The following is a 55,533-nucleotide window of genomic DNA, read 5'->3' as shown; positions in this document are numbered from 1 at the left end:
GCCCGGCCGCCATGGCGGCCGCCTCGGTGACGCGCACCAGCTCGAGGGCGAGGTTGCGTTCGGGCTGCGGGGCGCTGGAGCTCATGCCGCGCATGCTATCGGCGGGAGGGGTAGCGGCTCACCGCGGTCGCCTTGGCCGACAGCCACACGTCGCGGCCCGGCACGAGCTCGAGCTCGGCCGCGGCGGCGGGCGTCAGGTCGGCCAGCAGGTCGGGGGAGGCGTGCACCAGCAGGCGTACGGCGTCGCCGTGGGGCGCGAGCGTCGCGATGGGTCCGTGCCAGCGCAGGCGCGTCGACCCCTCCGGCTCGTGCAGCGACACCACGACGGAGTCGGGGGTGAAGGCGATCAGCTCGTCGCCGTCGGGCACGAGGTTGAGCCCCACGAGACGGGCGACGTGAGGGGTGCGGGGCTCGGCCGCGACCTCGGCGGGCGGACCGACCTGCGCCACCTGCCCGTCGTCGAGCACGAGGACCGTGTCGGCCAGCGTCAGCGCGTCGATCGCGTCGTGGGTGACCAGGAGGGCGATGCCCGGGAAGTCGCGCAGGTGCCGTCCGAGCTCGATCCGCAGCGCCATCTGCACCGACACGTCGAGACCGGTGAAGGGCTCGTCGAGCAGCAGCACGTCGGGCTCGGTCGCCAGGGCCCGGGCGATGGCGACGCGCTGCGCCTGGCCGCCGGAGAGCTCGCGCGGCTTGCGCCCCGCGAGGTCCGCGATGCCGAAGCGCTCGAGCCAGTCGCGGGCGACGGACTCCGCCGTCGCCCGCCCATCGCCACGGGCTCGCAGGCCGAAGGCGACGTTGTCCAGGGCTGAGAGGTGCGGGAAGAGCAGCTGGCCCTGGAACACCAGGCCGACCCGGCGCTCGCGGACGGGCAGGGTGAGCAGGTCGGTGTCGCCGAGGTGCGCGCTGCCCTCCACGTCGACGAGCCCGGCGACGGCGTGGAGAAGCGAGCTCTTGCCCGCGCCGTTGGGCCCGATGACGGCCAGGACCTCACCGGGCTCGGCGGTGAACGCGGCGTCGACGCGGTCGGCGACCCGCAGGTCGGCCACGAGCCGTCGTGCCGGCGCCGCGCTCACGGCGTTCCCAGCCAGTGGTCGCGCAGGGCGACGAGGACGCCGACCGAGACCAGCAGCATCACCAGGCTCAGGGAGAGGGCGGCGTCCTGGTCCGCCTGGCGGGTCACGTAGATCAGCGTCGGCATCGTCTGGGTGGTGCCGGGGTAGTTGCCGTTGAAGGTGATGGTCGCGCCGAACTCGCCGAGCGACCGTGCCCAGCCGAGGACCGCCCCGGCGACCACCCCGGGCAGGGCGAGCGGGACGGTGACCCGGCGGAACGTCGTCCAGCGGGTCGCGCCGAGGGTCGCGGCAGCCTCGTCGTACCTCGCGTCGGTCGAGCGCAGCGCGCCCTCGATGGTGATCACCACGAAGGGCATCGACACGAAGACGTGCGCCAGCACGACGCCGTACGTCGTGAACGGGAAGGCGAAGCCGGTCCAGGCCAGGAGGGGCTCACCGATGATGCCGGTGCGCCCGAAGGCGCTGCGCAGGGCGACGCCGGCGACGACGGGTGGCAGCACCAGCGGCACGGTGACCAGCGCGCGCACGGCACCACGGCCGCGGAAGTCGACTCGTGCCAGCAGCCAGGCGAGGGGCAGCCCCAGGAGCAGGCAGAACACGATGGCCACCGTCGAGGTGACCAGGGAGATGCGGAGCGCGTCCACCGCGGCGCGCGACGTGAGGTGTCCGGGCAGTGCCTGCCAGTCGGTGCTCGCGACCATCGCCACGAGCGGGACGAGCAGGAGCATCGTGGCGAGGACCGCCGGCACCATCAGCAGCGCCGGCGGCCGCCCCAGCCGGTCCCTCACGGGCTGCCGAAGCCGGCGTCCCGGAGGATCGCCTGCCCCTCCGTCGACGTCACCCACGCGACCCAGTCGGCGGCGAGGTCAGGGTCCTCGGACTGCGCCAGGGTCGTGACGAGGTACGAGGTCGGCTCGTCCTCGGCTCCGGGGATCTCCACTGCGTCGACGGCGTCTGCCGCGGCGACCGCGTCGGTCGCGTAGACGAGGCCGGCGTCGGCCTCGCCGGAGACGACCTTGTCGAGGGTGGCGCGGACGTCCTCCTCGAGGCTGACCGGCTCGGCGGTGACGCCGTTGGCGTCGAGCACGGCGAGGGCGACCTTGCCGCACGGCACCTCGTCCGAGCACCGCACCCACGTGGCGTCGGCGAGGTCGTCGAGCGACTCGATGCCGGCGGGGTTGCCCGTCGGCACCACGATCGTGACGACGTTGGTCGCGAAGGTCTCCACCTCGCCCGTGACGCCCGCGTCCTCGGCGAGCTGCATCGAGGCCTCGTCGGCGGTGGCCAGGACGTCGCCGGGAGCGCCGTCGGCGACCTGTCCTGCCAGGTTGGTGCTCGAGTCGAAGGAGAAGATGACATCGGCGTCGTGCTCCTCCTCGAACGGCCCGGCGAGCTCGTCGAAGACGTCGGTCAGCGAGGCGGCGGCGAGCACGGTGAGCGTGCCGCCATCTCCACCAGCTCCGGCGGCGGCCCCGTCGTCGCCACCCCCGCAGGCGGCGAGAAGGAGCAGCAGGGCAAGGACGGCGAGCCGCCTCACTTCGGCACCTCCACGACGACGTTGGTGGACTTCACGCTCGCGATGGCCCGCACCCCCGGCTCGAGGCCGAGCTCGTCAGCGGCGTCGGTGCTCATCAGTGACACCACCCGGTAGGGACCGCAGATCATCTCCACCTGGGCCATCACGGGGTCGCGCTTGACCCGCGTGACGATGCCGCTCATCCGGTTGCGCGCGCTGACCGTCCTGGCGCGCGTGCGGTCCCGCTCGGCAAGCTCGCCCGACTCCGCGAGGTGCTCGGCGAGGTCGGCCAGGTCGCGGCCCGCCACCGTCGTACGCCCCTCGTCGCGGGTCGAGGGCAACCGACCGGCGTCCACCCAGCGGCGTACGGTGTCGTCGCTGACGGCCAGGATCTCGGCCGCCTCCGCGATTCGGTACGTGATCACCCGTGAAGTATGCCGCACCTGCGGTGATTCGTGCGTCGGTGCGCCGCACCTGCGGTTGCTGCTCCCGGACCTGCCCCCGGCGTTACAGCGCTGCGGGCCGGCTGGGAGGATGGCCCGCGTGAGTGGGCAGGGACAGCCGAGCCGTTACACGCGCTCGTTCAACGGGATGACCGGCGCCCTGATCGTCACGGTGCTCGCGGTGCTGGCGTTCGTCGCGTGGCGCGGGCTGTGGCGCAGCGACGCCGAGAGCGAGCCGGAAGCCGTGGACTGGCAGGCGCGCGTCGAGCTCGCGCAGCAGGCAGACCTCCAGGTCGTCCATCCTCGCGAGCTGCCGGCCGGTTGGACCGCCACCAGCACCGAGCTCGCCGCCGGCGACGACCCGCGGTGGAGCCTCGGCGTGCTCACCGACGACGGTCAGTTCGTCGGGATCCGGCAGCAGGACACGTCGGTCAGCGACCTCGTCGAGCTCTACGTCGACGAGGACGCCGAGGCCGGCGACGACGCCACCGTGGCCTCCGACATCACCGACACCTGGCAGACCTGGTCCGACGACGGTGGCGACGTGGGGTACTCCACCGAGCTCGGCGACGAGGCGCTCCTCGTCTACGGCTCCGCCCCGGCCGAGGACATCGAGACGTACCTCGGGCTGCTGACTCGGTGAGCCGCCCGGCTGCGAGCCAGTCGCGACGGCCCTAGCGGTGGCCTAGGGGGATTCAGGCTGCGTGGAACCCGCCTCACGCACCGCTGGTCAAGCGGGTCGGGCGCGTCGAGGGTCGAGCGGTGGCCCAAGGGGATTCGGACTGCGCAAAACCCGCCTCACGCACCGCTCGGTGGGCGCGTACGACCTGGCGCGCGTGAGCGGTGCACGAGCCACCATCACCCGCCCCGGATGTGGGTGGGCCACCGCTCGGCTCGAGCACCGGAGGCGGATCAGTCGTCGGCCTCGGCACCGACCGCTTCGTCGAGGCGCTTGCGGGCGCCGTCGAGCCACTGCTGGCAGACCTTGGCGAGCGCCTCGCCCCGCTCCCAGAGCGCCAGCGACTCCTCGAGGGTGGTGCCGCCGGCCTCGAGGGTGCGGACCACCTCGATGAGCTCCTCGCGGGCCTCCTCGTAGCTGGGCGGCTCGGGGGTGGCGTCACTCATCGGGGTCCTCCTCGACCAGGGTGGCTGCTTCGATGCGGTCTGTCGTGGCGTGGATGCGGCCGTCCGCGACCCGGACGGAGACGGCGGCGCCCTCCGCAGCCTGCGCGACGGACGTGACGACGTGGCCGTCGGCGTCCTGGAGCACGGCGTAGCCACGCTGGAGCGTGGCGAGCGGCGAGAGTGCCTGCGCCCGGGCTCGCTGGTGGCCGATGTCGTCGGCGGCCCGGTCGAGTCGGTGCGAGAGCGTACGGCGGGCGCGCGCGAGCAGGTCGTCGAGCTCGTCGGAGCGGGCGGCGAGCAGGTTGCGCGGGTCGGCCATCGCCGGGCGGGAGCGCACCTGGGCCAGCCACTCCTGCTCGCGCGCGATGCGCTGGGTGATGACCTGGCGGAGCCGGTCGCGCGCCCACGTCACCCCCTGGACCTCCTCGGCCATGTCGGGGACGACGAGCTTGGCGGCGTCGGTGGGCGTGGAGGCGCGGACGTCGGCGACGAGGTCGAGCAGCGGCTGGTCGGGCTCGTGGCCGATCGCGGACACGAGGGGCGTACGCATGCCGTGCACCGCCCTGATCAGCGCCTCGTCGGAGAACGGCAGCAGGTCCTCGATCGAGCCGCCGCCACGCGCGACCACGACGACGTCGACGCCGGCGTGGCGCTCGAGCCGGTCGAGGGCCTCCATCACCTCGCTCGCGGAGCGGGTGCCCTGCATGGCGGCGTAGGCCACCTCGAACTGGACGGCCGGCCAGCGGCGGCGCGCGTTGTCGAGGACGTCGCGCTCGGCGGCGCTGTTGGGCGCGGTCACCAGGCCGACGCGGCCGGGGAGGAACGGCAGGTCGCGCTTGAGCTCGGGGGCGAACAGGCCCTCCGCGGCGAGCAGCTGGCGGCGCCGCTCCAGCCGGGCCAGCAGCTCGCCGAGGCCGACCATGCGGATCTCGCGGGCGGCCAGGGAGAACGAGCCGCGGTTGGCGTAGAAGCTGGGCCGGGCGTGCACGACGACGCTGGCCCCCTCGACGAGGGGCGGGTTCATCGAGTCGACGAGCGACCGCGAGCACGTCAGCGTCACCGAGATGTCGGCGACCGTGTCGCGGAGCGTCATGAAGACGGTCTGCATCCCGGGGCGCCGGTTGACCTGCGCGATCTGTCCCTCGACCCAGACGCCGCCCAGCTTGTCGATCCACTGCGAGACGGCGTTGGCGACGGCCCGCACCGGGGCCGGCGACTCGGCCGTGGCATCGCGGAGTGAGGGCACGCGGCGAGGATAGGGGAGGGCGCGGACACGCCCGTAGACTCGCCCCATGAGCACCGACCTCGGCCTTCCTCCGGTCCTTGACCCCGAGACCGCCAAGAACGTCCTGCTCGCGGCTCCCCGCGGCTACTGCGCCGGCGTGGACCGCGCCGTGATCACGGTCGAGAAGGCGCTCGACCTCTACGGCGCCCCGGTCTACGTCCGCAAGCAGATCGTGCACAACAAGCACGTGGTGGCCAACCTCGAGTCGCGCGGCGCGATCTTCGTCGAGGAGCTCGACGAGGTGCCCGAGGGCCGCACGGTGGTCTTCTCCGCCCACGGCGTCTCGCCGGCGGTCCACGCGCAGGCGGCCGAGCGCGGCCTGAAGACCATCGACGCCACCTGCCCGCTGGTGACGAAGGTGCACCACGAGGCGAAGCGGTTCGCCTCCGACGACTACGACATCCTCCTCATCGGCCACGCCGGTCACGAGGAGGTCGAGGGCACGGCGGGCGAGGCGCCCGACCACATCCAGCTCGTCGAGAGCCCGGCCGACGTCGCGCGCATCGAGGTCCGCGACCCCGCGAAGGTGGCCTGGCTCTCGCAGACCACGCTGAGCGTCGACGAGACCCTCGAGACGGTCGCGGCGATCCGGGAGAAGTTCCCGCTGCTGCTCGACCCGCCGAGCGACGACATCTGCTACGCCACCCAGAACCGCCAGCTCGCGGTCAAGGAGATCTCCTCGGCCGCCGACCTGGTGATCGTGGTCGGCTCGCGCAACTCCTCCAACTCCGTGCGGCTGGTCGAGGTGGCCCTCGAGGCCGGCGCCAAGGCGTCGTACCTCGTCGACGACCACACCGAGATCGACGAGGCCTGGCTCGACGGCGTCGAGACCGTGTCAGTCACCTCCGGCGCGTCGGTGCCCGAGGACCTCGTCGAGGGCGTGCTCGCCTATCTCTCCGAGCGCGGCTACCCCGACGCCCGTGCGGTGCACTCGGCCGAGGAGTCGCTGATCTTCGCGCTGCCACCGGAGCTGCGGCGCGACCTGCGCGCGGCCCAGAAGGCCTGACGGGAGAGCGAGATGGCCCGCTACCTCGACATCCACCCGGACAACCCGCAGCCGCGGCTCGTCTCCCAGGTCGTCGAGGCGCTGCGCGGCGACCAGCTCATCGCCTACCCGACCGACTCCGGCTACGCCCTCGGCGCGCAGCTCGGCAACCGGGAGGGCCGCGACCGGATCCTCAAGATCCGCGAGCTCGACGACCGCCACCACTTCACGCTGATGTGCAAGGACTTCTCGCAGCTCGGGCAGTTCGTCCACGTCGACAACAACGCGTTCCGCGCGATCAAGGCCGCGACACCCGGCCCCTACACGTTCATCCTCCCCGCGACCGGCGAGGTGCCGAAGCGGCTGATGCACCCGAAGAAGCGCACCGTCGGCGTCCGCATCCCCGACCACCTCCTGGTGTGCGCCCTGCTCGAGCAGCTCGGTGAGCCGATCCTCACCAGCACCCTGATCCTCCCCGGCGAGACCGAGGCGCGGACGATGGGCTGGGAGATCAAGGAGGACCTCGACCACGCCGTCGACGTCGTGGTCGAGTCGGGCGAGGTCACCGCCGAGCCCACGTCGGTGATCGACTGGTCCGACGCCGAGCCCGTCGTCGTACGCCGTGGGGCGGGCGACGTGTCGCGCTTCGAGGAGTGACCGACCGGGGTCAGCCGGCCGGCTGGCCCAGCTCGCGCTCGAGCTCGGAGGCGAGGTCGCCCTTGCGGTGCAGCCGCCACCCGAGCCAGCCCAAGCACAGCACGTAGCCGACGAAGAGGGCGACGCCGTGGGTGACGACCCCGGAGACGACGGCCTGCAGGACGCTGTCGCGCGGGTCGGCGATCGCGTCGCGAGCGACGAGGGCGATGAAGCCGAAGACCACGACCATCAGCACGGGCGGCAGCAGGGCGACGAGGTAGAAGTCCTGGCGCCGCACCAGCGCCGCCAGGCCCAGGCACAGCGCCATGAAGCAGAGGTCGAAGAACAGGCTGAGGCTGCCGACCAGCAGCACGTCGAGCGCGACGGCGGTCAACGTGAGCGCGACGCCCAGGGACACCACCTGACGGCCAGGCTCCCGCCCGACCTGCCACCACGTGTCGGCCCGTGTCACGAGGCTCAACCTAGGACCGAGCTCAGGCGCCCCGCGCGCGGCGCGCCGCGGCGGGCACCGAGCCGGGTCGCTGCTCGAGCAGGTCATCGAGGGTCGGGTCGCCCGTGGCACCCGGGACGTCGTCGAGGACGCCCAGCTCGGCAGCTGCCGCCGAGCGGGGCACCGTCTCCACCTGGCGCGGGCCCTCGAGCTGGTCGTTGGTGACGCCGAGGTCGGCGAAGCGGCGCGCGGACACCAGCACGCGCCCCTCCAGCGAGCCCATTGCCTGGTTGTAGGCGACGACGCTGGCGTTCAGTGAGCGCCCCACCTTGTCGAGGTGTCCGGCCATCGACCCCAGCCGGGCGTGGAGCTCCTGCCCGAGCCGCTGCACCTCCTGCGCCTGGGAGTTGAGCACCTCGTGCTGCCAGCCCTGGGCGACCGTGCGCAGCAGCGCGATCAGCGTGGAGGGGGTGGCGAGCACGACGTTGCGGGCCGCGGCCTGCTCGACGAGGTCGGGCACCGCCTGCAGCGCCGCCTGGAGGATCGCCTCGCCCGGGAGGAACAGCACCACGAACTCCGGGGTGCCGGCCAACGCCTCCCAGTAGCGCCGGGAGCCCAGGTCGGCGACGTGCTTGCGGACGTGCTCGCCCAGCCGGGCCAGCGCCCGGTCGTGCTCGGCGGGGTCGTCTGCGCCGGTGAGGTCGAGGAAGGCGGCGAGCGGAGCCTTCGCGTCGACCGCGATCGTGCGTCCGCCGGCGAGGGTGACGACGAGGTCGGGTCGCAGCCGGCCGTCGTCGAGGCGCGTCTGCTCGGCGAAGTCGCAGTGGTCGACCAGCCCCGCGAGCTCGACGGTCCGGCGCAGGTGGAGCTCGCCCCACTGCCCGCGCACCTGCGGCTTGCGCAGGGCGGTCGCGAGCGTGTGGGTCTCCTGGCGCAGCACGTCGGTCGAGTGGCGTACGTCGGCCACCTGCTGGTGGAGCTGGGCCTGCCAGGCCGTGCGGTCGTGGGCGAGATCGCTCAGCTGGTCCTGCAGCCGCTCGAGCCCGTCCTGGACGACCGCGTGGTCGGCGACCCGCTGCTGGAGCGCGGCGATCGCGGTGTCGTCCGCCGGGCGGCTGCGCGCCCACAGCACGCCGATCACGGCACCGAGGGCCAGCCCGACGGCGAGCACGGCCGCCAGGGTCAGCACGAGGGGGAAGGTGTCCATGGATCCAGCATGGCGGCGGCCACCGACAGCACGCGTGGGACCCGCGGGGGTCAGGTCCTGGGCGACTCGGTCGTGGCGCCGCGGAAGGTGCGCCGGTAGGCCGAGGGCGAGACGCCGAGGGACGCATGCAGGTGCTGGCGGAGCGAGGCGGCGGTGCGCATCCCCGCGCGGGTCGCGACGTCGTCGACGGTCAGGTCGGTCGCCTCGAGGAGGTGCTGGGCGTGCCGGACCCGCTGCTGGGTGACCCACGCGCCGGGGGACTGGCCGGTCTCCTCCCGGAAGCGCCGGGTGAAGGTACGCACGCTCATCGAGGCCTGCCGGGCGAGGGTCGCGACGTCGAGGGGCCGGTCGAGGTGGGCCTGTGCCCAGGCGCGTACGTCGCTGGTGGTCTCGTCGGCGCGCCGCGGGACGTGCCGCTCGATGAACTGCGCCTGCCCGCCGTCGCGCCAGGGCGGCACCACCATGTGGCGGGCGACCGCGTTGGCGACCGCGGTGCCGTGGTCGCTGCGCACCAGGTGGAGGCAGAGGTCGATGCCGGCGCTGAGACCGGCCGAGGTGAGCACCCGGCCGTCGTCGGTGAACAGCACGTCCTCGTCGACGGCGATGTCGGGGTAGAGGCGGCGGAAGTCCTCGGCGTACTTCCAGTGCGTCGTCGCCCGGTGGCCGTCGAGGATCCCGGCCGCGGCGAGCACGAAGGCGCCCGTGCAGATCGAGACCCAGCGGGCGTCGGCGGGGACGGAGGCCAGCGCGGCGCGCAGGTCGTCGTCGATCGTCGCGTTGCGTCGCGGACCGGCGACCTGGGTGCCGGGGACGATCACGGTCTGCGCGCGGGCGAGCGCCTCGAGGTCGGCGGACGGGGCGATCGCGTAGCCGCGGGTCGCCTCCACGGGCCGACCGTCGAGGGTCACCACCGCCACGTCGTAGAGCGGACGGCCGTCGGCGTCGTGGGCCTCGCCGAGCACCTGCGGCGGGATGGTCAGGTCGTAGCCGATGACCGGGGCGACGGCGAGGACGACCACGCGGTGCGGCTCGAGCGACGAGGAGGAGGGCGGCGACGACATGGCCGAATTCTTGCACATGTTGGCATTTCGGCCACTCGCCGGACGACGCCGGTTGTCGGGAGACTGTGCCGGTGACGATGACGACTCCTTCCGAGCCGACCCTCCAGAGCCCGCAGCGGCTGCACTGGGCCTGGGTCGTGGCGGCGGTGGCGTTCGTGACGCTCGTCGGCGCGGCCGCCTTCCGGTCCGTGCCGGGCGTGCTGATCGAGCCGCTGCACGACGAGTTCGGGTGGTCGCACGGACTGATCGGCTCTGCCGTCTCCCTCAACCTCATGCTCTTCGGACTGATCTCGCCCTTCGCCGCGGCCCTCATGGACCGCTTCGGCGTCCGACCGGTCGTCACGTTCGCACTGCTGATGGTCGCCGTCGGCAGCGGCCTGACGGTCCTCATGACCGAGCCCTGGCAGCTGATCCTCTGCTGGGGCCTGCTCGTCGGAATCGGCACCGGCTCGATGTCGATGGCCTTCGTCGCCACGATCACCAGCCGCTGGTTCGTGGCCCGCCGCGGGCTGGTCAGCGGCATCCTCACCGCCGGCAACGCCACCGGCCAGCTGGTCTTCCTGCCAGTGGTGGCGTGGCTGGCCACGAACCACGGCTGGCGTACGGCGGCACTGCTGGCCGCCGCGGCCGCCCTCGCCGTCATCCCGCTCGTCCTGCTCTTCCTGCGCAACCACCCCGCCGACATGGGCCTGCGTGCCTTCGGCGCCACCGACGCCGATCCCGGCCCGCCGCCGCACCAGCAGGTCGGCTCGAGCGCGGGCCGGGCGATCCGGGTGCTGCGCGACGCCGCCCGGAGCCGGACCTTCTGGCTCCTGTCCGGCGGGTTCGCGATCTGCGGCATGACGACCAACGGCCTCATCGCGACGCACTTCGTCCCGGCCGCGCACGACCACGGCATGCCGGCCACCACCGCAGCCTCCCTGCTCGCGGTCGTCGGCATCTTCGACGTGGTCGGCACCATCGCCTCGGGCTGGTTGACCGACAAGGTCGACCCGCGGCTGCTGCTGGTGGGCTACTACGTGCTGCGGGGCGTCGGCCTGATGACGCTGCCCGCCCTGATGTCGCCGCACGTCGCACCCAGCATGTGGGTCTTCATCATCGTCTACGGGCTCGACTGGGTCGCGACCGTGCCGCCCACCGTCGCGCTGTGCCGGGAGTGGTTCGGCGCGGCGGCCGGGCCGATCGTCTTCGGCTGGGTCTTCGCCAGCCACCAGGTCGGCGCGGCCGTCGCCGCCACCGGCGCCGGGGTGGTCCGCGACGTCACCGGCGGCTACGACCCCGCCTTCTACGCCGCGGCCGGTCTCTGCGCCCTCGCCGCGCTGATGTCGTACGCCATCCGGCGCACGCCGCAGCCCGTCGCGGCGCCGCCGACCGCCGCCGTGATGTGAGCCCTCAGTCGAGGTCGACGACGACCGGAGCGTGGTCCGACGGGGAGCCCGTGCCCTGCGCGGGGTCGCGCTCGTCGCGGTCGACGAAGGCGCCGATGACCCGCGAGGCGAGGGCGGGGGAGGCGAGGACGAAGTCGATCTTGAGGCCGCGGTCGCGCTCGAAGCGCTGGCGGTAGTAGTCCCAGTAGGTGTAGCCCGCGTCGTGGGCGCGGGTCACCTCGGCGTAGCCGTCGTCGAGGAACCCCTGAAAGGCGGCCCGCTCGGGCGGTGTCACGTGCGTGGACTTCGCGAACTGCTTGACGTCGAAGACGTCGTCGTCGGTGGGGCAGATGTTCCAGTCGCCGACGAGCGCGGTCTCGCCGTCGAGCCAGCCGCTCGCGGTCGCGCGCAGCCGGGCCAGCCAGTCGAGCTTGTAGACGTAGTGCGGGTCGTCTGGCTTGCGGCCGTTGGGGACGTAGAGCGACCAGATGCGCACCCCGCCGCAGGTGGCCCCGATCGCGCGGGACTCGGCGGCCACGGGGTCGCCCCACCCGGGCATGTCCGGGAAGCCGACCTCGACCTCCTCGAGGCCGACGCGCGACAGCAGCGCGACGCCGTTCCACTGGTTGAGCCCCGCGACGGCGATGTCGTAGCCGAGGGCCTGCAGGCCCATCAGCGGCAGCTGGTCCTCGCGGGCCTTGGTCTCCTGCAGCGCGAGCACGTCGACGTCGTGTCGCTGCACGAACGCCTCGACGCGGTCGATGCGGGATCGGAGGGAGTTGACGTTCCAGGTCGCGATGCGCACCCGCCCACCCTAAGGAAGGCAGTTCGGCACGGATGCCGTGGGGCGAGGAAGTCTTTGCGCAGGAAACCCTTTACAGATCAGGGCGTCGTGGGGGAAGTTCGTCGGCACGCACCTGTCTCGGGAACTCGTGCAAACCCTGCTCCACCCTTGTCGGACGCTGACCAGATCACGTCCGGCGCTGCTCAGGACTCCGAGATGGCGTGTGCCACATCCACCATCAGGAGAGAAGAACCCACATGCAGCGCAGTCGACTCGGGGCGATCGCCCTCAGCTCCGCAGCACTCCTCGGCGCGGCCCTCGCCTCACCGGCACTGGCCGCCACGGACTCGGAGATCCCGACGTTCCAGGAGTTCCACGCCTCCACCTTCAAGGACGCCGACCAGCAGTACATCGTCAACGGCGACGAGCCCATCGCTGACGCCGGCGAGCTCAAGGGCTACTACGACCGGATGGTCCACGGCTCCGAGGAGGCCATGGAGAACGGTCTCGTCGTCAACACCGTCGGCGGCTCCGACGACAAGTGGTCGACCTCGCAGGTCGGCAACCTGACCTACTGCGTCAGCAGCAAGTTCGGCACCCGCAAGGCCGACATCGTCAACGCCATGAACGGTGGCGCCGGTCTCTGGGAGGCGGCGTCGTCGAAGATCAACTTCGTCTACGTGCCCTCGCAGGACGCCAACTGCACGACGCGCAACAACAGCGTGCTCTTCTCCGTCGAGCCGGTGCAGACCTCGCAGTACATCGCACGCGCATTCTTCCCGAGCACGCCCAAGCGCTCGCGCAACGTGCTGGTGGACGACTCGATCTGGACCTCGGGCTCGTGGACCCCGGCCAACATCATGGGCCACGAGCTCGGCCACACGCTGGGCTTCCGCCACGAGCACACGCGGCCCGAGTCCGGCACCTGCTTCGAGGACAACAACTGGCGCCCGCTGACGCCGTACGACTCGTCCTCGATCATGCACTACCCCCAGTGCAACGGCACCTCGAGCAACCTGAGCATGACGGCGACCGACCGCCAGGGCGCAGCCACCCTCTACGGCTCCTGATCGCCTAGTCTGGGAAGGACCCGAGCGCCCCTTCTGTCCCGAGCGGAGGGGGCGTTCGGCCTGTCCGAACCGCCGCACCGGGTCCCCGTCGCCTCCGGGTAGCGTCGGCCCGTGTCCACCACCGCCTCGCCGTCGACCATCCTGTCCGCACGCGACCTGCAATTCATGCTCTTCGAGTGGCTCGACGTGGAGCAGCTGGCCGAACGGCCCCGGTTCGCCGAGCACGACCGCGAGACGTACGACGCGCTGCTGGCGCTGTGCGAGCAGCTGGCCACCGAGCACTTCGCCCCGCACTACCGCCGCAGCGACACCGAGGAGCCGGTCTTCGACGGGGAGAAGGTGCGGCTGATCCCGGAGATCGCGACGGCGCTGGAGGCGTTCGCCAAGGCGGACCTGCTCACGCTGACCCTCGACGAGGAGGTCGGCGGGCAGCAGGTCCCGCACGTGGTCGCCTCGGCGTGCATGGCGTGGTTCACCGCCGCCAACATCGGCACCGCGGCGTACTCGTTCCTCACCGTCGCGAACGCCGGGCTGCTGCTCGCCCACGGCACGCCCGAGCAGGTCGAGCGCTTCGTGACCCCGATGCTCGAGGGGCGCTTCTTCGGGACGATGACGCTCTCCGAGCCGCACGCCGGGTCCAGCCTCGGCGACGTGGTCACGCGAGCCGTCCCCGCCGACGACGGCACCTACCGGATCTTCGGCAGCAAGATGTGGATCTCCGGCGGCGACCACGAGATGGGCGACAACATCGTCCACCTCGTCCTGGCCAAGCTGCCCGACGCAGCGCCCGGCACGCGCGGCATCTCCCTCTTCGTCGTCCCCAAGCACCTCGTCGGCGAGGACGGCTCCATCGGCGAGCGCAACGACGTCGCCCTCGCCGGCATCAACCACAAGCTCGGCAGCCGGGGGACGGTCAACACCGCTCCCGTCTTCGGCGGCGGCGCCTTCACGCCCGGCGGGGCTGCAGGTGCCGTCGGCCACCTCGTCGGCGAGCCCGGCAAGGGGCTGTCCTACATGTTCCACATGATGAACGCGGCGCGCCTCGGGGTCGGGATGTCCGCGACCACCACGGCCTACACCGCGTACCTCAAGTCGCTGGAGTACGCCCGCTCCCGCCCGCAGGGCCGTCGGGTCGGCGCGGCCGACCCCAGCGCGCCGCAGGTGCCGATCATCGAGCACGCCGACGTGCGCCGCATGCTGCTCGCGCAGAAGTCGTACGTCGAGGGCGCCCTGGCCCTGAACCTCTACTGCTCGCGGCTGCTCGACGTCCAGGCGACGGCGCGCGACGAGGAGGAGCGCACCGAGACCGGACGGCTGCTCGACCTGCTGACGCCGATCGCGAAGTCCTGGCCGTCGCAGTGGGGGCAGGAGAGCAACAGCCTGGCGATCCAGGTGCTCGGCGGCTCGGGCTACACCCGCGACTACGACGTCGAGGCCCACTGGCGCGACCAGCGGCTGAACCCCATCCACGAGGGCACCCACGGCATCCAGGCGCTCGACCTCCTCGGGCGCAAGGTCCTCGGCGGCGGTGGCGCCTCGCTCGTGGCGCTGGCCGCCCGGATCGGCGACACCGTCGCCCGGGCCCGCGACCTCGGCGGGGAGCCCGCCGCCCACGCCGACGCGCTCCAGTCGGCGGTCGACCGGCTGGGTGAGGTGACCCTCGTGCTGGCCGGGCTCGGTGACCCGGAGCGGACGATGGCCAACGCAACCGTCTACCTCGAGGCCGCCGGCCACGTCGTGGTCGCATGGATGTGGCTCGAGCAGCTCGTCGCGGTCGGGGACCGGACGGGCGACTTCTACGACGGCAAGCGGGCCGCGGCGCGCTACTTCTTCCGCTGGGAGCTGCCGAAGGTGGGCCCGATGCTCGACCTGCTCACCTCGGGCGACACCACGACGCTGGAGATGCGCGACGCCTGGTTCTAGACCCGGTCCACGAACTCGGTGAGCAGGCCGGGCGTCGCGCGGTCGGCCAGCGCCACGGCCACGTCGAGGCGTACGTCGCGCACCAGCACCCGCTCGGCGCCGGCGGCCGTCGTGGCCGTCAGGTCGACGAGGCCCACGCGGCGCTGCCACCACGACTGCGAGACGACCCACCCGATGATGCCGTCGGTCTCGAGCACGGTGCGGATGCGGGCGAAGGTGCCGCCCCCGGCGACGAGGTGCTCACTGGCGAGGTCGTGGCCGAGGTGGCGGTACGACGCCTCGCCTGCCGCAGCGGCGAGGGCGAGCAGCGCGGCGCCGATCGTGGCGAGCCACCACCAGGTCAGGTCGAACCACCACCAGGCGACCGCGAGCAGCGCGATGACGTCGAGCGCGTTGCGGATCTGGCGGAACCACGCGCGGCGCCGCGCCTTCGAGCCGTGCTCCACGAGCCGAGCGGTCAGCGGGCCGGGGTGCTCGAGGACGGCCTCGCCGACCGCGACGGCCACCCCGCGCGGGCACGGCGGCAGCACCTGGGTGACGCCGTCCTCGACGCCGGTGGCCAGCGTGGAGAGCTCGGCCCCGCCGACGAGTCGCATGAGCACCGGCTCGGTCATCTCGACGCCGCGCACCTTCGCCTCCTCCACGGTGATGGACCGCGTCGTCACCAGCCCAGAGGTGACGTGGAGTGCGCCGTGCTCGCGCACGAGCCGGAAGCCCCACCACTGCAGGACGTAACCGGCGACGGAGACGACCAGCCACAGGGCGAGTGCACTGACGGAGAGCACGAGCGCGATGGCGGCGACGGCGAACTGGGTGAGCCACTGCCACACCGAGGTCGCCGTCTCCTCGTTCCAGATGGGGAGCTCGTCGGCGAACTGCGACAGCACCCCGAGCCCGCCGAACAGCAGCACCAGCCGGCCCAGGCTGAAGGGGGCGAAGCGCAGCCAGGACCAGTCGATCCGCGCGAGCGGCACCGCCGGTGCGGGCGCCGTCGGCGCAGCCACGGGACGGGCGGGCCCGTCGGGCGACAGGTCGCCGGGCCGGCCCGCGGCGTCCGGGGCGGCCTGCTGCTCCACCACCGCGCGCCGCGTCAGCAGCGTCGTACGCAGTGCCTGGGCGTCGGCGGTGGCGAGGGCGTCGAGCGTGATGCGGTCGTCGTCGACCCCCGTGCCGATGTGCACCTTCTGGAGGCCGAGGATGCGGTGGAGCAGGGACGCCTCCAGGTCGACGCTGCGCACGCGGTCCAGCGGCGCGGTCGAGGTCCGCTTGTTGAGGATGCCGCTGCGCACCTGGATCTGGGTGCCGGTCAGGCGGTAGTGGGTGGTCAGCCACGGCAGCGCGCCGAGGACGAGCGGGCCCAGCACCACGAGCGGCAGGATGATCGGCCAGAACCTCGTGTCGCTCCGGCTGATCCCGACCAGCGCGATGACCAGGGGCACGACCGCCTGCGCGACGGCCTTCACGGGATCGAGCAGCAGCTTGAGAGGGCTGAGCCGGACGAAGCCCTCGCCGGGCTCGGGGATCACGTGGCGTCGTCCTCGGTGGCCGCGGTGATGGCGGTCAGCCGCGCGACCACGTCGCGGGCGGTGTCGGCGTCCAGGCAGTCCACGGTGATCGGTCCGGCGGCCGAGGCGGTCGTGACGGTGATCGAGGCGAGCCCGAACAGCCGCATCACGGCCCCCTGGCGGGAGTCGACCGTCTGCACCCGGCTGATGGGGGCGATGCGGGTCTGCCGACCGATCCACCCCTCGCGGGTGTGGACCGCGGTGTCGGTGACCTCCCACCGGTGCACCCGGTAGCGGATTCGGGGCATCAGCACCACGTGCGCCACCGCGACGAGCGCGAGCAGGAGCACCACCAGACCGGCCCAGCCGGGGACGCCGGGGACCAGCCACCAGACGAGCGCGGCGCCGATCACGAGCACGGCGTCCCCGACCAGGGCCGACACGGTCCAGAACGGGATCGCCTGCGGCGAGACCCGGTTGGCCGGCTCGCGCAGCACCGGCGTACCCCCCACGTCAGTCATGGGCAGGAGTGTTGCAGGTCGCCCCGAGCCACCGGACGTGTGCAGCCGCGCGTGGCAGGCGGCCTACTTCTGCAGGTTCGTGCAGTGCAGACACCTGACCCTGCGCAGGACTTTCCCGGACCGGACGCGCCCGGTTGGTTGGAGGAGCAATGACCGGGACGGATCGCGCGGGGGTGCGGTCGGTCCACGGCTCCTGGCTGACGCGAAGGCGCGCAGGAGGGAGGGCCCGGCCGCTCGGCCGGGCCCTCTGCCGTCCCCAGCGGCGAATCGCTGAGCGCGGCGCACCGCCGTAGACTTCCCGCCCGTGGCTCTCACCATCGGCATCGTCGGTCTCCCCAACGCGGGCAAGTCGACGCTCTTCAACGCACTGACCAAGAACGACGTCCTCGCGGCGAACTACCCGTTCGCCACCATCGAGCCGAACGTCGGCGTCGTGGGCGTCCCCGACGAGCGACTGCCCCGCCTGGCGGAGGTCTTCGAGTCGGCCAAGGTGCTGCCCGCCACGGTGGAGTTCGTCGACATCGCCGGCATCGTCCGCGGCGCCTCGCAGGGCGAGGGCCTGGGCAACAAGTTCCTCGCCCACATCCGGGAGTCGGCCGCGATCTGCCAGGTCACCCGCGTCTTCCGCGACGATGACGTCACCCACGTCGACGGCGAGGTCAACCCCGCCAACGACATCTCCACGATCCAGACCGAGCTGATCCTCGCCGACCTCGAGACGGTCGAGAAGGCGATCGCCCGCCTCGAGAAGGAGTCGCGCAAGGTCAAGGACCTCGTCGCCAACCTCGAGGCGGCCAGGGCCGCCAAGGAGGCACTTGAGTCCGGCACGCCCATCATCGCCACCGACATCGACCGCGCCCTGCTGCGCGAGTTGTCGCTGCTGACCGCCAAGCCGTTCATCTACGTCTTCAACTGCGACGCCGACGAGCTCGCCGACGAGTCCCTCAAGGACCGGATGCGTGAGATCGTCGCGCCGGCCGAGGCGATCTTCCTCGATGCGAAGTTCGAGGCCGACCTGGCCGAGATGGACGACGACGAGATGGCGCACGAGATGCTCGCCGAGATGGGCATCACCGAGTCCGGCCTCGACCAGCTCGCCCGCGTCGGGTTCGACACCCTCGGGCTCCAGACCTACCTGACCGCCGGCCCCAAGGAGACGCGGGCCTGGACGATCCGGAAGGGCGCCACCGCCCCCGAGGCCGCCGGTGTCATCCACACCGACTTCCAGAAGGGCTTCATCAAGGCCGAGGTCGTCTCCTTCGACGACCTGATGGAGGCCGGCTCCATGCTCAAGGCCCGCGAGGCCGGCAGGGTGCGCATGGAGGGCAAGGACTACGTGATGGCCGACGGCGACGTGGTGGAGTTCCGCTTCAACGTCTGACGGTGCGCGCGGAACTCCTCGTGAGTCGACGGGGATGGCCGTTCCTCCGCCGCGAGCAGGTGCGTTCGACGCGCTCGTGTGATGCGTGCCGAGCTCGCTGCTCACCGACGGTTGGGCCCCGAGGCGTCACTCGTCCGGACACGTACCACCAGTGCGCGCGAAGATGGCTTGGGCACTCGCCGACAACGGCTCGACGCGCGGCCCATCAGTCTCGATGCTGACGAGCATCATGCAGCGGCCCTGTGTCCAGTAGACGTTTCCGATCGCGTTGCCGTGCAGGTCAGGCCCCGTCCATCCGGTCGCGCCGGGAACGTCGGGAACCTGGAACCACGTGAACTTGCCGTCTGGGAGCTCATGTCGAAGCACCTCGTCGCTCGTTTCATAGGTCATCCAGTCGCGTGCGCCGGCCTCGGTCTCGAACAACAGCACACTGCTCACGCCCGCGATGCTGCCTCCTTGCCCAGTCTGGTAGGTCATGGAGATGTAACCGCTGCGCTCCAGCACCGCGGCGCCGCCTTCGGGCAGCGGGAACGGTTCTCCCGAAACGGTCTGCGGCGGGGACAGTGGGTTCAGGCCGGGGCCTTCGTCGGCGCTCAGGAGGTACCGATCGACGTTGAGCGGCGCGACGGTGGCGGGATCCTCTGCTGTGCTCGTCTCGACCGCATCAGTTGGCCTCGTTGTGGAGTCCGACTCGCCTGCGCAGCCGACGACGAACACGCCGAGGAGCCCTGTGACTGCGATGCGGATCGAACGCGGCGCCATGTCTCACGATCCACCCGGCGTGCGCCCGCGGCAAGGGCAGAGTCAGCGCCTCGCTGCCAGCCCGTACCGTCAAGAGGCGCGTCCATCCGCAGCGAACCGGCCGCGCTGATCGACTGATGCGGCTGCATGTGGCTCTGACGGAGCCGCCCACCGTCATGAAGAGGGATTGTCTAGACCGTCCCAGCTCAGAGGCAGGACATTCCGCTCAGCGACGTCTGAGGTCGCTCCCTGTGTATTGCCTCAGCGACGGGCCGGTGTGACGCTCAGAGGTCAAGCCGGTCGGAGGAAGAAATCATGAACATCAAGCTCGCCGCACTCGCGTCTGTGGCAGTGGTCGCCTCGGCTCTCCCGGTCATGGTCACGGCGCACAGCGCCGATGCGGTGCCAACGACCGGTGTCATGCTCGCCGAGGTGTACGGCGGGGGCGGCAACTCCGGCGCGACGTACACGCGGGACTTCGTGGAGCTCGCCAACGTCGGCGCCGACCAGGATCTCAGCGGGTGGAGCGTCCAGTACCTGCCCGGCAGCCCGACCGTGTCGTCCTTGTGGCAGGTCACCCCACTGAGCGGCAGCATCGCGACGAGCCAGCTGTACGTCGTCGCCGAGGCACAAGGCGCCGGCGGCACGACCCCCCTCCCGAGCCCGGAGGTCACGGGCACGATCCCGATGTCCGCGACGACCGGCACCATCGCGCTCGTCCAAGGCACGGCGGCGCTGACGTGCAAGACCGCCGCCGACTGCGCGGCCGACGCCCGCATCGTCGACCTCGTCGGTTACGGCAGCGCGGTGGTCCGCGAGACGGCCCCCGTCGGCGGAGCCAGCAACACCGAGAGTGCCCAACGCGAGAGCACGACCGACACGGACGACAACGCCTTTGACTTCACCGCGGCACCGCCCACACCCAAGGCGCCGCCGAACCTGACGGCGATCGCGGCCGACATCCACGACATCCAGGGCACCGGGCGCCTCAGCCCGCTCGACGGCGAGCGTGTCACCGGCGTGACCGGCGTCGTCACGGCAGTCCGGCCGTTCGGCAGCGCTCGAGGCTTCTGGGTGCAGGACACCGAGCCCGACAGCGACCCGCGCACCAGCGAGGGCATCCTCGTGTTCACCGGCAGCACCACGCCCGCCGTCGCGGTCGGGGATGCGCTCACCGTCACCGGCACGGTCGACGAGTTCTACCCGGACGGTGCGCCTGCGACTGCGGTGCACCAGTCGATGACGGAACTCATCGGCGCCAAGTGGCTGAAGACGTCCAGCGGCAACCCGCTGCCGCCCGCCGAGACCGTCACGACCCCGGCCGCGTACACCCGCGACGGCAACCTCGAGGACTTCGACCTGGAGCCGGCGGTCTACACGCTGGACTACTTCGAGTCGCGCGAGAGCATGCGGATGCAGGTGAGCGACGTCCGTGTCGTCGGCCCGACGGCCTTCAACGAGCTGTGGATCACGACCAAGCCGGACGAGAACCCGACGACCCGCGGCGGCACCCTGTACGCCGGCTACGACCAGCAGAACACCGGACGCGTGCTGATCGGGTCGCTGATCCCCTTCGCGGAGCGGCCGTTCCCGGTGCTCGACGTTGGCGACCATCTCGCCGGTGTCACCGCAGGCCCGCTGTCCTACAGCACCTTCGGCGGCTACCAGATCCTGGCGACCACGCTCGGCACCGGGGTCGACAACGGGCTCGTGCGCGAGACGACTCGGGTGCAACGTGACAACGAGCTGTCCGTGGCGACGTACAACGTGGAGAACCTCGACCCCAACGACCCCACTGACAAGTTCGCCCGGCTGGCCGAGGGCATCGTGAACAACCTGCGAAGCCCGGACATCGTGGCCCTGGAGGAGATCCAGGACAACAACGGCCCGGTCAACGACGGCACGGTGGCGGCCGACCAGACGCTGGCCGAGTTCACGGCGGCGATCGTGGCGGCCGGCGGCCCGGCGTACGAATGGCGCCAGATCGACCCGGTCAACCTCGCGGACGGCGGCGAGCCCGGCGGCAACATCCGGGTCGGCTTCCTCTTCAACCCGTCGCGGGTCACCTTCGTCGACCGTCCGGGTGGCGACGCGACGACGGCGGTCGACGTGGTCGCCGGACCGGGCGGGAAGCCGCGGCTGTCGGTGTCGCCCGGCCGGATCGACCCGACGAGCAGCGCGTGGAACAACAGCCGCAAGCCGCTGGCCGGGGAGTTCCGCTTCAACGACAAGCCCGTCTTCGTGGTGGCCAACCACTTCAACTCCAAGGGTGGCGACCAGCCACTGACGTCGCGCTTCCAGCCGCCCCTGCGGAGCTCGGAAGTCCAGCGACACCAGCAGGCGGCCGAGGTCCGGACGTTCGTGGACGACCTTCAGTCGATCGACCCCGAGGCCAACGTCGTGGTCCTCGGCGACATCAACGACTTCGAGTTCTCGCAGACGCTCGCCACCCTCACCGCGGGCGGTGCGCTCCTCGACCTGATCGACACCCTGCCTGCCAACGAGCGGTACAACTATGTCTTCCAGGGCAACTCGCAGACGCTGGACCACATCCTCGTGGGCGGCCGGATGAAGTCGTTCGACTACGACATCGTCCACATCAACGCCGAGTTCCACGACCAGGCCAGCGACCACGACCCTCAGGTGGCGCGCATCAAGCCCGGCAAGTGAGCCCGCACAGCGGGAGTACCGTCGCGTCCATGGAGATGGTCGAGGTCCATGGCCTCCGCCTCGCCTACCGCCGCGCCGGGCACGGACCAACGGTCATGTTCGTGCACGGTGGTGTCGAGGACAGCCGCGCCTGGACACCACAGCTCGACGCACTCTCCGACGAGTTCACCGTGATCGCGTGGGACGAGCCCGGCGCCGGCGGATCTCAAGACGTACCCGACGAGTTCGGCCTGTCCGACTACGCCGATTGCCTCGCCGGCATGGTCCGGGCGGTTGTCGGCTCGCCGACGTCGCTCGTCGGGATCTCGTGGGGTACGACCGTGATCCTCGAGGCGTATCGACGCCATCCCGCAGTGGTCCGCAGCATGGTGCTGGCTGACGGGTACGCCGGGTGGCGGGGGTCGCTGGGCGCCGAGGAGGCAGACGCCAGGTTGGCCGCCGTGCGCGCGGCGCTGGCTGAGCCGGATGAGGCGTTCGATCCGACCCTGCCCGGACTCTTCGCGGGTGAGCCGCCCGCTCCCTTCGCACGACTCATGGAGGCGATGGCGGCTGACGTCAGACGCCACAGCATGCTGACGGCGCTCACCGCGATGGCACAGGCCGATCTCACCGAGGTCCTGCCAACCGTCCAGGTGGCGACACAGCTGATCTGGGGTGCGCTCGACGCCCGATCGCCCCTATCGGTGGCGCACGAGTTCGAGCGCCGAATCGCTGGAGCGAACCTGGCGGTGATCCCTGACTGCGGACACGTCAGCAACCTCGAGGCACCGGGACCGTTCAATGAGCTAGTTCGCGGCTTCCTCCACCATCACGGCTGACGATCGAGCCCCAAGGATGCGGATCCGGCCACTGCGCGACATCTTCCGACTTGGGCTTGGCCTGGCTTGGCCAAGCCATTCACGCTGCACCGCTTCGAGCGCACGGACGTGCGATCCATGCGACTAGAAGTGCGTCTGTCCGCCGCGAGTCAGCGCCGCCCGCCGCACCGACTCCAGGCGCAGGTTGCCACGTCCAGTCACCCCTCTCGGCGGGCGCCTCGTCGGCAGCCGCCGCCTCCGCCTGTCCCACTGTCAGCGCGGCGACCGGTTCTGGGGCTGGTCTACGCTGCCGGGATGAGTGAGGACCGAGTTGTCGAGGCTTCCAGGCGGCTGGCGAGCGTCCTTCGACCGGGTGACCTGGAGCAGACGCTGTCGAACATCACGGCGGCCGCTGTGGAGGTCCTGCCGGACGTGCACTGGAGCAGCCTGACCATCAAGCATGCGGACGGTCGCCTGGAGACGGTCGCCCCGACCGCTGACATGCTGCGAGAGCTCGACGCGGCGCAGTACGAGCTGGAGGAGGGGCCTTGCTACGAGGCGGCAGTCGACACGGTCCACGTCGTGGCGTCGCACCTCGCGGCCGACGAGCGGTTCCCCCGGTACGCCCCTGTTGCACTGAGAGCGGGAATCCGGGCACAGGCCGGTATCCGCCTCTTCGACGGCCCGGACTCGAATGGCGCCTTGAACCTCTACTCCGACAAGGTCGGTGCGTTCGAGGACCTGGGGATGCTGGCTGACCTCTTCGCCCATCAGTCGGCTGTTGCACTGGACTACGCCCGCCGGGTCGACCAGCTCGAGGAGGCGGTCACGAACCGTCAGCTGATCGGCCAGGCCGTCGGGATCGTGATGGAGCGCTTCCAGGTCGACGACGCTCGCGCCTTCGGGTTCCTGACTCGCCTGTCGAACCAGGAGAACCTCAAGCTGAGACTCGTCGCGCAGCGGCTTCTCGCGGCCCATCGCGACTCGATCGGAATGTAACAACGCCGCCTCGGGTATTGATGGCTCGTGGAGCCCATCCCAGAGACGCTCGAAGCCCTCGACGAGGTCCAGTCCTACCTCGATGAGGGAAGCCTCGAACAGCAGCTGCGGACGACCGTGTCCCATGCCGAGCACGTCGCGCCGGGACTCGTCGGCGTGAGCCTGGCGTTCCGCGAGCACGGCCTGACGTTCACTCTCATTGCGACCGATGAGGAGATTGCCACCCTCGATGCCGTTCAGTACGTCGCCAGCGGTCCGTGCGTCGACGCGGTCGACCTCGGCCATGGCATCGCCACGCCGGACGGACTGCTCAGCGAGCAGCGGTGGCAGCACTTCGCCCGGGCCAGCGCCGCCGCGGGAGTGCAGAGCACCTTGACGCTCCCCGTGGTCGACGGCGACGTGGTCGTCTCCACGGTCAACCTGTACGGGCGCGCGAATGACACCTTCACGGGCAAGCATGAGCTCCTTGCAGGCGTCTTCGGTGCCTGGGCGCCCGGGGTGGTCGCCAACGCTGACCTGTCGTTCGCGACCCGTCGCGCGGCTGAGCAGGCGCCGACACAGTTGCGGGAAGCCGCGGTCGTCGACACGGCAACCGGGATGCTCGCCGCCGAACGTGGTGTGTCCGTCGAAGAGGCCCGAGCCCAGCTCGACGATGCGGCGCATCGCGCCAGAATCCCCGTCCAGAGGCTCGCCCATGTCGTGGTGGGCCTCTACCTCGACGACTGAGCCGGCCGCGCGAGCCGTCATCCCGCACTGGCGGACGGGTGACGCCACCTCGCGGCGCCCGGACCGGTCCGTTGTTGTCCGCAGCGGGCCGGTTCACGGAGTACAGTGAAAAAGCCGCCCGACTCACGTCCGAGCCGACGGATGGTCTGCAGGGCTCGTTCGAGCGCCTCTCTGTGTGCCTCACTTCCAGTGCACCGAGAGAGTCCCCGTGCTCACCTCATCTGATTTCGCGCAGTCCATCGCCGAGGCGGCGCGGACCCTCTACAAGCCCCGCAGCCTCAACGAGACCATGCAGACCATCGTCGAGGTGGCCTGCAACTCCGTGCCGGGGTTCGACCACGCAGGCATCTCCACGGTGGAGAAGCGGGGTGCGATCGAGACCGAGGCCTGCACCAGCGACCTTGTCCTGCGGCTCGATGCCGTGCAGTACGCGCTGCGCGAGGGCCCGTGCTCGGCTGTGCTGCAAGGCACCGACGCGGTGTGTGTGTCGATCCTCGAGCACGAGCAGCGATGGCCCCTGTACGTGCCGCAAGCCCTTGCGGCACGTGTCCGGTCCCAGATGGCGGTCAAGCTCTACCTCGGCGAGGACACCCTGGGTGGCATCAGCTTCTACTCCACGACCTCCGACGAGGTCACCGAGGACGCCCGGGCTCTCGCTGGGTTGTTCGCCACCCATGCAGCCATTGCGCTCGGACACGCACAGGAGCGCGCGGGCCTCACCGAGGGGCTGCAGTCGCGCCGTGTCGTCGGCCAGGCCATCGGGATCCTCATGGCACGTTACGAGATGAACGAGGACCGCGCCTTCGCCTTCCTCGTCCGTGCCTCGTCACACAGGAACATCAAGCTGCGAGCCATCGCACAAGAACTCGTGGACGAAGCCAACGCGCGGTGACCCGACCGCGGGTGAGCCGGACTCTCCTGGCTCTCCCCATTGCGGCCGCTACGGCAATCGAAACTAGGATTCGCGCTTCGCCCCGAGAGGACCTGCACATGGCTACCGACTACGACGCATCCCGCAAGACCGAAGAGGAGCAGAAGGAAGAGAGCCTGGAGGCCCGCCGCCTCACATCAGGTGAGCAGGACAAGACCTCAGGGAAGGTGGACGAGGACGAAACCGAGGTTGCCGAGTCATACGAGCTTCCCGGCGCTGATCTCTCGCACGAGACTCTCTCCGTCGAGGTCGTGCCGAAGCAGACGGACGAGTTCACCTGCACGTCCTGCTTCCTCGTCCAGCACGAATCTCGACGATCCGTGCCGGATGTCGAGCTCTGTGCCGACTGCGCGTAGGAGTCGACGGACCGTCCACTCAGCGTCGGACAGCGGCCATGAAGGGTCGTCCAGTCCCGGGTCTTTCGCCCCGTGAACACGCGACGCACGGGGTGCAGGCTGAAGCCATGGATACCGAGGCACTCCCCGTGCGTCCGTCTGCCGACGAGTTGTTGCACGCCATCGGGCACGCCGTGATCGCGACGGACACGCGCGGGACGGTGCTGTTCTGGAACGGTGCCGCCGAGCAGCTGTACGGCTGGCCCGCCGCGGAGGCCGTGGGGCGTGACGTCACGGAGGTGACGGTGCCGGAGATCTCCCGGCAGGCGGCGGCAGAAATCATGGCTGCTCTGCGGGAGGGCCGTTCATGGTCCGGTGGATTCCCGGTTCGGCGCCGCGGCGGCGACGTGCTGCACGCGCTGGTCACCGACAGCGGCGTGTACCGCGACGGGGAGATGATCGGCATCGTCGGCGCCTCCCTCAACCTCGGCGACGCAGTCCGGCACCTGATGGAGCGTTCCAGCGACGCCGCACTCCTGATCGACGAGCACCATGTCGTCAGCTACGCCAGCCCAGCGGTCATCAACCTCTTCGGATGGCCGGTCGACGAACTCGTCGGCGCACCCATCACGGACCGCATCCATCCCGAGGATCACCACGCCTTCGAGCTGCTATTGGCCGGCGACCCGGCCCCGGCGGAGCGGGTCGGTGAGCTCCGGGTCCGCACCGGCGGCACGTGGTCGTGGGTGGAGATGGCGGTGACCGGCCTCTACAGCCAGCCCGGATCGCGGGGTCAGGTCTGCAACATCCGGCGCAGCGAGCGCCTTGCCCGCCTCGAGGAGCGCGAGCGCATCCTCGAGGCGGTCCACTCCGAGGTGCTTCAGGACCTGTTCGCGGCAGCACTCGAGCTCGACCGCGCGCTCACGCACGCGGCGCCCTCGAGCGCGGCGCGAATTGATGCCGCTCGCACCGCCGTGGGCCGAGCCATGGAGATCCTTCGCGAGGTCGTCAAGCCGTAGTGGCCCCTGCCGACGCTGTAGCGCCTTGCGCTACCGCCGGCCGACCTCCGCCACCAACGCGGCCACGTCTGTCGCGCAACCCCATCCGATGGTGATCCCCGATCCACCGTGTCCGTAGTTGTGCACGACCGGAACGGGCATCAGGTCCTCGTCCAGCTCGACGCGGACCTTTGGGCGGCCCGGCCGCAACCCCGCAACGCTCTCGATGATCTCGGCGTCGGCGAGCCCGGGGGCGATGTCGGTGCACCGTTCAAGGATCGCCGCGGTCTCCGCGGGGTCGGGTTCGGTGCTCCAGCTCCCTTCCTCCAGCGTGCCGCCGAGGATGCAGTCCGTGGACCGTGGGTGCACGTAGGCGCGACCACCATGGTGGTGCTCGTCGCGGACGGACAGGGTCAAGCCGGGGTTGGTGACCCGAACGATCTGGCCTCGGACCGGGTAGACGGTGTCGTCACTCACGAGCGCACCGGCACCCATCCCAGCCGCGTTCACGATGACGTCCGGGCACAGGTCGAGCACGTCGTCCAGTCGTGTGACGTGACGGACGACCTGGGTGGCGCCTGCCGCCTGAACCTGCCCGTTCAGGTGTGGCAAGTACTCCGGCATCTCCACCAGGGGCACAGCGAAACGAAGTCCTCCTGCATAGCCTGGAGGCAGTTCGCCTGGGTCCGCCGCTCGCACGTCTCCCACCGCCGCCGCCCATGAGGGCAGCGGGAGCAACGGATCCGGCGCGTCACGGTAGAGCACCAGTGACTCACGCATGACCACACCCGGCACTCGTGCCTGAGCCTCTTCCGCGAGCCAGTCGTACGTCGTCGCACCCCACCGGGCGACGGCTTCGGCCGGGCCCGCCGCAGTGGGGAACCAGACCGCCGCGGCGAGGTAGGACGTCGTGCGGTGCAGCGGGTCGCCGCTGACGACGGTGACGTCATGGCCGGCGTGGAGCAGCAAACGCGCGCAGCTGAGGCCGCTGATCCCGGCTCCGACCACCGCCACGCGCATCCGAGGATCATGACACGCAAGGGTCGGCACCAGCCGCGATGCGACCGCTCATGCCTGCGGGCTCCGCCTGCAACCGCGTGCCGGTCTTGTTCACATGGCGAGCGCGCTCGGAAACCTGGTCTCGAAGTCGAGGACGCCCACCCACGACGGCGTCACCGTGATCCTGGCCATCGGCTGACCGCTGAGCTGTTGGACCCAGGCATTGCCCTGGTCTTCGCCGAAGTAGCGGCGCGCGGCGGCGGCGTACTCCGCGGAGACGTCTTCCAGCATCTCCACCGCAGCGTCACCACGAATCAGTAGCGCGTGGTACGGCCATCCGCCTGCCGCGTCGATCGTGACGGCCACCCGCGGCTCTCGCTGTAGTGCGCGGAGCTTCGGAGCCTTCGACGGGGTTCCGAACGTGAGCGCCTCACCGGTCCAGTGGAACCAGATCGGGACCACCCGCGGGGTGCCATCAAGCCAGGTGTAGGCGAGACGGGCCAGCTCCTTAGAGTGGAGCAGTTCCTGCGCCACCGGGTCCTCGAGCAGATGCAGGTCACCTTGCAGTCCGGTCATCGCGAGACCCCTCTCACTACACGCACTCCGGCGGTTCTGCGCTGTGCTGGACCTCCAGTGAACGCCTGCGCCTCGTGCGACCGCAAGCACCAGACGTCATGACCTGCTGAGCCACACGGGCGTTCCTCATCGAGTAGCGGCGCGAGCGTGTCTGCGCACTGCGAGGCGCGTCTCTCCGCCGCTCTCGGGCTACGCGTGCGTGGTCGAGCCCCGCCGGTTCGTCATCACCAGACGGAACGCAGTGAACCGCACCAGGCCGGTGCCCAGGTTGGCCGCGATGAGCACGGCCACCTCCTGCCTACGAGACGGCTCGGCGATGGTGGCGTCGAGCAGCCACAGGGAGCCAGCCGTCACAGCCAGGCCGAAGCCCAGGAGCGCGAGCCCGAGCGCCTGGTGCTCCACGGTTCGTTCCGTGCCGCGGACCCCGAAGGTGACGTAGCGATGGCCGAACGTGCCCGCGATCGTCGACAGCACCAGAGCAAGAGCGTTCGCCGGCTGCGCGCTGAGCTGCTCGCGAAGAAGAACATAGAGGAGTCCGTAGAGAACGTTGAACGCCCCGCCCACGCAGGCGAAGACCACAAGCTGGACGGGGATCGAGCGCCAGCGCGCTCTCGCGTCCGTCGAGATCTCAGCGCGCATCTTGGAGGACGTCGGCATCGTGAGCGAATTGTGGCACCGCCAGATCGCTGTTGCGACACGACCGCAGTCGACAACGCTGCGACACGGCTGTTCGCGTCATGGGCCGCGGCGGATGTGGCATGCGCTGTTCGATCTTCGGGTGTCCGGCTCCGGCGGAGGAATGACCCTCGAGGATGTAGTTGCGTCCCTGCCGAATGGTTAGCGTCCCAATCGCCCGCACGTCTCGCATCCTGTTGGAGGTGACCGACCGTGAACGAGGAAAGACACCTGGTGGTCGAGCTTACCCGGCTCGTCCGAGCCCTGGATGCTGCCGCCGACGAGGACACCCGCGTCCAGATCGCCGTCAGGAGCGCCGTATCTCTCGTACGCGGTGGGGCGCACGGCGGCTTCACCGTCAACGAGGCGGGTGCGCTTCTCACCGCGGCGAGCAGCGACGACGTGGTGAGCCGCGCCGACACCCTTCAGTGCGAGCTCGGTGAAGGTCCGTACCTCGACGTGATGCGCGACCAGGACGCACTGGTGAGCAACGACCTCAGGCAGGAACATCGCTGGCCCCGCTGGGCGAGCCGCCTTCACGCCGAGCTCGGCGTCGGCTCGATGATGTCGCTCCTCGTCCACACAGGCAGGTGCTCGTACGGCGTACTCAGCCTCTACGCCGATCACCGCCGCGCGTTCGATGGAGACGCCGTCGCGGTGGGTCAGGCGCTCGCCTCCCACCTGGCCGTGATGATCGGCACGGGGCGACAGATCGGCCAGCTGGAGATCGCGATGCAGAGCCGCACGATCATCGGCCAAGCACAGGGAATCCTGATGCGGGACCTGAACATGAGCGCCGACCGGGCGTTCGACTACCTGCGGCGGTTGTCCTCGGAGTCCAACCGAAAGCTCTCGGTCATAGCCATGGAGATCGCCCACACGCGGCAGGTGCCGTTGCCCCCCAGATCTGGACGTCTGGCTGCGAGCTAGCTCGACATCAGGCGGCACACCCCCGCCCACACGAAGTGCCCAAGGCACCGGGCGCAGCAACCATCGCCCCCGGCTCGTGCACCACTGGGCAGCTCAGGACAGGGATAGGGCGAATGACGTGGTCGTCAGCTCGGGCGTGGAGGGGCGGACCTAGGTGGCAGCGACACCTGCAGCGGGGGGCCGTCCCAGGAGAGCGCGATCGACGGTTCGGAGTGCGTCCGGCTCGAATCCGTTCGCCATCCCCCACACGATTGCTTGCGGCCAGCGTTCGACGCCGATCTTCCGGTAGGCAGAGCGAATGTAGGTCTTCACCGTGTTCGTACTGAGGAACACGCGGTCCGCAATCTCTTGGTTGCTCAGTCCTTGGGTGACCAACGCCAGCACCTCGGCTTCGCGCGGAGACAGTCCCGAAGACCGGCCCGGCCAGTCGCCGGCACCGCCGACGCTGGTCTCGTTCTCGCCGGTGATGACGACGATCTCGCCCGCCATGACCCGCTCCAGGGCCGCGACGACCTCGGGACCGGTGAGCACCTTGGAGAGGTAGCCGCTGGCACCACCAGCCATGGCCTGCTCGATCATCCCAGGCTCGAGATTCCAGCTGTACACCACCACCTTCGCGCCGCTGTCGCGCACGAAGTCCTGCAGATCGATGCCGACACCCTGCACCTGACCGAAGGTGTCGTACAGGACGATGTCGACGTCGGTGATCACCGGTGTCAACGCCCCGGTCTCAACCACGTCTATGCACTCGGACGCCAGGAAAGAGGCGACCCCTGCCACGACCACCGGATAGTCATCAACAATGGCCAACCGCAGCAGACGCTTCACTTCTGTTCCATAGCGTGACTGTAACCCCGGTTGCCCTACTGGTGCGGCCGTGCCGGCTGGTGACGCTGGATGTACGTCACTCCGCCGCCGAGAACGCTGTGACCGCCGAAGCGGACACCAGCATGGTGCCGGCGCCCGGGTGGCGCGTCGTCCAGCGCGTCAGTCGCGCGTCAGGCTGGCTTCGAGCTCTATCAGGGCGCGGTCGGCGTACCCCTTCCACATGCGGCCGATGACGCTTGTCGTCAGCCGGGCCGGCGAGGCCTTCGGGTAGAAGGTCCAGGCCCAGCCGATGCGAGAACCACCATCTTGCGGGGTGATCGTCCAGACTCCGTCGATGCTGTGGACGAAGTGCCGGAGCGGCCCTTCGATCCCGTCGAGTCGATAGTCGAAGCTGTGTGGCCGGTCGACGTCGGTCAGGGTCTCCCGCAACCGACCGCCGTCGGCAAGCACGATCGTGCGTGTCTGCCCGACGAAGCCCCAGTCGTCTGGCTGGTCGGTCACTTCAGTGACAGCCGGCAGGGCCGCATAGCGCCGATTGAACACATCTGTCAGCCGAACGTTCATCAGACGGTCGAACGCGACATCGGGCTCGACCGACACGATCCGCGACGCTTCGACCCGGTGACCCGACATACCGACCAGACTACGCGGGTGCCCGCCCCCACGGCGGCTCCGCAGGCCGCCGGCCCCGGGTGGGGGACCGGGGCCGGCGAGGTCGTAGGACGTCGGGGTCAGCGAGGCACCAGCTCCTCCGTGCGAGCGGCGACGGCGGGGACGTCGGGGAGATCCGGGACGGCTCCCTGCCCGTGCTCGATGTCCACCACCGGCAGGGCCCTGTCCAGCCACCGCGGCAGCCACCAGTTGGCGTCGCCGAGCAGCGACATGGTCGCGGGCACCAGCACCATGCGGACGAGCGTCGCGTCGATCGCGATCGCCGTGGCCAGTCCGAGGCCGAGCATCTTCAGTGAGGGGACCGGGCTGAAGACGAAGCTGAGGAAGACGGCGATCATGATGAGCGCGGCGGAGGTGATGATCCGCCCCGTCCCCGCCAGGCCGCGAGCGACCGACTCGGCGTTGTCGCCCGTCGCGTCGTACTCCTCCCGGATGCGGGAGAGCAGTAAGACCTCGTAGTCCATCGAGAGTCCGAACAGGATCGGGAACATGATCACGACGATGATCGAGGTGATGGGAGTCGGGCCGTCGAGGCCCAGCAGCTCGGCGCCCCAGCCCCACTGGAAGATCGCGACCAGGACCCCGTAGGCCGCGCCGATCGAGAGCAGGTTCATCACGGCCGCCTTGACGGGGACCGCCACGGACCGGAAGACGAGCATCAGAAGGAGGAACGAGATCCCGATCACGGCGCCGACGAACAGCGGAAGCGTCCTTCTGAGCTGGCTGTTGAGGTCGTCGGTGACCGCCGTGATGCCGGAGACGTAGGTGCTGTCCGGGATGACCGCGCGGACCCGTTGGATCGTGGCTGAGGTCTCGGCGTCGGCGGGACCAGCGTCAGGGAGGGCGCTGAACACGACCGTGCTGCCGTCGGCCGAGGTCTGCGGCTCGCCCACGGAGACGATGCCCGGGACGTCCGCGATGGTCGCCGACACGGCCGCCACGTCGTCGGGGCCGGCAGCCGAGGACTCCAGGTCCATGACCACCATGAGTGGGGCGTTGAACCCGATGCCGAAGCCCTCGGTCAGGAGGTCGTACGCATGGCGGTGGGTGGTGTGCGCCGGAGCGTCTCCCGCCGCCGGGAAGGCCGTCTGCATCGACAGGGCGGGCGCCGCGATGGCGGCCAGCATGGCGACCGAACCGAGGAGGTAGGGCCAGGGACGTCGGGAGACGTGGTGGCCGAACCGCCACCAGGCGCTGTCCTCGGTGCGGACGGCAGGTCGGTGACGCCGCACCACGCGGCCGGAGTCGATCCGGTCCCCGAGCAGGGTGAGGATGGCGGGGAGCAGGGTGACGGCCGCGGCGACGGCGACCATCACCATGAGGGAGGTGGACAGACCGATCGAGGTCAGGATGCTCAGCCCGGTGATGCACAGGGCCGCCGTGGCGATCATGACGGTGCCACCCGCGAAGACGACCGCCATCCCGGACGTGGCCATCGCATGCGAGAGCGCACGGGCGTTGTCCTGGCCCGCCGACCGGTTCTCCCGATAGCGGGCGAGGATGAAGAGCGCATAGTCGACGCCCACCCCCAGCCCGACGAGTCCGGCGACGGCGATGGCGGACACCGACACGTCCATCGTGCTGGCCATCAACATGATGCCCCCGATGGAGGCCCCCACGGCTACGAGGGAGAGCCCGATCGGGACGATGGCTGCGACCACCGTGCCGAAGACGACCAGGAGCACCAGCAGGGCCACGAGCAACCCGATGGCGGTGTGGGACGAGCTCTCCTCAGCGGCGTTGAGGAAGGCTGCGTCACCTCCGAGCTCGACCTGGAGGCCGGGAGTCCCCATCGAGGAGACGGCCTCGGACAGGACCGCGAACGCGGGCTTGCCGATCTCGCGCTCGGGTGAGTCGAGCGTGATGACCGCGAACCCGATGCGTCGGTCGTCGGAGATCGTGCCGGACTCGAACGGGTCCGCCACCGACTGGACCCGAGCGACGCCGGAGACGTCATCGAGGACACCGCCGACGGTCTCCTCGTGGTCGTCCAACGTGGTGCCGTCGCCCGCGGCCAGCACGACCATGGCGGAGCCCTTGGCTGCCTCCGGGAAGTTCTCGTCCAGGAGCTCCAGCGCGGTGGCGCTCTGGCTGCCGGGTGAGGAGAAGTTGTCGACGAACGTGCCGCCGGCCGCGATGGCGAGGAAGAAGACCGCGCCCGTGACGGCGAGCCAGGCGGTGATGGTGCGCCACGGGTGTCTCGCGCTGGCTGACGCAATGCCGCGGGTGAGCTTGTGCATGATCGTGCCCTTCTGGAGTCGGGTCGGGTTGCTGCGATGCCCGGAACCTAGGGAGCGACGTGGTGAGCCCGGATCACCACACGTGGTGAACCGGGTGGTGAAGAGCGTCGGACCGTCAGCGCACGGCGCGGATCGGAACGACGGCAGCGGCAGCCAGCAGGGCGCAGGCCCCGGCGACGGCGTACAGGACGGAGTAGCTGTCGCCGCTGGCAGCGAGGATGACGGGCGCGACAGCCGGCGCCAGCGCGTACGGCAGGGCGTTGGCGATGTTGAACAGCCCGAGGTCTCGTGCCGAGTCGGCCGCGTCGGGCAGCACGTCGGCGACCAGCGCCAGGTCGACGGCCAGGTAGGTGCCGAAGCCCAGCCCGCTGATGGCCATGCCGACCAGGAAGCCGCTGAAGCTGTCTGCCGCGGCGATGACGAAGAGCGCGACGCCGTACGTCATGGCTGCGGTTGCGACGAACACCTTCCGCCTCCCCGTGCGATCGGACAGCCTGCCTGCGCTGAGGGAGGCGACGACCAGGACGGCTGACTGGACCGACGTGGCGAGGAAGACCTGTCTGGGCACCTCCGCCTCAGCGCTGCCCACCTTCTCGAGGAGGTAGAACGCCTGGTAGGTCGTGAGGAACGCGTAGGCGCAGATGAACAGGAACCGCCCGGCGAAGGCCCAGGCGAAGTCGGGGTCGCGGCGCGGGTGCATCTGGAAGGCGGCGACCAGGTCGCGCAGCGACCATGGCCGGGCATCGTCGAGCGCGAGCCGTCGGTCGTCCAGCCGCGCGGCGAAGGTGACGACGAGGACAGCTCCGATCGCGCAGGGAGCCAGGAACATCGCGAGCTGACTGCCCTCGAAGAGCTGGACGAGGAACGTGCCGAGCACCGCAGCGACGGGCACGGTGATCCCCAGCACCCCGGAGACGGTGCCGCGTTGGGGGAGCGGCACCTGGTCGGGAAGCACGGCGACCAGGGCTGCCTGCAACGCGTTGAAGGCAAGCTGCGCCAGGCACCAGCCGCCCAGCACCACGGCGACGTTCGGCGCTACGGCGACCACGGCGATGCCGACCACCCCGCAGGCGAGTCCGCCGAACATCCACGGCCGTCGCATGCCGTACGCCGAGGGGGTGCGGTCGCTCAGCCGCCCGAACACGGGGGCGGCGAACACGGTGAGCAGCCCGCCGACGCCTGTCACTAGGGCTAGGCTCGCTGGCGCCTGCTCCGCCCCCACGAGAGACCGGATCTTGAGGGCCAGAGTGACCAGCAGGGGGGCGATCAGCATCAGCGCGACGCTCATGTACGCCAGGGCGTACGTCGTCACGAATCCCGCACGAACCGGCGCAGGCAGCCGCCTTCCCGTTCGGGCGAGGGGGCCGCTCATGTCGCTCTCCTCTGCAGGGGGCCGGACCTGGGTGGCAGCGAAGGCGCGGTTCCACGGTAGGGGCGCCGTGAGGGTAGGAGAGGCCGGTCTGTACCGGAGACTTCGTATGGCTCGGGGTTCGGAGGAAGATGGGTGACGTCAGCCAGCCGCGTCGTGGGCCCGCCACCGGCGCGTCAAGCGCTTGCACGAGGAGCCCGGGGATGTCCCACCCACTCATCGAGACAAAGCTCTTCCTGCCGTCCCCTCGGCCGGGACTGGTGCCGCGACCTCGGCTCCGGCAGCGTCTCGACCTAGGCCTTGGCGCGAAGCTGATGCTCGTCTCCGCGCCGGCAGGGTTCGGGAAGTCGACGTTGCTGGTCGACTGGTTGGCGTCGGCGGCCACGCGATCGGATGCCGCGCCGCTCAAGGCCGCGTGGCTCGCCCTGGACGCCGCGGACAACGATCCGTCCCGTTTCTGGCGGTACGTGGTGGCGGCGTTGCGCACTGCGTTGCCGGACATCGGTGAGGACGCGCTCGCGCTCCTGCGAGACTCCCAGCCCCCGCCCGTCGAGATGGCACTGACGTCGCTCCTGAACGAGCTGGCGGCAACGGAGACCGACACGGTGCTGGTGCTCGACGACTACCACGTCATCGACGCGTCGGCGGTCCACGACGGGATGGCGTTCCTCCTCGCCCACCTGCCGGCTCGGTTGCACCTCGTGCTGGCGACGAGGAGCGACCCCCCATTGCCGCTCTCGCGACTCCGCGCTCGGGGCGACCTGGTGGAGGTGCGCGCTGTCGACCTCCGCTTCACCGGGGAGGAGGCGTCGTCGTACCTCAACGGCGCGATGGGCCTGGCGCTGGAGCCCGACGACGTGCACGCCCTGGAGGGGCGGACCGAAGGGTGGATCGCCGCGCTGCAGCTCGCCGCGCTGTCCATGACGGGTCGCGAGGACGTGTCCGGCTTCATCGCCGGGTTCACCGGTGATGACAGGTACGTCGTCGACTACCTGGTGGAGGAGGTGCTGCAGCGGCTCCCGGCGAACGTCCAGGACTTCCTGCTGCGGACCTCCGTGCTCGACCGGATGAACGGTTCGCTGTGCAACGCCGTCACCGGTCAGGGCGGCTGCCGGGCCGTGCTGGAGGCGCTGGAGCGGGACAACGTGTTCGTGATCCCGTTGGACGACCGCCGGCACTGGTACCGCTACCACCATCTCTTCGCGGACGTCCTGCGCGGCAGGCTTTTGGACGAGCAGCCCGATCTCCTCCCGGAGCTCCACCAGCTGGCCGCGAGGTGGCACGAGGCGGAGGGCGACGTCGACGATGCCATCGGGCACTACCTGCAGGGCAGGGACTTCGCGCGCGCCGGCGGGCTGATGGAGACCGTGATGCCGGCGCTGCGGCGGGACCGCCGCGAGGCGACGATGCGCGGCTGGCTCGAGGTGCTGCCGGCGGAGGTGTTGCGCGTGCGCCCGGTGCTGAGCAACGCGTTGGCCGGGGCCCGGATGTCCACCGGTGTCTTCGAGGGCGTCGAGGAGCTGATGGACGCGACCGAGCGATCGATGGGCGCCATCGGCGCCGAACCGTCGACGTCGGTGCACTTCGTGGACGGGGAGGAGTACCGCCGCCTCCCGGGCGACATCGCCGTCCACCGGGCGGGTCTCGCGCTGGTTGCAGGCGACGTGGAGCAGACCGTCGCTCACGCGCGCAGGGCCCTCGACCTGGTGGGCGACAGCGACCCGGTGACCCGGGGCGCCGCATTCGCCCTCACCGGCCTCGCGGCGTGGTCGACAGGGGACCTGGACACCGCTCACGCGTCGTACACCGGGTGCCTCGTCGAGTTCGAGATGGCCGGTCACGTGTCCGACGTGCTGGGCTGCTCCGTCGCGCTCGGCGACCTCGAGGTGGCCCAGGGCCGGGCGCGCACGGCCGCGCGGACCTACCGATCAGCCCTCGACCTGGCCGACCGGCATGCCACCCCCGTGTTGAGGGGCCGCGCCGACATGCACGTGGGGTTGGCTGCCCGGCACCTCGAGACCGACGACCTCGCTGCGGCTCGTCACGAGCTCTCCCGGAGCCACGACCTCGGCGAGCACGCCGGGCTGCCCCAGGACGCCTACCGGTGGCGAGTGGTGATGGCCGGGGTCCGCGAGGCCGAGGGTGACGTGGACGCCGCCATCGACCTCCTCGACGAGGCCGAGCGGCTCTACGTGGCGGACTTCCTACCCCGCGTCCGTCCGGTGCCCGCGGTCCGCGCCAGGACGTGGGCACGACACCGGCTCGTCGACCCGGCCCTCGCCTGGGTGGACCAGGCGGGCGTGACGCTGCAGGACCTGCTGAGCTACCTCCGGGAGTTCGAGCACGTCACCCTCGCCCGGGTCCTGCTCGCTGAGCACGCACGACGGCCGGGCAGCGTGGACATCGATGCGGTGCTGACCTTCCTGGACCGCCTGCTGCGGGCAGCCACGGAAGGACGCCGCGGCGGATCGGTCATCGAGATCGAGGTGACGCGCGCGCTCGCCTTCCACCGGGTCGGCGACCACGGGAAGGCTCTGGCATCGCTCGATGCAGCGCTGGCGCTGGCGGAGCCGGAGGGTCACGTCCGCGCCTTCGTCGACGAGGGGACGCCCATGGACGCCCTGCTGGCGGTCGCCGCGCGGCGGGCGCCCTCGGCGTACGTCTCGCGCCTGCGGTCGGCGCTCGCAGGGCCCGGTCGCCCTGACCGGGCGCCCGTGACGACCGCGCCACAGCCTGGTGCGCTGATCGACCCCCTGAGCGGCCGTGAGCGCGAGGTGCTGCGCCTGCTGGACACGGAGCTCAACGGACCCGAGATCGCGCGCGAGCTGGTGGTCTCCCTCAACACGGTGCGCACGCACACCAAGAACCTGTACATGAAGCTGGGTGTCACGAGTCGTCGCGCCGCCGTCCTGCGCGGCAGGGAGCTCGACCTGCTCTGACGGCCTGCGGTCCTCCTGACCGACGGTTCACCACGGCAATCACCACGTGTGGTGAGCCGGGCTCACCACGTCGGCTCCTAGCGTCCGCTGCATGGACGAACCGCACGCAGCCACCGGACCCCTGGCCGATCCCGGGGTGTACCGCATCCGCGTCCAGGGACGCCTCGAGAAGAGGTGGAGCACCTGGTTCGACGGCATGTCCCTCACGCCCGACCGTGACGGAACGACCGTCCTCAGAGGCACGGTCGGCGACCAGGCGGCGCTCCACGGACTGATCAAGAAGATCGGCGACCTCGGCCTCACGCTGCTCGAGGTCGCCCACGAGGCCACCGACACGTCTGCGGAGCCTCCCATGACCCCCACCCGCACCGCACACCCGGAGGACCCTCGATGATCACCGTGGAATCAGTCACCAAGACCTACGCCGGCTTCACCGCCGTCGACGACGTCAGCTTCACCGCCTCGGCGGGTCGCGTCACCGGATTCCTCGGTCCCAACGGCGCCGGGAAGTCCACCACGCTGCGGATCGTCACCGGCCTGACGCCGCCCACCCGCGGCGACGCGCACGTGGCGGGGCGGCGCTTCGCCGACCTGCCCAACCCGGGTCTGGAGGTCGGCGTGCTCCTCGACGCCTCGGCCCAGCACGCCGGGCGCACCGGGCGGGAGATCCTCCGACTCAGCCAGCAGATGATGGGGCTCCCGCGGAGCCGGGTGGACGAGATGCTCGACCTGGTCAGCCTCACCCCGACAGAGGCCGGACGCCGAGTCCGTGACTACTCCCTCGGGATGCGGCAACGGCTCGGCATCGCGCACGCCCTGCTCGGCGACCCGGGAGTCCTCATCCTCGACGAGCCCGCCAACGGACTGGACCCCGCGGGCATCCGGTGGATGCGCGACCTCCTGCGCGGGTATGCGGACCGCGGCGCCACGGTCCTCCTCTCCTCCCACCTGCTCCACGAGATCGAGGTGGTCGCCGACGACATCGTCGTCATCGGCAACGGCCGCATCGTCGCCCGCGGCACCAAGGCCGAGCTGCTCGCCAGCGCCGGGACGCACCTCCGGACCCGCCACCCGTCAGACCTCCGGGCGGCACTCGACCTCGCCGGTCTGACGTCCAGCACCACCTCGCCCGGGGTGGTGCGGGTCGACGCCGACCCTGAGCTGGTGGGCCGCGTGGCAGCGGATGCCCGGATCCCGCTCATCGAGCTACGACCTGCCGAGACGGCCGGTCTCGAGGAGATGTTCCTCGAGCTCACCGCCGACACCCAACGAGAAGGAGCAGCAGCATGACCACCCAGACGCTCAGCGCCGGCCCGCCGGCCGGCCCGCAGCAGGAGTCTCCGCCGCCCGCTCACATCGCTCGCATCCCGTTGCGACGGATCGTCGTCGTCGAGATGCGCAAGTCGTTCGACACCCGCGCCGGCCTCTGGTTGCTGGTCAGCGTCGGGCTGGCCTCCGTCCTCACGTCCGGTGCCGTCATCGCCTGGGCGCCCGACGACGACTTCACCTACAGCACCTTCACCACGACCATCGCGTTCCCGATGTCGGTGATCCTGCCGATCATCGCCGCGCTCGCTGTCACGGCGGAGTGGACGCAGCGCAGCGGCCTCACCACCTTCACGGTCGTCCCGCACCGCGGACGCATCATGCTCGGCAAAAGCGTGGCGCTCGTGGCGGTGGCCGTGCCAGCCACCGCTGCCGCCTTCGTCGTCGGCGCTGCGGGGAACGTGGTGGGGGCGTGGGTGTCGGGCAACGAGCTGGTCTGGGACCAGTCGCTCGTGGCAGTTCCCTACGTCGGGCTCTCCCTCGCCCTGTCCCTTGCCATGGGGTTCGTCTGCGGGACCGTGATCCGCAGCTCGGCCGGCGCGATCGTGGCGTTCTTCGTCTTGTCGTTCGTCGTTCCGCCGCTGCTGGGGCTCCTCGCCATGACCCAGGACTGGTTCCACGACGTGCAGCCCTGGGTCGACCTCGACTTCCAGCTGGCCGCGCTGCTGCGAGGGTCGTTCGACCCCGAGCAGTGGACACAGCTCGCGGCCGCCAGCGGGTTGTGGCTCGTCCTCCCGTTCGTCGTCGGGATGTGGACGCTCGTCCGGTCGGAGGTGAAGTGAGATGGCCTCCGGCCGAGATCCCGTGAGGAGTGTGGTTCCCATGACCGACGTGCGAGTGCTGGTGGTCGACGGCGAGGCGCCGTTGCTGCGGAGAATGAGTGCCGTGGTCGAGGAAGCGGATGGCTTCGAGGTCATCGGTGAGGCGCCGTCCGGGGAGCAGTGCCTGGTGGACTCCGCGCAGCTGCTTCCCGACCTCGTGCTCATCGATGTCGACCTGCCCGGGATGGACGGGGTGGAGGCCACCAGTCGGCTCCGGGCCCGGCCTTCGCCGCCGGTCGTGCTGCTGGTGTCGACCTGTCATGAGGATGCGGGCGCCCACCTGGTTCCCTGGTGCGGCGCTGCGGCGTACGTCGCCAAGGCGGCGTTCGGACCGGGCCGGCTCCGTGCCGCGTGGGAGGCGGCGTCGGGGAGGACCGCCGCCCCCGCCGTGTCCCCTGTCAGCGGGCCTCGGCGTACCAGGTCTCCTGGACGCTCTGGCGCATGAGGGCCTGCTGCATGGCTTGGATGGCGATGCCGCCGACGGCGAGCACCAACACGAGCAGGGACCACCCGAAGCTGTTCGAGACGGTGTCGGTGAAGTCGCCCCTGCTGAAGTCAGCCGAGTTCAGGGAGCCCACCAGCAGCATGAGGCCGCCCGTCACGCCGACAGCGCCGGCGATGGATCCGACGACGACCAGCAGGATCATCGGCACGTTCGCGAACACCGCCACCAGGCCGAGGAGGAGGCCGACGGCCAGGCCCGCGAGGACGGCCACCCAGTTCCAGGAGACCCCGAGGGCGACGACGATGCCCGAGCCGATCGCGAACCCGGCCGCGCCCATCGCAAGGACGATGGCGACGTAGTAGTACAGGTAGGCCAGGACCGAGAAGATGACGGCGAAGACGAAGCCCAGCACCCAGCCGAGCACGGTGCCGAGGAAGCGCTCGTCCGCGAATCCGGCGACGAGGCCGGCGCCGAAGGCAAACCCGGCGAAGAAGCCCCAGATCGGGATCACGAGGCGCAGCAGGAACCGGCCGGCGACGAGCATGGCGCCGCCGGCGATGATCGCGAGGACGCCCAGGACGATGTCAGCCATGACAGTCTCAGGCGAGAGCCTTGGCCTTCAGCGTGTCGAACTCGCGCTGGTCGATGGTGCCGGAGTCGAGCAGCGCCTTGGCGTTGGCGATCTGGTCGGCAGGCGAGGTCTGCGTGCCGGCGACCTGCTGGATGTACTGGTCCTGCGCGGCCTGCATCTCCTTCGCCCTGCTGATCTGCCGTTCGGTCATGCTGCGGCCGCGGGCGATCAGGTAGATCAGGGCGCCGAGCCAGGGCACGAAGATGAGGAGCAGCGCCCATCCGGCCTTGCCCCAGCCGCTGAGCGTGTGGTCGCCGAAAAGGTCGAACAGGCAGCGGAACCAGACCATGAGTGCAGCGATCCAGATGAAGAACCAGAAGGACCACAGGAGCACGTCCCAGAAGTCGTTGGTCATGGAGTCCATGGCAGGGCCTTTCTCGCAAGGGCCCGGTCCTGTCGACCGGTGTGGCGCAGTGTGGCACCGTCGACCGGGGTCGCCGCTCACCCGTGACGGGTGAGCACCACCCGCGATGCTGGTCCGGTCACCCGCGGCGCCGGGGAGGGTTTGTCCATCCGCCCTCAGGGTGTAGAGCCCAGGCGTGGCGTCAGGTAGTTGTCGAGGTGACCGACAGGGGACGGTCGAGGCTCCGCCGGTCGTCGCAGCCGATCGGCGGGGCCGCGCCGGGTCAGCGCACGTTCTCCACGGCCTGGGACGAGCGGGCAGGTTCGGTGCCGGGGACGCGCTCTCTCCGCTGGCCCGGGATGCGTGTTCCGCGCGACGAGGCACGCGTGAGCTCGTCGTACACCTCGACGTAGCCCCGGCACATGGCCTGGGCCGAGAACCTCTCGGCACGTTGGCGACACGCGTCGGGGTCGATGTCGCCGACGCGTGCGACCGCGTCGACCATCTCGTCGACGTCGTCGCAGATGAAGCCGGAGACGCCGTCCTCGATCACCTCCGGCACCGACCCGCGGCGCAGCGCGATGACGGGGGTGCCGGCGGCCATCGACTCGATCATCACCAGGCCGAACGGCTCGGGCCAGTCGCTGGGGAAGAGCGTCGCGCGGGCGCCTGCGTAGAACGGCGGCTTCTGCTGCTCGTCGATCTCGCCCACGAAGTCGATGTCCGGTCCCATGACCGGTGCGACCTCCTCCTCGTAGTACGGCTCGTCGAGGGGATCGACCTTGGCGGCGACCCGCAGGGGCAGGTCGCAGCGCCGGGCGATCTCGATGGCCGACAGAGGACCCTTCTCCTCGGCGATGCGACCGACGAAACCCAGGTAGCCGTCGGGGTCGTGCGTCACGTCGCTGTAGGACGTGAAGTCCAGGCCGTTGTAGACGGTCGCCGCCCAGGTCAGGTCGAGGTCCGCCACCGCGCGGCGCTGGTCGTCGCTGATCGACACCAGCGGCACGGAGCCGTACCTGGGCAGGAGGTCGCGCAGGAAGTCGAGGTCCAGGCGACCGTGCATGGTCAGGACGGTCGGCGTGTCGAAGAGCCGGGTGAAGGGGAAGGTCCAGATGTCGAGGTGGGAGTGCACGACGTCGAACTCGTCGCGCCGCGCGTAGAGGTCCGCCATCATCTGGAGGTGCAGGTGCGGGGCCAGGTTCGTCAGCTGCTCGCTGTCGAAGCGCTCGCGCAGCGGGTCCTCGTACGCCTCCAACGTGGCCGCGGTCTCGGACGTCCGTGGCGCGAAGAGGGTCACGTCGTGGCCCATCTCGACCAGACCGTCGCACAGGGTGGCGATGATGCGCTCTGTTCCCCCGTAGGCACCCGGGGGCACCGCCTCGTACAGCGGGGCGACCTGCGCGATCCTCATGCGCGTCCAGCTGTCGTCAGCCCGCCGGCCGCCGCACCGGAGGTCTCCGTCGACCCGCGTCGCGGCAGCGGCAGCAGGTAGCCCATGCGGGCGCGGTAGCGCGCGTCGCACGCGGTGCACTCGACGTCGCCGTCCCGGCGGACCTCCATGCGCTGCCCGCAACCCGGGCACGGGCATTCGAACACGGTGCTCATGACTCACTCCCTCCCGGCGACACGACGTACGTGCCGTCCGGCCCACCCCCAGCATCGGGGCACAGGGAGGTCGGGGAAACACTCACAAGGGTGCATTCGTCGACGGCCATGGGGCACAGTGGTCGGGTGTCTGAGCTACATCTCTCGGCGGACGCGGTCCCGGTGGGTGGTCGTCACGACCTCGTGACCGTGGACGGGCGCAGCTTCGCCATCAGCGACGAGGGCGGCGACATGGTCGCGGCGACCCACGGTCTCGTCTACGACGACCTGCGGCACCTCAGCCGGTTGCGGCTGGAGGTCGTGGGAGGACGCACGGAGCTGCTCGCCGCCAGCACCCCCACACCCATGTCAGCCGTGGTCGTCTCGCGGGTGGTCACGGACGTGGAGCAGGGACCCGGAGGTGCCGGCGAGTCGCGCGGTGACGTGGCTGAGGTGCTGGCAGTGCGCCGCCGCTGGCTGTCCGGGGGCCTGGTCGAGGAGCTGACGCTCAGCAACCCCCACCCGTCGCCGGTCGTCGTGCGGCTCGAGCTCGAGGTCGCCGCCGACTTCGCCCATGTCTTCGACGTGAAGAGCGGAGCCACGAGCCAACGGCAGGCCCGAGCCGTGCCCACGGCGGAGGGATGGCTCCTGGAGTCATCGGGGGAGCAGGATCCCGGCGCGGCGGACAGCACCGAGGTGGTGCTGAGCCCCGCCCCCGACCGGTCCGACCTCACGCGCGGGACAGCGACGTGGGACCTGCGGATCGACGGGCGGCAGGACGTCACTCTTCGGGTGGAGGTCCGCCCGGTCTCGGCCGGCGTTCGCGCCCGGCTCGAGCCGCCCGTGCACAACGGCACCGCCATCCGCCAGCTCGACGCCTGGCGCTCGGGAGTGCCGTCGGTCGCCTCGCTGGACGCACGGCTGCCCACAGCCGTCGACCAGGCCCTCGCGGACCTGGCCGCGTTGCGCATCGTGGACGAGGCACACCCGGACCGCGCGGTCGTGGCTGCCGGAGCTCCGTGGTTCATGACCCTCTTCGGGCGTGACTCGCTGCTGACGTCGTGGATGACGCTTCCCTTCGACGCCTCGCTGGCCGGGGGCGTGCTCGCAAGCCTCGCTGACCTCCAGGGCACGGCGGACGACCCCGTATCGGAGGAGCAGCCGGGTCGGATCATCCACGAGCTGCGCCGGCACGGCGGCGGCGGTCCGTTCTCGTCGCGGAGTCGCTACTACGGCACCGTCGACGCCACCCCGCTCTTCGTGGGACTCGTCGCCGAGGCCTGGCGCTGGCGCGCCCTCGACGACGCCGCTCTGGTCCGCCTCGCCCCGGCTGTCGGTCGGGCCGTCGACTGGACCCTTGGCGCGGGTGACAGCGACGGGGATGGCTTCCTCGACTACCTGAGACGCGACCCGCGCGGCCTGGAGAACCAGGGCTGGAAGGACTCCTGGGACGGCATCACCCGCTCCGACGGCAGCGTGCCGAGGGGACCGCTGGCTCTCGTCGAGGTGCAGGGCTACGCCTACCGCGCGCTGCACGGAGCAGCGGAGATCGCTGCCCACGTCGACATAGGTCACCACGCCGACGAGCTGCGTCGCCGGGCCGAGGCACTGAAGGACCGCTTCAACGACACCTTCTGGGACCGGCGTGGGCACTTCGTCCTCGGTCTCGACGGCGACGGACGCCCGGTCGATGCGCTGACGACCAACCCCGGCCATGCACTGTGGTGCGGCATCGCGGACGACGACAAGGCACGCACGTACGTCGAGAAGCTGGTCGGCGCCGAGCTCTGGACCGGGTGGGGCCTGCGCACCCTGGCGACGACGATGGGTGCCTACGACCCGCTCAGCTATCACAACGGGTCGGTGTGGCCCCACGACACCGCGATCTGCATCGCCGGCGCCGCGCGGTACGGGTGCTGGGACGCCGTCGACCTCCTCGTCGACGGAGCGCTGGAGGCCGCGAACCACTTCGGCGGTCGTCCGCCCGAGCTGTTCGCGGGTGTGTCCCGGGACGACGTGCCGGTGCCGGTCGCCTACCCGTCCTCGTGCTCGCCCCAGGCGTGGGCGTCGGCCTCGGTCCTGCTCAACGTCCGCAGCATGCTCGGTCTGCAACCGGCGGCGGACAGGTCGGGGCTCGAGCTGGCTCGCACCGACCTCAGCGGCGTCCCGGACCTGCTGCTCCGGCGGCTCGACTTCGGGGGCAGGAGGGTGTCCGTGGGCGTCGAGGGCGGCCGCGGCGAGGTGCGGACGGGCTGAGGGTCAGCCGCGCGGCGGCCTCGCTGCGCGGCTGGGGCTACCGTTGGGTAACCAACCCCTTCCACCGCAGGATGGCCACCATGGCGCACATGGCACCGCACAGGGTCGTGCTGCACGGCCACGAGCTGTCGTACGTCGACAGCGGCACCGGCCCGGCCGTGCTCTTCATCCACGGGATCCTGGGCTCCCAGCGCCAGTGGTCCCACCTCGTCGACGAGTTGGACGACGACCACCGGGTCCTCGTCCCCGACCTCTTCGGGCACGGCGACTCCGCCAAGCCGACCGGCGACTACTCGCTGAGCTCGCACGCCGCGACCCTGCGTGACCTGCTCGACCACCTCGGCATCGAACGCGTCACGCTCGTGGGGCACTCGCTCGGCGGGGGGATCGCGATGCAGTTCTTCTACCTCTTCCCCGACCGGGTGGACCGCCTCGTGCTCGTCGCGAGCGGCGGCCTGGGGCGCGAGGTCAACCTCGTGCTGCGATCGGCCACCCTGCCGGGTGCCGCGCAGGTCCTCGGCGTGATCGCGTCCGCGCCCGTCCTGGAACGGGCGGAGGCGCTGGGACGGGGCGCGCAGAGAATCGGGTGGAAGCCGGGCGCCGACATCGGCGCCATCTGGCGCGGCTTCACCTCGCTCGGTGACCGCGAGAGCCGGCGGGCCTTCCTCGCCACCACCCGCGCTGTGATCGACATCGGCGGGCAGAGCGTCAGCGCCCACGACCACCTCGGCGCCGTCACGCCTCCGGCGACGCTGATCGTGTGGGGCTCCAAGGACCGGATGATCCCCGCGTGGCACGCGCTCAGCGCCCAGCGGGCCGTGCCGGACTGCAGGGTCGAGCTCTTCGAGGGCGCCGGGCACTTCCCGCACCTCGACGACCCCGACCGGTTCGCGCGGGTGCTGCGGGCCTTCGTGACCGAGGAGGCCGATGGCTCGGAGGTCAGGGCCGGGGCCTGACCCCTCCGCGCCACTCGTCCTCGAGCATCGCGAACAGCAGCTGGGTGGCCCACGCGCCCTTGAAGAACACGTTGTCGACCAGGCGTGCCTCCTGCCGCATGCCCAGCCGGCCCAGGAGCCGGGCGGAAGCGACGTTCTCCGCGATGCAGACGGCCGTGATCCGGTGGAAGCCGAGCTCGTCGAAGCCCAGCCGCAGCATCGCGGTGGCGGCCTCGGCGGCGTACCCGCGACCCTGGTGCTCGCGACCGAGGGCGAAGCCCACCTCCCCCTGACGGTCCGAGGCCCACTTGAGGAGCACCTCGCCGATCACGGTGCCGGTCGCCCGCACCTCGACGGCGAGCACCAGCCACTGGCCGGGCGCGACGAGCTCGGTCTGGGCGAGCTTGACCCGCAGCGTCTCCTCGGTCGCCGCACGGTCACGCACCGGCCACGGCACGTAGCGCACGACCTCCGGGTCGGAGTGGAAGACCACGAGGTCGTCAAGGTCGTCCAGCGTGTGCGGCCGCAGCACGAGGCGGTCGGTCGTGATCGGCAGGCGTACGGGGAGCCCGGCTCCGGTCACAGCGAGAAGTGCCCGGGCGCGAGGCTGCGGAGCACGCAGAACTCGTTGCCCTCCGGGTCGGCGAGCACGGTCCACGACTCCTCGCCGGTCTGCCCGACGTCCGCGTGCGACGCCCCCAGCGCGAGGATCCGCTCGACCTCCTCCTCCTGCGACGCGTCCACCGGTGAGACGTCGAAGTGCGACCGGTTCTTGACCACCTTGTCCTCCTCGACTCGCGCCAGGAAGATCGTCGGGGACACGGGGCCGGCGCGTACGGCGTCGAGCAGCGTCTGGTCCTCGACCCGCTCCGGGCCGATCTCCACCAGGCCCGGCTCGCGGTGCACGACGACCCAGCCGAGCACGGCGCACCAGAAGTCGGCGAGCCGGTCGGGGTCGTGGCAGTCGAGGGAGATCTCGGTCAGTCGGGAGGCCATGCAGCGATCCAAGCACGGTCACGAGCGCCCCGTCGGCAGACGGCGGTCTGGTTGGATCGCCCTGTGCGCCTGCTCCTCAACCTGGTCTGGCTGGTCCTCGGCGGGTTCTGGCTGTTCCTCGGATACGTCCTGGCCGGTGTGCTGCTGTGCATCCCGATCATCACGATCCCGTGGGCGATCGCTGCCTTCCGGATCGCGGGCTTCGCGCTCTGGCCCTTCGGCCGGACCATCGTCGCCAAGCCGTCGGCGGGCGTCGGCTCGTTCATCGGCAACGTGATCTGGTTCGTGCTGGCCGGCTGGTGGCTGGTCATCGCGCACCTCGTGTCCGCCGTGGCGCTCGCGGTCACGATCATCGGCATCCCGCTGGCGCTCGCCAACCTCAAGCTCATCCCGATCTCGCTGGCGCCGCTCGGCAAGGACATCGTCCCCACCGGCAGCGGCGAGTTCGACCGCCACCGCTAGGGATCCGCGCGGCGCTCAGCGCCGGGTTCGCTCAGGCGGGGTCCTGAGCGCGACGTGCTCGCGCGCGATGGCTGCGCCGAGGCGCGCGTTGTGCTCGACGAGCGCGATGTTGGCCGTGAGCGAGGCGCCGTCGCTGATCTCGACGATGCGGCCCAGCAGGTAGGGCGTGGCGTCCTTGCCGGTGATGCCGAGGGAGTCCATGTCGGCGAGCGCGCGGTCGATGATCGCGCCGATCTTCTCGCCGGGGATCTCGGACTCGGCCGGGATCGGGTTGGCGACGACGACGCCGCCGGCGAGCCCGAGGTCCCAGTTGGCCCGCATCAGCGCGGCGATCTCGGCGGGGGAGTCGACGCGCATCGGCGCACCGAAGCCCGACGAGCGGGAGAAGAACGACGGGAACTCGTCGGTGCCGTAGCCGAGGACCGGCACCCCCAGCGTCTCGAGCTTCTCGAGCGTCAGGCCGATGTCGAGGATGCTCTTCACGCCCGCGCAGACCACCGCCACCGACGTCGTCGAGAGCTCGGTGAGGTCGGCCGAGACGTCGTACGACGTCTCGGCGCCGCGGTGCACCCCACCGAGTCCGCCGGTCACGAAGACGCTGATGCCGGCGAGGGCCGCCAGCCGCATCGTCGAGGCGACGGTCGTCGCGCCGTGCAGTCCGCGGGAGACGACGTAGGGCAGGTCGCGCAGCGAGACCTTGATGACCGAGGCGTCGGAGGCGAGCAGCTCGAGGTCGTCGGCGGACAGGCCGATCGTCGGCCGGCCGTGGAGCACGGCGATCGTGGCCGGCACGGCGCCGCCGTCGCGGACGATGCCCTCCACGGTGCGCGCCATCTCGACGTTCTGCGGGTAGGGCATGCCGTGGCTGATGATGGTGCTCTCCAGCGCGACGACCGGCAGGCCGGACGCGAGCGCGTCGCGGACCTCGTCGGTGACGGTCAGCATCTCAGGATCCCTTCTCGGACGGGTGCTGCTCGATGGCGTCGGCCAGGTCGGGCCGGACGGTGTGGGGGCTCGCGACGGTCGCGGCGGCGGCGCGGTGACCGAGGCGCGCGGCCGCGACGGCGTCCTCGCCGCTCAGCCAGGCCGCGACCCAGGCGGCGAGCATCGCGTCACCCGCGCCGGTCACGTCCACGACGGTGGCCGGGACGGCCGGGAGGTGGACGGGCTCCTCGCCGCGGCTGCACATCCACGACCCGTTGGCCCCGTGCCGCACCCAGACGTGCTCGACGCCGCGCTCGTGCAGGTCCGCCACGGCAGCGCGCCAGTCAGCGTGGTCGCGACCGGTGAGGGCCGCGATCTCGTCGGTGTTGGGCGTGACGAGGAACAGGTCGTGCACCAGGTCGGCCAGTCGCCCGGCCTTGGCCACCGAGACCGGCTCGAAGGCCACCGGGACGTCCGCCTCGGCGGCTGCGGCGACCACCCGAGCAGCCTGGGCGTGGGCGAGGTTGCCGTCGAGCACGACCAGCGCCGCGTCGGTGAGGTGGACCGTCTCGAGCTGCAGCTCGTCGACGATCGCCATGTCGGACACCGCGGCCACGAGCTCGCCGCGGTCGTCGAGCACGGCGGTGTAGGTGCCGGTCGTCCCGGGCGCACGGCGTACGGCGGCGACGTCGGCACCGCACGCGGCGGTCACCCGCAGCGCCTCGTCGCCGAAGGCGTCGTCACCGACGGCGGACACCAGGCGCACCGGTGCGCCGAGCAGGCCCAGGCACGCCGCGACGTTGCGGCCGACGCCGCCGGGGGAGATCCGGGTGTGGCCGGGGTTGCTGGTCGCCGGGACGAGGGGCGAGGAGGTGCGGGCGACGACGTCCATGTTGGTCCCGCCGACGACCACGACCCACTGCTTCACGCGCAGATCCTGACAGAGGGACGGACCTCCCGCGTCAGATCTCGTCGTCGACGTACGTCGGTCGCGCCACGCGCACGCCCGCGATGGTCAGCGGCACGGAGGTGAGGGCGAGCAGCACGAGGATGAGGGTCCAGCCACCGGTCGCCTCGTGGACCAGACCGACGAGGAAGGGCCCGACGGCGGCGAGGGCGTACCCGACGGGCTGCACGAAGCCGGAGAGCTGGGCGGTCACCGACGGGTGGCGGGTGCGGGCGGCGATGAGCGCGATGGCGGTCGGGAACGCGAGCCCGGAGTAGCCGAGCATCAGCGCCCAGGCCCACGGGACGGTGGCCGGCGCGACCAGGAGGCCGGTGTAGCCGAGGGCGAGCAGCACCCCGAACGACACCGCCATCGCGCGCAGGCCGCGACCGCGCTCGATGATCGTGGGCAGGACCAGGGCGCCGGCGATGCCGACGCTCGAGAGCAGCGCCTGCAGCGCGCCGGCGTGGGACGCGGAGATCCCGGCGTCTCGGTAGATCTGTGGGAGCCAGCCGAACTGGACGTAGGCGTGCATCGACTGGACGCCGAACAGCACCGTCAACGCCACCGCGGTGGGCGAGTGGACGATCCGCCCGCTGGGGGCGGCGTCCCCGCTGACCTGGTGCTCGGCGGGGGAGCGCCGCTCGTGGAGGGTCAGCCATCCCCACAGCGGGAGGGCGACCACCGCGAGGAGGCCCCACATGCCGAGGCCGGCCCGCCACGACCCGGCTGCCTCGCTGACCGGCGCGGTCAGCACGGAGCTGAGGGTGGCGCCCACGACGAGGCCGGTGCCGTAGACGGTCATCAGCGCGACGGCGTGCCCGTGAGCCTTGATCCATGCCGGCACGAGGACGTTGCCGACCGCCATCCCGGCCAGGCCGACGACGGTGAGGAGCAGGAAGAGGGGGACGTCACCCGTCGTGACGCGCAGGAGGAGGCCGAGGGCGGCCAGGGCGAGACCGATCGTGATGCCGGCGGTCATCCCGACCTTGCGGGCGAAGGCCACCGACACGGCCCCGATGAGGCCGAAGACCAGCCCGGGCAGCCCGGTCATGGCTCCGGCGACGGCGGCACTCATGCCCAGCCCGGTGCGCAGCTCCTCCAGCACGGGTCCGACCGACGACGCACCGGGACGAAGGTTGACCGAGACCAGGACGACGGCGGCGAACAGGACGCCGAACGCGAGACCGGAGGAACGTACGGCGCCGCGCGGGCGGGCGTCAGCGTCGGTCACGAGCACCGACCCTCGCAACGGCCCTCGCCCCGACGCCGGCACCGATCCTGGTCGCGATCCTGGTCCCGACCCTGCGCAGCACCAGGAACGCACCCAGGACGAGCGTCGCCACCACGACGAAGGCGGTCGCGGTGCCCTGGCCGCTGGCCTGACGCAGCACCATGCCGCCGACGAGTGCGCCCACCCAGACGACGAGGCCGGAGGTGACCGCGGCGGGCGGCCTCCTCGCTGCGGCGAGGGCCGCCCAGGCGAGCAGCGTGCCGGCGAGGAACGGCCACGCGGTCGTCCACCAGCCGGCCACGGTGAGCGAGTCGTCGTGGCTGAGCCGCCCGACCGCCGCGAAGACGGAGACGAGGAGGAGGTCGAGCACGAGCCACATGCCGGCCAGCCTAGGCAGCACTACCCTCGGGTCATGGCGCCGCCCACCACTGAGCTGAGGTCGGGGGTCCACTGGGGTGTCGCCCACGGCCTGCCGACGCTGTACCTGCGTCGGGCAGCCGCCCAGGGCGACCTCCAGGCTCGTCTCATCCGGCTCGGGGCGACCGGCACGGACGGGGTCTTCGACCTGGTCGAGGAGATCCGGTCGCAGGGCCCGCTCTACCGCTCGCGGATCGGCTACGTCACGACCAGCCACGCCGCCGTACGCCACGTCCTCACCAGCGACGACTTCCGCACCGGGCTGCCGACCGCCCAGGGCGCGCTGGGTCGGATCTCGCGATGGGCCGCGCCGACCACGCTCCACCCCGTCGAGCCACCGTCGCTGCTGGTGACCGAGCCGCCCGACCACACCCGCTACCGCAAGCTCGTCACGCGCGTCTTCACCATGCGCGCGGTGGAGCGGCTGCGCGAACGGACGGAGGAGATCGCCTCTGACCTCCTCGACTACCTCGAGAAGGAGGCGTCGGGTCCCGTCGACCTCGTCGAGACCTACTGCTCGGTCCTCCCGGTCACCGTCATCGCCGAGATCCTCGGGGTGCCCGAGGACGAGCGGGCGCAGGTCCTCGCCTTCGGCGCGGCGGCCGCGCCGAGCCTCGACCTGGGTCTCGGGTTCCGGCGCTACCGGTCCGTCACGCGGGCGCTCGCGCAGTTCGACGCCTGGCTCGGCCGGCACCTCGAGGCGCTCCGCCGTACCCCCGGCGACGACCTGCTCAGCCAGCTCGTCGCCGTCCGCGAGGAGGGCCGCGGGCTGGACGAGACCGAGCTGAAGGCCACGGCCGGACTGGTCCTCGCCGCGGGCTTCGAGACCACGGTCAACCTGCTCGGCAACGGCATCGCGCTGCTCCACGACCATCCCGACGAGCGGGCCCGCGTCACCGCCGACCCGTCGCTGTGGCCCAACGTCGTCGAGGAGGCGCTCCGCCTCGACCCGCCGGTGCTGCTCACCGGCCGGATGGCGGTCCGCGACGCCGAGGTCGGCGGCGAGGAGGTGCGCGGGGGATCGATGGTCACCGCGATCCTCGGCGGCGCCAACCGCGACCCCGAGGTCTTCGCCGACCCGCTGCGCTTCGACGTCGCCCGGGCCAACGCTCGCGACCACATCTCCTTCTCCGCCGGTCGCCACCACTGCCTGGGTGCCCAGCTCGCCCGCATGGAGGGTGAGGTCGGTCTGCGCGCGATCTGGAACAGGTTCCCCGACCTGCGGCTCGAGCCGGGCGCCCGTCGCCGCGAGACCCGCATCCTGCGCGGTTTCGAGACGCTCCCGGCCACGCTCCCACCCTGAGCCCGCCAGAGCGTCGGTCCTTCCCCAATTCGGGGCTTGCTGGTCACCGAGCGCAAGAGCACACTCGGAGCGCGGGGGGCTGCAGGGACGGTGCCCATGGAGGACGGCCCGACGACGGGAACCGGCCGCGGTGCGGACGTGCACCGCAGGCTGGACGACGTCCAGGAGCAGGCGGCGGCGACGCGCGAGATCCTCGAGGCGCTGGGACGTGCGGGGGCCGAGCCGGGAGAGATCCTGGACACGATCATCGAGCGTGCGGCAAGGATGTGCCGGGCGGACGCCGCCCAGATCTACCTGGTCGAGGGCGATGCCTTCCGGCTGTCGCGGGTCGCTGGGCACGTTCCGGAGGAGTTCCGACGCCACCAGGAGCAGCACCCCATGCCGGCGGGTCGCGACAGCCTGCTGGGTCGCGTCGCCCTCGACCGGACCACCCAGCAGATCGCGGACGTCCTCGCGGATCCCGACTACGGGCGCCACGACCTGCAGCACCTGGCCGGCTACCGCTCGCTGCTGTCGGCGCCGATGCTCCTCAACGGCGAGGTCATCGGGATCCTGTCGGTGTGGCGCACCGAAGCGCGTCCCTTCGACGAGGGCGAGATCGACCTCATCAGCACCTTCGCCTCCCAGGCGGCGATCGTCCTGCGCCAGGTCGAGCTCGTCGCCGCTCTGGGTGCCCGCAGCCAGGACCTGGCCGCCAAGGTGACCCAGCTCGAGGTCCTGCGCGAGATCGGCGACGCGGTGAGCTCGAGCCTCGACCTCGAGGAGGTCCTCGGCGAGATCGTGAGCGGCGCCGTACGCCTGACCGGTGCCGACGGCGGCTCGATCATGGAGTACGACCCCGACGGGGACTGCTTCCGGGTGCGCGCCACGGCCGGCGGCACCGAGGTCCTCACCGAGCGGCTGCGCGACCTGCGCATCGCTCGCTCGACGTCGCCGGTGGGGAGATCGGCGTCCGAGCGCACCACGCTCGAGATCGCCGACCTCGGGTCCGTGCCGCGCGACGAGCACCTCGACGTGCTGTACGACGACGGCTGGCGCTCGCTGCTCGCGGTTCCGCTGGTCCGTCGCGACCGGCTCGTCGGGGCACTGGTGATCCGGCGTCGCTCCAGCGGTGGCTTCGACGACGAGACCCCCGAGCTGCTGCGGACCTTCGCCAACCAGTCCGGTCTCGCCATCGTCAACGCGCGCCTCTTCGGCGAGCTCGACACCAAGCGGGCCGAGCTCGAGGTGGCCAGCCGGCACAAGTCCGAGTTCCTCGCGAGCATGTCGCACGAGCTCCGGACCCCGCTCAACGCCGTCATCGGCTTCTCCGAGGTCCTCCTCGACCGGTTGTTCGGCGATCTCAACGAGCGACAGGAGGAGTACCTCCGAGACATCTGGACCTCGGGAAAGCACCTGCTCGAGCTCCTCAACGAGATCCTCGACCTCTCCAAGGTCGAGGCGGGACGCATGGTCCTCGAGCCGAGCCTGGTGTCGGTGCGGGCCTGCCTCGACTACGTCCTCTCGCTCGTCCGCGAACGGGCCGCGGCGCATGCCGTCGAGGTCGGCCTCGAGGTGGGGGACGACGTGGGGATCGTGTGGGCCGACGAGCTGCGGCTCAAGCAGGTGGTGCTCAACCTGGTCTCGAACGCCGTGAAGTTCACGCCCGACGGCGGTCGGGTCGACGTCCGTGCCGAGCGCGACGAGGGGGACGTCGTGATCCGGGTGATCGACACCGGGGTCGGTGTCCCGCCCGAGGACCGCGAGCGCATCTTCGAGTCGTTCCAGCAGGGCCGCCGCGGCACGCCGCAGGAGGAGGGAACCGGTCTCGGGCTCACGCTGTCGCGTCGCATCGTGGCGCTCTTCGGGGGAACGCTGTGGATCGAGCCCCAGGCGGATGCCGGCGGCAGCACCTTCGGCATCCGCGTGCCGCTGCCGCGCGTGGAGGCGGCGAGCGAGGGCGGGACCGGGGGCGGGCGCACTGTCCTCCTGGTCGACGACGACCGCGCCTCGCTCGACCTGATGACGGCCTACCTCTCGGCCACGCCGGTCCAGGTCCTGCGCGCACATGACGGGCTGGAGGCGCTCGCCCTCGCCCGTACGGCGTCCCCCGTCGCGGTCGTGCTCGACATCCGGCTGCCGCGCGTGGACGGCTGGGAGGTGCTGACCCGCCTCAAGGCAGACCCGGTCACGCGGTCCATCCCCGTCGTGGTGGTGTCGATCGTCGACGAGCGGCAGCGCGGCCTCCGGCTCGGGGCCGCGGCCTACCTGCTCAAGCCCGTGCGCCGCGAGGACCTGCTCGAGGCCCTCGGCGTCCACGGCGTCGGCACGGGTCTCGACACGGTGGGGGGTGGGGTGCCGTGAGCCCGAAGGTCCTGGTCGTCGAGGACAACGCCCTCAACCTCAAGCTGGTCCGTGCCGTCCTCGAGCACGCCGGCTACGACGTGGCAGCCGCGGCCACGGGTGAGCTCGGGGTCGCGTCGGCAGCGAGCGAGCCGCCCGACCTCGTGCTGCTCGACCTGCAGCTCCCCGGCATCGACGGCCACGAGACGCTGCGCCGGCTGCGCGACGGCGTGCTGCCCGACGGGGTCCCCGTCGTCGCCGTCACCGCCCTCGCGATGGCGGAGGACCGTGACCGCGCGCGGCGCGCAGGCTTCGACGGCTACCTCGAGAAGCCGATCAGCCCGCGGGCGCTCCCCGCGCAGGTGGAGCGGTTCCTGGGCGGCGGTGCATGGTGACCGGCGAGACCGTGCTCGCGGTCGACGACCAGCCGGCGAACCTCCGGCTGCTCGACGCGGTGCTCACGCCCCGCGGCTTCGAGGTCCTGACCGCGACCAGCGGGCCGGAGGCGCTCGACCTCCTCGGGTCGACGCCGGTCGACGTCGTCCTGCTCGACGTGCAGATGCCCGGCATGGACGGCTGCGAGGTGTGCCGCCTGATCCGGCAGGACCCGCGCACCGAGTTCCTCCCGGTCGTGATGATCACCGCCGGCGGGGGAGCGCAGCGACTCGAGGGGCTCGAGGCGGGTGCCGACGACTTCGTCACCAAGCCGTTCGACCAGTCCGAGCTGCTGGTGCGGGTCCGGTCGCTCGCACGGATCAAGGGCTACCACGACACGGTCCGTCGCCAGGCCGCCGAGATCGCCGCCTGGAACCGCGAGCTCGAGG

General features: G+C 71.1%; 58 protein-coding genes (2 of these 58 running past the window's edge). 27 read left to right on the top strand and 31 right to left on the bottom strand.

All coding sequences use genetic code 11. From position 1 onward, the window contains the following. The 5 genes in view from glpX to ACFQW6_RS02165 are tightly spaced (at most 1 nt apart) and all read right to left on the bottom strand, a layout consistent with a single transcriptional unit that may run on beyond the window. Positions 1–94, bottom strand: the 5' end (the start) of a protein-coding gene (glpX, locus tag ACFQW6_RS02185; RefSeq protein WP_378540679.1) for a class II fructose-bisphosphatase. Its footprint begins 920 nt before the window's first position; 94 of the gene's 1,014 nt are visible here — the first part of the coding sequence; it begins with the start codon at positions 92–94; its stop codon lies off the left edge, out of view. 1 nt (position 95) lies between these two features. Further along, on the bottom strand, positions 96–1,076 hold the full coding sequence (locus ACFQW6_RS02180; protein WP_378540677.1) for a sulfate/molybdate ABC transporter ATP-binding protein: 981 nt from the start codon (positions 1,074–1,076) through the stop codon (positions 96–98). Beyond that, on the bottom strand, positions 1,073–1,864 hold the full coding sequence (gene modB / locus ACFQW6_RS02175) for a molybdate ABC transporter permease subunit (RefSeq protein WP_378540675.1): 792 nt from the start codon (positions 1,862–1,864) through the stop codon (positions 1,073–1,075). Before modB ends, ACFQW6_RS02180 begins: the two co-directional genes overlap by 4 nt. Continuing rightward, positions 1,861–2,613: a molybdate ABC transporter substrate-binding protein gene (gene modA / locus ACFQW6_RS02170; protein WP_378540673.1), complete on the bottom strand. Its 753-nt coding sequence runs from the start codon at positions 2,611–2,613 to the stop codon at positions 1,861–1,863. Before modA ends, modB begins: the two co-directional genes overlap by 4 nt. Then, positions 2,610–3,017, bottom strand: coding sequence for a molybdopterin-binding protein (locus ACFQW6_RS02165; RefSeq protein WP_378540671.1), 408 nt, complete (start codon positions 3,015–3,017; stop codon positions 2,610–2,612). Before ACFQW6_RS02165 ends, modA begins: the two co-directional genes overlap by 4 nt. Before the next feature lie 118 nt (positions 3,018–3,135). Between ACFQW6_RS02165 and ACFQW6_RS02160 the strand changes: the two genes are divergently transcribed. Beyond that, complete coding sequence (locus ACFQW6_RS02160) at positions 3,136–3,678, top strand: DUF4245 domain-containing protein (protein WP_378540669.1); 543 nt, start codon at positions 3,136–3,138, stop codon at positions 3,676–3,678. A gap of 269 nt (positions 3,679–3,947) precedes the next feature. Here ACFQW6_RS02160 and ACFQW6_RS02155 read toward each other — a convergent pair whose 3' ends face one another. Further along, positions 3,948–4,160 carry an exodeoxyribonuclease VII small subunit gene (locus ACFQW6_RS02155; protein WP_378540666.1) on the bottom strand — a complete coding sequence of 71 codons (213 nt, stop codon included), beginning with the start codon at positions 4,158–4,160 and terminating at the stop codon, positions 3,948–3,950. Then, on the bottom strand, positions 4,153–5,406 hold the full coding sequence (gene xseA / locus ACFQW6_RS02150; RefSeq protein ID WP_378540664.1) for an exodeoxyribonuclease VII large subunit: 1,254 nt from the start codon (positions 5,404–5,406) through the stop codon (positions 4,153–4,155). The genes ACFQW6_RS02155 and xseA overlap by 8 nt, the downstream gene beginning before the upstream one ends. Positions 5,407–5,452: 46 nt before the next feature. Here xseA and ACFQW6_RS02145 point away from each other — a divergent pair, with 46 nt between their 5' ends. Next, positions 5,453–6,451, top strand: a complete 999-nt coding sequence (locus ACFQW6_RS02145) for a 4-hydroxy-3-methylbut-2-enyl diphosphate reductase (protein ID WP_378540662.1) — start codon at positions 5,453–5,455, stop codon at positions 6,449–6,451. 12 nt (positions 6,452–6,463) lie between these two features. Continuing rightward, positions 6,464–7,087: an L-threonylcarbamoyladenylate synthase gene (locus ACFQW6_RS02140; protein WP_378540660.1), complete on the top strand. Its 624-nt coding sequence runs from the start codon at positions 6,464–6,466 to the stop codon at positions 7,085–7,087. A gap of 10 nt (positions 7,088–7,097) precedes the next feature. Here ACFQW6_RS02140 and ACFQW6_RS02135 read toward each other — a convergent pair whose 3' ends face one another. Genes ACFQW6_RS02135 through ACFQW6_RS02125 form a run of 3 tightly spaced genes read right to left on the bottom strand, consistent with a single transcriptional unit; the run spans position 7,098 to position 9,785 of the window. Continuing rightward, complete coding sequence (locus ACFQW6_RS02135) at positions 7,098–7,538, bottom strand: DUF6542 domain-containing protein (RefSeq protein ID WP_378540658.1); 441 nt, start codon at positions 7,536–7,538, stop codon at positions 7,098–7,100. A 22-nt stretch (positions 7,539–7,560) separates the two neighbouring features. Next, positions 7,561–8,724, bottom strand: coding sequence for a DNA recombination protein RmuC (locus ACFQW6_RS02130; protein WP_378540656.1), 1,164 nt, complete (start codon positions 8,722–8,724; stop codon positions 7,561–7,563). Positions 8,725–8,774: 50 nt separating this feature from the next. Beyond that, complete coding sequence (locus tag ACFQW6_RS02125) at positions 8,775–9,785, bottom strand: GlxA family transcriptional regulator (protein WP_378540654.1); 1,011 nt, start codon at positions 9,783–9,785, stop codon at positions 8,775–8,777. Between the two features lie 77 nt (positions 9,786–9,862). Between ACFQW6_RS02125 and ACFQW6_RS02120 the strand changes: the two genes are divergently transcribed. Next, complete coding sequence (locus tag ACFQW6_RS02120; RefSeq protein WP_378540652.1) at positions 9,863–11,173, top strand: MFS transporter; 1,311 nt, start codon at positions 9,863–9,865, stop codon at positions 11,171–11,173. Between the two features lie 4 nt (positions 11,174–11,177). On the opposite strand, the gene ACFQW6_RS02115 is transcribed toward ACFQW6_RS02120, so the two are convergent. Then, complete coding sequence (locus ACFQW6_RS02115; RefSeq protein WP_378540650.1) at positions 11,178–11,957, bottom strand: exodeoxyribonuclease III; 780 nt, start codon at positions 11,955–11,957, stop codon at positions 11,178–11,180. Positions 11,958–12,193: 236 nt separating this feature from the next. Here ACFQW6_RS02115 and ACFQW6_RS02110 point away from each other — a divergent pair, with 236 nt between their 5' ends. Both ACFQW6_RS02110 and ACFQW6_RS02105 read left to right on the top strand, forming a co-directional pair. After that, positions 12,194–13,006, top strand: a complete 813-nt coding sequence (locus ACFQW6_RS02110) for a M57 family metalloprotease (RefSeq protein ID WP_378540648.1) — start codon at positions 12,194–12,196, stop codon at positions 13,004–13,006. A gap of 111 nt (positions 13,007–13,117) precedes the next feature. Then, a complete protein-coding gene (locus ACFQW6_RS02105) occupies positions 13,118–14,929 on the top strand; it encodes an acyl-CoA dehydrogenase (RefSeq protein WP_378540646.1) in 1,812 nt (603 codons plus the stop codon). On the opposite strand, the gene ACFQW6_RS02100 is transcribed toward ACFQW6_RS02105, so the two are convergent. Further along, positions 14,926–16,455 (bottom strand): PH domain-containing protein, encoded by a 1,530-nt coding sequence (locus ACFQW6_RS02100; protein WP_378540644.1) that lies wholly within the window; start codon positions 16,453–16,455, stop codon positions 14,926–14,928. The two genes, ACFQW6_RS02105 and ACFQW6_RS02100, sit on opposite strands and share 4 nt — an antisense overlap. Further along, positions 16,452–16,955, bottom strand: a complete 504-nt coding sequence (locus ACFQW6_RS02095; RefSeq protein WP_378540642.1) for a PH domain-containing protein — start codon at positions 16,953–16,955, stop codon at positions 16,452–16,454. The genes ACFQW6_RS02100 and ACFQW6_RS02095 overlap by 4 nt, the downstream gene beginning before the upstream one ends. A 304-nt stretch (positions 16,956–17,259) precedes the next feature. Here ACFQW6_RS02095 and ychF point away from each other — a divergent pair, with 304 nt between their 5' ends. Continuing rightward, positions 17,260–18,336: a redox-regulated ATPase YchF gene (gene ychF / locus ACFQW6_RS02090; RefSeq protein WP_378540640.1), complete on the top strand. Its 1,077-nt coding sequence runs from the start codon at positions 17,260–17,262 to the stop codon at positions 18,334–18,336. 126 nt (positions 18,337–18,462) lie between these two features. On the opposite strand, the gene ACFQW6_RS02085 is transcribed toward ychF, so the two are convergent. Beyond that, entirely contained in the window at positions 18,463–19,098 is a 636-nt protein-coding gene (locus ACFQW6_RS02085) for a hypothetical protein (RefSeq protein WP_378540638.1), read from the bottom strand. Between the two features lie 294 nt (positions 19,099–19,392). Between ACFQW6_RS02085 and ACFQW6_RS02080 the strand changes: the two genes are divergently transcribed. The 7 genes from ACFQW6_RS02080 (at position 19,393) to ACFQW6_RS02050 (ending at position 26,554) form a co-directional block, all read left to right on the top strand. Beyond that, positions 19,393–21,747 (top strand): endonuclease/exonuclease/phosphatase family protein, encoded by a 2,355-nt coding sequence (locus ACFQW6_RS02080; protein ID WP_378540636.1) that lies wholly within the window; start codon positions 19,393–19,395, stop codon positions 21,745–21,747. A 29-nt stretch (positions 21,748–21,776) separates the two neighbouring features. Beyond that, positions 21,777–22,565 (top strand): alpha/beta fold hydrolase, encoded by a 789-nt coding sequence (locus ACFQW6_RS02075; RefSeq protein WP_378540634.1) that lies wholly within the window; start codon positions 21,777–21,779, stop codon positions 22,563–22,565. Positions 22,566–22,859: 294 nt separating this feature from the next. Then, the gene (locus ACFQW6_RS02070; RefSeq protein ID WP_378540632.1) at positions 22,860–23,543 is read left to right on the top strand and encodes a GAF and ANTAR domain-containing protein; all 684 of its coding nucleotides are present in this window, start codon (positions 22,860–22,862) and stop codon (positions 23,541–23,543) included. A gap of 156 nt (positions 23,544–23,699) precedes the next feature. Then, positions 23,700–24,269 carry an ANTAR domain-containing protein gene (locus ACFQW6_RS02065; RefSeq protein ID WP_378540630.1) on the top strand — a complete coding sequence of 190 codons (570 nt, stop codon included), beginning with the start codon at positions 23,700–23,702 and terminating at the stop codon, positions 24,267–24,269. 208 nt (positions 24,270–24,477) lie between these two features. Beyond that, on the top strand, positions 24,478–25,161 hold the full coding sequence (locus ACFQW6_RS02060; RefSeq protein ID WP_378540628.1) for a GAF and ANTAR domain-containing protein: 684 nt from the start codon (positions 24,478–24,480) through the stop codon (positions 25,159–25,161). Positions 25,162–25,259: 98 nt separating this feature from the next. Beyond that, entirely contained in the window at positions 25,260–25,556 is a 297-nt protein-coding gene (locus tag ACFQW6_RS02055) for a DUF4193 family protein (RefSeq protein WP_378540626.1), read from the top strand. 107 nt (positions 25,557–25,663) lie between these two features. Then, positions 25,664–26,554, top strand: coding sequence for a PAS domain-containing protein (locus ACFQW6_RS02050; RefSeq protein ID WP_378540624.1), 891 nt, complete (start codon positions 25,664–25,666; stop codon positions 26,552–26,554). A 30-nt stretch (positions 26,555–26,584) separates the two neighbouring features. On the opposite strand, the gene ACFQW6_RS02045 is transcribed toward ACFQW6_RS02050, so the two are convergent. The 3 genes from ACFQW6_RS02045 to ACFQW6_RS02035 form a co-directional block, all read right to left on the bottom strand. Further along, positions 26,585–27,553 carry an FAD-dependent oxidoreductase gene (locus ACFQW6_RS02045; RefSeq protein ID WP_378540622.1) on the bottom strand — a complete coding sequence of 323 codons (969 nt, stop codon included), beginning with the start codon at positions 27,551–27,553 and terminating at the stop codon, positions 26,585–26,587. Positions 27,554–27,643: 90 nt separating this feature from the next. Further along, entirely contained in the window at positions 27,644–28,108 is a 465-nt protein-coding gene (locus ACFQW6_RS02040) for a pyridoxamine 5'-phosphate oxidase family protein (protein WP_378540620.1), read from the bottom strand. A gap of 189 nt (positions 28,109–28,297) precedes the next feature. Next, entirely contained in the window at positions 28,298–28,765 is a 468-nt protein-coding gene (locus tag ACFQW6_RS02035; protein WP_378540618.1) for a GtrA family protein, read from the bottom strand. A 231-nt stretch (positions 28,766–28,996) separates the two neighbouring features. On the opposite strand from ACFQW6_RS02035, the gene ACFQW6_RS02030 reads away from it, so the two are divergent. Continuing rightward, positions 28,997–29,713 (top strand): GAF and ANTAR domain-containing protein, encoded by a 717-nt coding sequence (locus ACFQW6_RS02030; RefSeq protein ID WP_378540616.1) that lies wholly within the window; start codon positions 28,997–28,999, stop codon positions 29,711–29,713. A 150-nt stretch (positions 29,714–29,863) separates the two neighbouring features. Here the strand turns inward: ACFQW6_RS02030 and ACFQW6_RS02025 are convergent, their stop codons facing one another. From ACFQW6_RS02025 to ACFQW6_RS02010, 4 genes are all read right to left on the bottom strand, one after another. Further along, positions 29,864–30,541, bottom strand: a complete 678-nt coding sequence (locus ACFQW6_RS02025) for a LuxR C-terminal-related transcriptional regulator (protein ID WP_378540614.1) — start codon at positions 30,539–30,541, stop codon at positions 29,864–29,866. A 159-nt stretch (positions 30,542–30,700) separates the two neighbouring features. Continuing rightward, positions 30,701–31,174: an SRPBCC family protein gene (locus ACFQW6_RS02020; protein WP_378540612.1), complete on the bottom strand. Its 474-nt coding sequence runs from the start codon at positions 31,172–31,174 to the stop codon at positions 30,701–30,703. Between the two features lie 98 nt (positions 31,175–31,272). Beyond that, on the bottom strand, positions 31,273–33,453 hold the full coding sequence (locus tag ACFQW6_RS02015) for an MMPL family transporter (RefSeq protein WP_378540610.1): 2,181 nt from the start codon (positions 33,451–33,453) through the stop codon (positions 31,273–31,275). A 115-nt stretch (positions 33,454–33,568) separates the two neighbouring features. Beyond that, entirely contained in the window at positions 33,569–34,825 is a 1,257-nt protein-coding gene (locus ACFQW6_RS02010) for an MFS transporter (protein WP_378540608.1), read from the bottom strand. Between the two features lie 200 nt (positions 34,826–35,025). On the opposite strand from ACFQW6_RS02010, the gene ACFQW6_RS02005 reads away from it, so the two are divergent. The 5 genes from ACFQW6_RS02005 to ACFQW6_RS01985 all read left to right on the top strand — a co-directional run bounded on the left by ACFQW6_RS02005 (position 35,026) and on the right by ACFQW6_RS01985 (position 40,353). Further along, positions 35,026–37,761, top strand: coding sequence for a LuxR C-terminal-related transcriptional regulator (locus ACFQW6_RS02005; protein ID WP_378540606.1), 2,736 nt, complete (start codon positions 35,026–35,028; stop codon positions 37,759–37,761). Positions 37,762–37,852: 91 nt separating this feature from the next. Further along, the gene (locus tag ACFQW6_RS02000; protein ID WP_378540604.1) at positions 37,853–38,155 is read left to right on the top strand and encodes a hypothetical protein; all 303 of its coding nucleotides are present in this window, start codon (positions 37,853–37,855) and stop codon (positions 38,153–38,155) included. After that, complete coding sequence (locus ACFQW6_RS01995) at positions 38,152–39,051, top strand: ABC transporter ATP-binding protein (protein WP_378540602.1); 900 nt, start codon at positions 38,152–38,154, stop codon at positions 39,049–39,051. Before ACFQW6_RS02000 ends, ACFQW6_RS01995 begins: the two co-directional genes overlap by 4 nt. Next, positions 39,048–39,869, top strand: a complete 822-nt coding sequence (locus tag ACFQW6_RS01990) for an ABC transporter permease (RefSeq protein ID WP_378540600.1) — start codon at positions 39,048–39,050, stop codon at positions 39,867–39,869. The genes ACFQW6_RS01995 and ACFQW6_RS01990 overlap by 4 nt, the downstream gene beginning before the upstream one ends. A 40-nt stretch (positions 39,870–39,909) precedes the next feature. Then, a complete protein-coding gene (locus tag ACFQW6_RS01985) occupies positions 39,910–40,353 on the top strand; it encodes a response regulator transcription factor (RefSeq protein WP_378540598.1) in 444 nt (147 codons plus the stop codon). Here ACFQW6_RS01985 and ACFQW6_RS01980 read toward each other — a convergent pair. From ACFQW6_RS01980 to ACFQW6_RS01965, 4 genes are all read right to left on the bottom strand, one after another. Continuing rightward, positions 40,307–40,945 carry a hypothetical protein gene (locus ACFQW6_RS01980; protein ID WP_378540596.1) on the bottom strand — a complete coding sequence of 213 codons (639 nt, stop codon included), beginning with the start codon at positions 40,943–40,945 and terminating at the stop codon, positions 40,307–40,309. The genes ACFQW6_RS01985 and ACFQW6_RS01980 overlap by 47 nt on opposite strands. A 7-nt stretch (positions 40,946–40,952) precedes the next feature. Next, positions 40,953–41,348: a PLDc N-terminal domain-containing protein gene (locus ACFQW6_RS01975; RefSeq protein WP_378540594.1), complete on the bottom strand. Its 396-nt coding sequence runs from the start codon at positions 41,346–41,348 to the stop codon at positions 40,953–40,955. A gap of 262 nt (positions 41,349–41,610) precedes the next feature. Next, complete coding sequence (locus ACFQW6_RS01970) at positions 41,611–42,741, bottom strand: glycosyltransferase family 4 protein (RefSeq protein ID WP_378540592.1); 1,131 nt, start codon at positions 42,739–42,741, stop codon at positions 41,611–41,613. Further along, positions 42,738–42,935, bottom strand: coding sequence for a hypothetical protein (locus ACFQW6_RS01965; RefSeq protein ID WP_378540590.1), 198 nt, complete (start codon positions 42,933–42,935; stop codon positions 42,738–42,740). The genes ACFQW6_RS01970 and ACFQW6_RS01965 overlap by 4 nt, the downstream gene beginning before the upstream one ends. 126 nt (positions 42,936–43,061) lie before the next feature. On the opposite strand from ACFQW6_RS01965, the gene ACFQW6_RS01960 reads away from it, so the two are divergent. Together ACFQW6_RS01960 and ACFQW6_RS01955 are read left to right on the top strand one after the other, a co-directional pair. Continuing rightward, a complete protein-coding gene (locus tag ACFQW6_RS01960; RefSeq protein WP_378540588.1) occupies positions 43,062–45,170 on the top strand; it encodes a glycogen debranching N-terminal domain-containing protein in 2,109 nt (702 codons plus the stop codon). 89 nt (positions 45,171–45,259) lie between these two features. Continuing rightward, positions 45,260–46,126, top strand: a complete 867-nt coding sequence (locus ACFQW6_RS01955; RefSeq protein ID WP_378540586.1) for an alpha/beta fold hydrolase — start codon at positions 45,260–45,262, stop codon at positions 46,124–46,126. On the opposite strand, the gene ACFQW6_RS01950 is transcribed toward ACFQW6_RS01955, so the two are convergent. Then, positions 46,110–46,688, bottom strand: a complete 579-nt coding sequence (locus ACFQW6_RS01950; RefSeq protein ID WP_378540584.1) for a GNAT family N-acetyltransferase — start codon at positions 46,686–46,688, stop codon at positions 46,110–46,112. The genes ACFQW6_RS01955 and ACFQW6_RS01950 overlap by 17 nt on opposite strands. Next, entirely contained in the window at positions 46,685–47,101 is a 417-nt protein-coding gene (locus ACFQW6_RS01945; protein WP_378540582.1) for a VOC family protein, read from the bottom strand. Before ACFQW6_RS01945 ends, ACFQW6_RS01950 begins: the two co-directional genes overlap by 4 nt. Positions 47,102–47,164: 63 nt before the next feature. On the opposite strand from ACFQW6_RS01945, the gene ACFQW6_RS01940 reads away from it, so the two are divergent. After that, entirely contained in the window at positions 47,165–47,563 is a 399-nt protein-coding gene (locus tag ACFQW6_RS01940; RefSeq protein WP_378540580.1) for a YccF domain-containing protein, read from the top strand. A gap of 15 nt (positions 47,564–47,578) precedes the next feature. On the opposite strand, the gene ACFQW6_RS01935 is transcribed toward ACFQW6_RS01940, so the two are convergent. From ACFQW6_RS01935 to ACFQW6_RS01920, 4 genes are read right to left on the bottom strand one after another with little or no spacing between them, the layout of a single operon-like run. After that, positions 47,579–48,508 carry a pseudouridine-5'-phosphate glycosidase gene (locus ACFQW6_RS01935; protein WP_378540578.1) on the bottom strand — a complete coding sequence of 310 codons (930 nt, stop codon included), beginning with the start codon at positions 48,506–48,508 and terminating at the stop codon, positions 47,579–47,581. 1 nt (position 48,509) lies between these two features. Further along, entirely contained in the window at positions 48,510–49,415 is a 906-nt protein-coding gene (locus tag ACFQW6_RS01930) for a carbohydrate kinase family protein (RefSeq protein WP_378540576.1), read from the bottom strand. A 34-nt stretch (positions 49,416–49,449) separates the two neighbouring features. After that, entirely contained in the window at positions 49,450–50,667 is a 1,218-nt protein-coding gene (locus ACFQW6_RS01925) for an MFS transporter (RefSeq protein ID WP_378540574.1), read from the bottom strand. After that, positions 50,654–51,046, bottom strand: coding sequence for a DUF3054 domain-containing protein (locus tag ACFQW6_RS01920; protein WP_378540572.1), 393 nt, complete (start codon positions 51,044–51,046; stop codon positions 50,654–50,656). Before ACFQW6_RS01920 ends, ACFQW6_RS01925 begins: the two co-directional genes overlap by 14 nt. 33 nt (positions 51,047–51,079) lie before the next feature. Between ACFQW6_RS01920 and ACFQW6_RS01915 the strand changes: the two genes are divergently transcribed. From ACFQW6_RS01915 to ACFQW6_RS01900, 4 genes are all read left to right on the top strand, one after another. Then, positions 51,080–52,387: a cytochrome P450 gene (locus tag ACFQW6_RS01915; protein WP_378540570.1), complete on the top strand. Its 1,308-nt coding sequence runs from the start codon at positions 51,080–51,082 to the stop codon at positions 52,385–52,387. 96 nt (positions 52,388–52,483) lie between these two features. Further along, a complete protein-coding gene (locus tag ACFQW6_RS01910) occupies positions 52,484–54,730 on the top strand; it encodes a GAF domain-containing protein (RefSeq protein ID WP_378540568.1) in 2,247 nt (748 codons plus the stop codon). Beyond that, a complete protein-coding gene (locus ACFQW6_RS01905; protein WP_378540566.1) occupies positions 54,727–55,104 on the top strand; it encodes a response regulator in 378 nt (125 codons plus the stop codon). Before ACFQW6_RS01910 ends, ACFQW6_RS01905 begins: the two co-directional genes overlap by 4 nt. Next, positions 55,098–55,533, top strand: partial view of an adenylate/guanylate cyclase domain-containing protein gene (locus ACFQW6_RS01900; RefSeq protein WP_378540564.1) — the beginning only. Its footprint extends 677 nt past the window's final position; 436 of the gene's 1,113 nt are visible here — the first part of the coding sequence; it begins with the start codon at positions 55,098–55,100; its stop codon lies beyond the right edge, outside the window. The genes ACFQW6_RS01905 and ACFQW6_RS01900 overlap by 7 nt, the downstream gene beginning before the upstream one ends.

The sequence above is a fragment of the Nocardioides sp. GCM10028917 genome (assembly GCF_042666175.1).
GTDB lineage: Bacteria > Actinomycetota > Actinomycetes > Propionibacteriales > Nocardioidaceae > Nocardioides.
This window is presented reverse-complemented; position numbering and strand designations above follow the sequence as displayed.

Coding starts and splice junctions, on each gene's coding strand:
- ACFQW6_RS02145 (WP_378540662.1), top strand. CDS start 5,453: ATGAGCACCGACCTCGGCCTTCCTCCGGTCCTTGACCCCGAGACCGCC.
- ACFQW6_RS02155 (WP_378540666.1), bottom strand. CDS start 4,160: ATGAGTGACGCCACCCCCGAGCCGCCCAGCTACGAGGAGGCCCGCGAG.
- ACFQW6_RS02055 (WP_378540626.1), top strand. CDS start 25,260: ATGGCTACCGACTACGACGCATCCCGCAAGACCGAAGAGGAGCAGAAG.
- ACFQW6_RS01990 (WP_378540600.1), top strand. CDS start 39,048: ATGACCACCCAGACGCTCAGCGCCGGCCCGCCGGCCGGCCCGCAGCAG.
- ACFQW6_RS02015 (WP_378540610.1), bottom strand. CDS start 33,453: ATGCACAAGCTCACCCGCGGCATTGCGTCAGCCAGCGCGAGACACCCG.
- ACFQW6_RS02080 (WP_378540636.1), top strand. CDS start 19,393: ATGAACATCAAGCTCGCCGCACTCGCGTCTGTGGCAGTGGTCGCCTCG.
- ACFQW6_RS02140 (WP_378540660.1), top strand. CDS start 6,464: ATGGCCCGCTACCTCGACATCCACCCGGACAACCCGCAGCCGCGGCTC.
- ACFQW6_RS02040 (WP_378540620.1), bottom strand. CDS start 28,108: ATGACCGGACTGCAAGGTGACCTGCATCTGCTCGAGGACCCGGTGGCG.
- ACFQW6_RS02050 (WP_378540624.1), top strand. CDS start 25,664: ATGGATACCGAGGCACTCCCCGTGCGTCCGTCTGCCGACGAGTTGTTG.
- ACFQW6_RS01985 (WP_378540598.1), top strand. CDS start 39,910: ATGACCGACGTGCGAGTGCTGGTGGTCGACGGCGAGGCGCCGTTGCTG.
- ACFQW6_RS01955 (WP_378540586.1), top strand. CDS start 45,260: ATGGCACCGCACAGGGTCGTGCTGCACGGCCACGAGCTGTCGTACGTC.
- ACFQW6_RS02095 (WP_378540642.1), bottom strand. CDS start 16,955: ATGACTGACGTGGGGGGTACGCCGGTGCTGCGCGAGCCGGCCAACCGG.
- ACFQW6_RS02005 (WP_378540606.1), top strand. CDS start 35,026: ATGTCCCACCCACTCATCGAGACAAAGCTCTTCCTGCCGTCCCCTCGG.
- ACFQW6_RS02010 (WP_378540608.1), bottom strand. CDS start 34,825: ATGAGCGGCCCCCTCGCCCGAACGGGAAGGCGGCTGCCTGCGCCGGTT.
- ACFQW6_RS01910 (WP_378540568.1), top strand. CDS start 52,484: ATGGAGGACGGCCCGACGACGGGAACCGGCCGCGGTGCGGACGTGCAC.
- ACFQW6_RS01945 (WP_378540582.1), bottom strand. CDS start 47,101: ATGGCCTCCCGACTGACCGAGATCTCCCTCGACTGCCACGACCCCGAC.
- ACFQW6_RS02130 (WP_378540656.1), bottom strand. CDS start 8,724: ATGGACACCTTCCCCCTCGTGCTGACCCTGGCGGCCGTGCTCGCCGTC.
- ACFQW6_RS01975 (WP_378540594.1), bottom strand. CDS start 41,348: ATGGACTCCATGACCAACGACTTCTGGGACGTGCTCCTGTGGTCCTTC.
- ACFQW6_RS01995 (WP_378540602.1), top strand. CDS start 38,152: ATGATCACCGTGGAATCAGTCACCAAGACCTACGCCGGCTTCACCGCC.
- ACFQW6_RS01970 (WP_378540592.1), bottom strand. CDS start 42,741: ATGAGGATCGCGCAGGTCGCCCCGCTGTACGAGGCGGTGCCCCCGGGT.
- ACFQW6_RS02000 (WP_378540604.1), top strand. CDS start 37,853: ATGGACGAACCGCACGCAGCCACCGGACCCCTGGCCGATCCCGGGGTG.
- ACFQW6_RS02020 (WP_378540612.1), bottom strand. CDS start 31,174: ATGTCGGGTCACCGGGTCGAAGCGTCGCGGATCGTGTCGGTCGAGCCC.
- ACFQW6_RS02035 (WP_378540618.1), bottom strand. CDS start 28,765: ATGCCGACGTCCTCCAAGATGCGCGCTGAGATCTCGACGGACGCGAGA.
- ACFQW6_RS01915 (WP_378540570.1), top strand. CDS start 51,080: ATGGCGCCGCCCACCACTGAGCTGAGGTCGGGGGTCCACTGGGGTGTC.
- ACFQW6_RS01935 (WP_378540578.1), bottom strand. CDS start 48,508: ATGCTGACCGTCACCGACGAGGTCCGCGACGCGCTCGCGTCCGGCCTG.
- ACFQW6_RS02110 (WP_378540648.1), top strand. CDS start 12,194: ATGCAGCGCAGTCGACTCGGGGCGATCGCCCTCAGCTCCGCAGCACTC.
- ACFQW6_RS02085 (WP_378540638.1), bottom strand. CDS start 19,098: ATGGCGCCGCGTTCGATCCGCATCGCAGTCACAGGGCTCCTCGGCGTG.
- ACFQW6_RS01965 (WP_378540590.1), bottom strand. CDS start 42,935: ATGAGCACCGTGTTCGAATGCCCGTGCCCGGGTTGCGGGCAGCGCATG.
- ACFQW6_RS02070 (WP_378540632.1), top strand. CDS start 22,860: ATGAGTGAGGACCGAGTTGTCGAGGCTTCCAGGCGGCTGGCGAGCGTC.
- ACFQW6_RS01980 (WP_378540596.1), bottom strand. CDS start 40,945: ATGGCTGACATCGTCCTGGGCGTCCTCGCGATCATCGCCGGCGGCGCC.
- ACFQW6_RS01920 (WP_378540572.1), bottom strand. CDS start 51,046: ATGTGGCTCGTGCTCGACCTCCTCCTCGTCTCCGTCTTCGCGGCGGTC.
- ACFQW6_RS02075 (WP_378540634.1), top strand. CDS start 21,777: ATGGAGATGGTCGAGGTCCATGGCCTCCGCCTCGCCTACCGCCGCGCC.
- ACFQW6_RS02125 (WP_378540654.1), bottom strand. CDS start 9,785: ATGTCGTCGCCGCCCTCCTCCTCGTCGCTCGAGCCGCACCGCGTGGTC.
- ACFQW6_RS02045 (WP_378540622.1), bottom strand. CDS start 27,553: ATGCGCGTGGCGGTGGTCGGAGCCGGGATCAGCGGCCTCAGCTGCGCG.
- ACFQW6_RS02120 (WP_378540652.1), top strand. CDS start 9,863: ATGACGACTCCTTCCGAGCCGACCCTCCAGAGCCCGCAGCGGCTGCAC.